Raw genomic sequence first — 57,671 nt, forward strand, 5'->3', positions numbered from 1 at the left:
AGTGCTCGGCGATGGCGCACAAGTACCTCGGCCCCGCCTTCGACATCCACGGCGGCGGCCTCGACCTGATCTTCCCGCACCACGAGAACGAGATCGCCCAGGCCAAGGCCTACGGCGACGAGTTCGCCCGGTACTGGGTGCACAACGCCTGGGTCACCATGAGCGGCGAGAAGATGTCGAAGTCGCTGGGCAACAGCGTCCTCGTCGCCGAGATGGTCAAGCAGTGGCGCCCGATCGTGCTGCGCTACTACCTCGGCACCCCGCACTACCGCTCGATGATCGAGTACAGCGAGGAGTCGCTGCGCGAGGCCGAGTCGGCGTTCGCGCGGATCGAGGGCTTCGTGCAGCGCGTCGTCGAGAAGGCCGGTCCGGTCGAGCCGGCCGCCGAGGTGCCGCCCGCGTTCGCCGAGGCGATGGACGACGACCTGGGCGTGCCGCAGGCCCTCGCCGTCGTGCACACCACCGTCCGGCAGGGCAACAGCGCACTGGCCGCCGACGACAAGGAAGCCGCCGTCGCCCGCGTCGCCGAGGTGCGCGCGATGCTCGGCGTCCTCGGGCTCGACCCGCTCGACGCGCAGTGGGCCGGAGACAGCGCCGAGCGCGGTGAGGACCTGCACGGCGTGGTCGACAGCCTCGTCCGCCTCGTTCTCGACCAGCGCGAGGCGGCCCGCTCCCGCAAGGACTGGGCCACCGCCGACGCCATCCGCGACCAGCTCAACCAGTCCGGGCTCACCGTCGAGGACGGCCCGCAGGGACCCCGTTGGAGCCTCGGCCCGCGGTGATCCGGTAAATCCGATCCTTGATCGATTGTGCCGCCCGGCCTTCCGGGCGGCACACTGCATAGACGACGTACGGATTTCGCTCCGTCCACCCCCGTAGAGAACAGGTAGGTCATGGCCGCCAACAACCGCCGCATGTCCGGCAAGAAGGGCGCGCAGGTCGGCAGCGGCGGCCAGCGACGCCGAGGCCTGGAGGGCAAGGGTCCGACCCCGCCCGCCGAGATGCGCAAGGGTCACAAGAAGAACCGGATCGCGGGCGCCCAGGCCCGGCAGGCCGCCCGCCGCCCCGCCGTCCGGCGCGGCGGCAAGGGCACCTCCGAGATGGTCGTCGGCCGCAACCCGGTCTTCGAGGCGCTGCGCGACGGCGTGCCCGCGACGACGCTCTACGTCCAGCAGTTCATCGACAACGACGAGCGGGTGCGCGAGGCGCTCCAGCTCGCGGCCGAGCGCGGCGGCATCCACCTCATGGAGGCCCCGCGCCCCGAGCTGGACCGCATGACCAACGGCCTCAACCACCAGGGCCTCGTCCTCCAGGTCCCGCCCTACGAGTACGCGCACGCCGAGGACCTCGCGGCCGCCGCCTACGACGTCGGCCAGGACCCGCTGATCGTCGCCCTCGACGGCGTCACCGACCCGCGCAACCTCGGCGCGGTCGTGCGGTCCGTCTCCGCGTTCGGCGGCCACGGCGTCGTCGTTCCCGAGCGGCGCGCGGCCGGGATGACCGCCGGCGCCTGGAAGTCGTCGGCCGGTACCGCCGCCCGGACGCCGGTCGCGCGGGTCACCAACCTGACGCGGGCGCTGGAGGCGTACAAGAAGGCCGGCATCGCGGTCGTCGGTCTCGCGGCGGACGGCGAGGCCGAGGTCGGTGAACTGGCGGCGCTGGACGGCCCCGTCGTCATCGTCGTCGGCAGCGAGGGCAAGGGCCTGTCCCGGCTGGTCGGGGAGACCTGCGACTTCCGGGTGCGGATTCCGATGCCGGGCGGCGCCGAGTCGCTCAACGCCGGTGTCGCCGCGGGCATCGTGCTGTACGAGGCGTCCCGCCGCCGGGCCTGAACAGACGTGCCCGTCCTCACCCGGGCGGGTCAATCCCCGGGCCCCGTTCGACCTTGACGGGGTCCGGACACATCCGGCGAGTCAAAGCAGTGTCCTAAAGAGACGTCACTCGGTTAGATGAGTGTGGACACCAGAACACCCCGCACACCCACGGGGGACCGCTCGTCGGGATTCGACGACGCTCCCGCGCTGAGCATGGTGAAGGTGCCGAGCGATCCGGCGCAGGTCATCGTCAATCACGCCAGCTTCCGCGTGCAGTTGGGCGCGTCGGCGCGGCGCGCCCCCGCGCCGCGGATCGCCCGGGACCTGACCGGCCCCGAGGACACCGCCCGCGTCGCCGCCGGCGCCCGTCGCCGCCCTGTCGTCTGGAGCGGCAAGTCCGCGCCGGACGACACCGGCGCCCACCGCCTGCTCCAGGCCGTGCGGGGCGGCAGCGTCCGGCACGGGGACGAGCGGTCGGCCGACGCCGGCGCCACCCAGGTCATCCCGCGCGTGGGCGCGGGCGGCTACGACGACATCTACGACGGTCTCGACCGGACCGTTGAGACCCCCGTCGTCGGCCCCCAGCGCACCTCCGAGGACACCGGGCGGCTGCTCCCCCCGCTGCGCACCGCCACCGGCGCCTACGACGACGAACCCCCGTACGGGGACGCGCGGTTCGGGGAGTACGGCGACGAGAGAGCGGCCCCGACGGGCGGCGACCGGCGCGCCCGCCGCTACGGCGAGGACCCGGCCCGGCACGCCTACTACCCGGGCCGCCGGATGAACCTCGGCGTGGTCCTCCTCCCGCTGCGCATCTTCCTCGGCTTCATCTCCATCTACGCCGGCATGGGCAAGCTGTGCGACCCCGTCTACTTCGACGGCGGCAAGCGCGGCTCGATGGTGAAGTGGCTCAACACCCTGCATCCGTGGGAAGTCGCCGAGCCGCTGCGCCAGTTCGCCCTGCACCACCCGGTCGGCTCCGGTCTGGTCATCGCCTTCGCGCAGGTCGTCGTCGGCGTCCTGACGGTCCTCGGCTGCTGGCAGCGGGTCGCGGCGGTGTTCGGCGCGCTGCTGTCGGCGGCGCTCATCGTCACCGTCAGCTGGAAGACCGTCCCGGCGTACGACGCCCCCGACATCGTCTACCTCGCCGCCTGGTCGCCGCTGATCATCGCCGGTGCCCCCGTCTACTCCGTGGACGGCCGGCTCGCGGGCAGTGCCTGGCGGCGGCTCGGGCCGCGCTCCGACATCTGGGAGCTGCGCAGTTATGTGCTGCGGCGCGGCGCCCTGGTCACCACGATCGTCGTCGGCATCACGCTGCTGCTCGGTTCGCTGCTCGGCGGCGCGGTCCGGGACGCCGACCGGGTGATCGTGCCCGGCCCCGGTGAGACGCCCCGCAACCAGCTCCCCGGCTCGCCCCTCCCGCAGGAGCCCGGCACCCGGAACCCGCAGCGGACGCCGTCGGCCCCCTCCTCGCCCACCCAGGGCGCCACGTCGGCGGGGTCCACCCCGTCCGGGGCGGCGGCCACGCCGGACGCCACGCACTCCACGTCGACGGGTGGCGGCCAGCAGCCCAGCCAGAGCGCGGGCGCGACGTCGGGACAGGCGCCGCCCCAGCAGTCCGCACCGGCGGGCGGCGGCGCCCCCAGCACCAGTTCGGGTCCGACCTCGGGCGGCACGACCGGCGGCACGGGTTCGACGACCGGCGGCGACAGCACGGGCGGGTCCGCCAGCAGCGGCGAACCCGGCCTGGTGGGCGGCCTGTTGGGGTAACCCGGCCGGTGGACAAGATCCTGGGCAAGCCCACCGGCTGACCGACAGAGACATCGCCCGACCCGAAGGCCCCGCACCTGGCGTGCGGGGCCTTCGCGTGCTGTCCGCGCCGTCCGAGGGTTCCGGGACGGTGTCCTACGGTTCCGCGACGGGATGTCAACAGCGGCTGTGTGTAGGCCTCTTGGCAGGTCAGAGGGGTGCGCCCGTCATCAACTCCCCCGGAAAGTCACCCTCGTTGGTGCGCGGAGCGGACAAGTCGCTTGCATGAAAGGCCCTATATGCGACATGTAGGCCACCCAAACGCCGCGCATCCTACGTAATCCGGACACGTTGGAAGGAATATGACGAAACCTAGGTCAAGGTTCATTCCGGGGAACCTCTTGGCCGGCGTAACCAGCAGTGCTGTGAAGGGGGTTCGTATGGGGAACTGGGTCTACACACCGGCCCGCGCCGAGGGTGCGGGCGCGACGTTGCACGACGACGGTCGATCGGTCGACCTGAGATACACCGCGCAGATCCTCCAGGACCTCCTCACGGAGCTGGGGGCCATCGAGGTCCGGTTCCGCACCGCCTCGGCGGCGGCCCCCGAGGAACACGACACGACGTCTCATCGGCAGCCCTCCCATGCATGAGTCACGCGGCCGTCACAGCCGTCCGGAACCCCCCATCCCGCGCCAGACCTCGGCCGACCGGGCACAGGCCGGCCCCTCCCAGCCCTGGTACGAGCCCAGCCGCCCCCAGCCGTGGGCCCAGCCCGGCCAGCCCCAGCCCTGGGACCAGCCGGGTCAGCCCCAGCCGTGGGACCACCCCGACCACCCGCAGCCCTGGGGCCACCCCGAGCAGCCTCAGCCGTGGAACCACCCCGGCGGGCCCCAGCCGTGGGAGCAACCGGACCGGCCCCAGCCGTGGGAGCAGCGTCCGGACCAGTCCGGGGTGTGGGACCCGTACGCCGCGTCCCCCGCGTGGGGCCAGCCGGGACATCCCCCGGCGTGGGGCGGGCCGGACGCGCCGCTGCCCCCGCTCGACCCGCTGGCGCACTGGGACCCGGCCGAGGAACTCGCCTACCTGCTGCACGACGCCATCGGCAACGAGCGCAACGGCGCCCCCGCCCCGACGGCGACCCCCGAGCCGCTCAAGGCCGCCCGCGCCCCCGAGGCCGTCGAGAGCGCCGAGGTGCTCGGCGTCCACGCCCCCGACGGCTCAGGCGGCTCAGGCGGCTCTGACGGCTCCGGGGATTCCGGCGAGTCGGGCGACTCCGGCGACTCCGGCGACTCGGGCGGGGGTTCTCTCACCGGGCTTGCCCAGATCACCGCCGAGCTGCCCCCGTTGCGCCCGGCGCCGCCCCGCCGCAGACGCCGTTCCCGTTCCCGTTCTCGCAAGGGGGAGGTCGGTGCGGTGCGCACCACCAGCTTCTTCCTCGCCGCGATCGCCGCCGTCGTGGTGTCCATGGTGTGCGTGTTCGGCAGCATGGTCAGTTACGCGCCCCTGCACCACGTCGCCAGGTACCGCACCTCCGCGCTCGCGGTGGGCTGGTGGCCGCTGCTGGTCTACGGGCCCTGGACGGTGGCGTCGCTGTCGATCCTGCGGGCCGCCCTGCACCGGCGCCGGGCGGCGCACTCCTGGGCCGTCGTCGTGCTGTTCTCCGTCGTCGCCGTCCTGCTGTGCATCGCGCAGGCGCCCCGGACGCCGGTCGACGCGGGGGTGGCCGCGCTGCCCGCGGTGGCCTCGCTGGCCTGCTTCCAGCAGCTCGTGCGGCAGATCACTCTCACCCGCCCGCCCCGGCGCCAGGCCCACCCGCGCCACCGCACCCGCGCGGCCCGCAAGGCGGCGTCGACGAACACCGCCACCGTCACCGTGACAGCGAAGGCCGAGCCCGCGACGAAGCCCGCGGTGTGAGCGGGCCGGTGCCCCAACACCGGCTCGGAGCAGCCTGGTTGGGCCGAGCGGGCAGAGGGATGGCGCGGGCTGGGAGATGAAGAGGGCTCAGCGCAGCGGGAGTTGCCGAGCCGGGGGACGAAGTGGGCTTGGCGCAGGGGGGAGTTGCTGGGCCGAGGGGTGAAGAGGGGCCGGTTCCGGGGGAGTTGCCGGGGCCGGCCCCGGTGCTGTGGCGACGGGGGGCGACCTCGGAGCCGTTGGAGAGAATCAGTGGCTTCCGCCCGGGGGGCTCAACGGCCCAGGGCGGCAAGCTCCTTGGCGGCCTCGGTGAGGTCCTTGGCCGTGTCGATGGCGCGCCAGTACGCGCCCTGCGGGATCGGGAAGCCGGCCAGGCGCCGTTCCCGGGCGAGGTGCGGGAACGTCGTCCGCTCGTGGTCCCCGCGCGCGGGCAGCAGCCCGGCGAACTCCGGCGAGAACACGTACACGCCCGCGTTGATCTCGAACGTCGACGGCGGCGCCTCGATGAAGTCGGTGATGTGCCCGAACCCGTCCGTCTGCACGGCACCCCACGGAATCCGCGGCCGCGCGAGCGCGAGCGTGGCGACGGCGTCGCGCTCGGCGTGGAAGTCGGCCATGTCCCGCAGCGAGAACCGGGTCCAGATGTCGCCGTTGGTGGCGTACCAGGGCCGGTCGGGGTGGGGGAGGTGGCCGGCGGCGTACTTGAGACCGCCGCCGCGCCCGAGGGGCTCGTCCTCGACGACGGTCGTGACGCGCACGGGGAGGTCGGCGGAGGCGAGCCAGTTCTCCAGCACGTCGGCGAGGTGCCCGCAGCTGACGACGACGTCGGTGACGCCCTCCTCGGCAAGCCAGGTCAGCTGATGGCCGATGATCGGCGTCCCCGTGCCGGGGATCTCGACCATCGGCTTGGGCCGGTCGTCGGTGTAGGGACGCAGCCGGGAGCCCTGGCCGCCGGCCAGGACCACGGCTTGAACGGGGCGGGAGGCGGCGTTCGGATCGGTCATGACCCGAACTGTACGGCGCGCCCCTGGCACGTCCCGAGGCGGCAACGGCTTCCTTGACCGCCCCTTACCTCCCGCGCGACGCCCGTCACCCTCCCCCGGGGCTGGAGGAGGGTCCTGGGCGGTCAGGTGAGGCCCGCGGCGACGCCGGTGGCGAAGGACGTGTCGCAGACCGGGCGGGCGTACGACTGGGCCCGGGTGGCCCCGTACACGCGGACCGCGGCGCGGCCGAGGGCGTGGGCGATGGTCGTGCAGTGCCGGGCGAGCGAGGGGCGCTCGGTGATGGCCTGCTGGAGGTGGGTGAGGACCACGCCCGGGTTCTCGTGCTGCAACTCGGTGAGGAGCCGGTCGCGCAGCAGATCCTGGGGGGCGCGCTTCTGGGCGGCGGGCTTGTCGTCCGTGGAGGTGGTGTCGGCGGCGGAGGTGTCCGTCGAGTCGGAGGCCGTGAGCACCGAGGTCGAGGGGTCTCCGGACCAGTTGACCCGGGTGACCGCGAGGGTCCCGGAGAGCACCATGACGACGGGCAGGACGAGGGCGAGGGAACGGCCGATCCGGTGGGCGGGGCCCCGGCCGCGTCGCGTCTGTTGGTTAGTGGAGTGCTTCACGCGAGTGAGGGTAGCGCCCGGTGATGATTTGGCGACATTTAGTCACCAATTTGGGGGACGAAGTGGTGGCTCTTTCTGGGTACAGGGTTGACGCACACTGCTCGAAACGTCCGGTCTGCCGGGGTATCGGGCAGGTGTGGAGCGGGAGCGGTACGGGTATCGCCGGGCGGGGGTCGGGGGCGTGCGGGTCGGGGGTGGTGGCCGGCGGTACGGCGAAGGGCCCCGCGAGTGGATCGCGGGGCCCTTCGCCGTCGTTCAGGCGTCGTTCGGACGTCGTTCGGGCGTGGTGCCCGGTGTCGTGCCGTGGGTGCTGCCTCGGTCAGTCGGTGAGGCGTTCGCCCGTGGAGGTGGAGAAGACGTGGATCTCACCCGGACGCGGGACGACGTGCAGCGTGGTGCCCTTGTCCGGGACGCGGCGGCCCTCGACGCGGACCACGAGGTCCTTGGTCTCGTCGCCGACCTTGGCGCTGCCGTAGACGTAGCCGTCGGCGCCGAGCTCCTCGACGACGTTCACGGAGACGGCGAGGCCGGCCGGGGCGTCCTCGCTGTGCTTCGACAGGGACGCGGCGACGGAACCGTCCTCCTCGACGATGTCGAAGTGCTCCGGGCGGACGCCGACCGTGACCGTGGTGTCGCCCTTGTCGGCGGCGGCCTTGAGCGCGTCACGGCTGACCGGGACGACGCTGTTGCCGAACTTCACGCCGCCGTCGGTGATCGGGACGGCGACGAGGTTCATGGCGGGGGAGCCGATGAAGCCGGCGACGAAGAGGTTCGCGGGGCGGTCGTACATGTTGCGCGGCGAGTCGACCTGCTGGAGCAGACCGTCCTTGAGGACCGCGACCCGGTCGCCCATCGTCATGGCCTCGACCTGGTCGTGGGTGACGTAGACGGTGGTGATGCCGAGGCGGCGCTGCAACGAGGCGATCTGCGTGCGGGTGGAGACGCGGAGCTTGGCGTCCAGGTTGGACAGCGGCTCGTCCATGAGGAAGACCTGCGGCTCACGGACGATCGCGCGGCCCATCGCGACGCGCTGGCGCTGACCGCCGGAGAGCGCCTTCGGCTTGCGGTCCAGGTAGTCCGTGAGGTCGAGGATCTTCGCGGCCTCCTCGACCTTCTTGCGGATGTCCGCCTTGTTGACGCCGGCGATCTTCAGGGCGAAGCCCATGTTGTCGGCGACGGTCATGTGCGGGTACAGCGCGTAGTTCTGGAACACCATGGCGATGTCCCGGTCCTTGGGCGGCAGGTGCGTGACGTCGCGGTCGCCGATGCGGATGGCTCCGCCGTTGACGTCCTCAAGCCCCGCGAGCATGCGCAGCGAGGTGGACTTGCCGCAGCCGGACGGGCCGACCAGGACGAGGAACTCGCCGTCCTCGATCTCGATGTTCAGCGCGTCTACGGCGGGCTTCTCGGAACCCGGGTAGATCCGGGTCGCCTTGTCGAACGAAACAGTGGCCATGGTGAAGGCCCCCTTCTACCGGCAGGAACGTGCCGGACGATCCGAGTAGGAAGGTGGTGTAGTCCACAGGAGTGAACTGGGTCAGGACGGTACCTGGCGTTCGCCCGATCTGTCAGTACTCCGGGGCGGGTGAACTTCGCGGAAATTTTCGACGGGGCGCCGCCTGGACCTGGGTACACTGCTCGGGCACGCCCGCCGGAGCGGGTACGCAGGCCTCCTTAGCTCAGCTGGTAGAGCACCGCTCTTGTAAAGCGAAGGTCGTCGGTTCGAATCCGACAGGGGGCCCCTTCGAAGGCCAGGTCACATAGCCCGTGACCTGGCCTTTTGTGTTGCTCGGGGCATGACGGGTCACACGGCTGGGGTGCCGTGGGGTGGCTTGCGTGAGCGATGCGTGAGCGGAGCGGCTCGGTGCCCTACTTCTTGGGCTTCTTCCGCGCCTTCTTCTTCTCCGCCTTGGCCTGGGCTTTCGCCTTCTCCTTGGCCTTCTGGGCGGCCTTCGCGACCTTGCGGGCCGCCTTCTCCGCCTCGGCCTTGCGCTGGAGAGGGACCAGCTTTGCGGTAGCTTCGGCGGAGCTCTTGCCGACGTGAGGGAGGACGCTCTGGTAGATGTCCCGCGTGATGCGGGTGTCGCTGTGCCCGAGAGTGTCCGACACGATCTTCACGTCGATACCGGCGGCGAGCATGAGCGTGGCCGCGCCGTGGTGCAGGTCGTGCAGCCGGATCGGCGGGAGGCCGGAGGCGGCGACGAGCCGTTCGAAGAGGTCGGTCACCTTGCCGGGGTGCAGCCAGGAGCCGTCTTCCTGGGTGAAGACGAGACCGGTGTCGACCCAGGCCGGCCCCCACTCCGCGCGGTCCGCTTCCTGCTGCTTGCGGTGCCGCTCCAGGACGCTGACCGTGTCGTCGTCCAGGGCCACGACGCGGAAGCCGCTGTCGGTCTTCGGCTCGGACGCTTCGACGTCCCACCCGTCCTGGACGAGTTGGCCGGTGACGGTGAGGGAGTGTCGGTCGAGGTTGGTCTCTGACCAGGGCTGGCCGCATGCCTCGCCGCGACGCAGGCCGCGGAAGGCGACCAGGTGCCACATGGCGTAGAGCCGGTCTGCGGCGACGAAGTCGAGGAACGCGCCGGTCTGTTCGGGCGTCCAGACCATGACGGGGGAGGGCTTCTCGCCGGTCTGCTGCCACCGGGCGACCCGCTCGTCCGTCCACACGAGAGCCTTCGGCTTGCGGACGGGGTCGATCTCGACGTGGGACGCCGGGTTGAACGTGATGATCTGCTGGCCGATCGCCTCGTTCAGGGCGGCGCGGAGCGTGGCCTTGACGTGCTGGCGCGTGGACGGCCCGGTGACGCGGCGGAAGGGCGGCATCGCGTCGATGGCCGTCTTCATGGCCTTGCGGCGCGCCCGGTTCCCCAGGCCCTTCCACGGCACGGACGCCAACTCCTCTACCGCCGCACGCCGTTGGGCGTTCTGCTCCAGGATCTCGGCGTTGGCGTCGGTGATGGCGGTGAACATCTCGCTGAGGTGGCTGACGCGCAGTCGGTCGAGGCGCCGGTCGCCGATGTGGGGCTTGAGGTGGACGCGGACGTCGGTCTCGTAGCGGCTGACGCCCGACTTCCGGATGCGCTTGCCCGCGAGCCACCGGTCCAGCCACTCGCTCACGGTGAGGCTGCCGACGAGGTCCTGGCCGGCATTGAGGCGACGCCGGGTCTCCTCTACGTCGGGCAGGGGAGTCTTCTCGCTGCTGACTTCCGCCAGCATGGCGGAAATCAGTTCCGTGCCCTCGGGGTCGTCGGACTCAGCCAGGCCCAAGAGGGCGCGGACGTGGTCGAGGTCGGCCTGGGCGGCCTTGCGACTGTCGTAGCCGCCACGGGCGAAGGACCTGCGGCTGCCGTCCGCACGCGGCGACAGCTCCTGGCGTATGGAGTAGGTGCAGTGGTTCTTGCTGTTGCGCTTGGGGCAGGACGTGCCGAGTTCCTTGCCGGTCTTGGGGTCGCGGCAGGAGCAGCGGCGGTAGGTGGAGCCCTTCAAAGGCGTTCCTCCGGGGTGGTGTTGGGGTCGGGTTCGGGCGGGTCGACGTCCGCCAGGGCGGGTGGGAGATGGGGCGGGGTGGCACCTTCGTCGCGGAGGTCGCGACGGAGGTAGCGCAGTTTGTACTTGGCGGAGATGGCCTCGTCCGAGTACTTGGTCCGCCTGCGCTCGGCTTCCTCCTCCTGGGCGCGGTTGCTTGCCGTTTTGGCTGCGAACCGTGCCTGTTCCGCTTCTTCGAGGGCGGCCAGAGCGGTGCGTACGAGGTTGTCGTGCACTTCGAAGTCGGGGACCAGCCCCGCGTCGTGCAAGGGAATGTCCTCGTCGCCGGTGAAGCGTCGCAGGGCGTCCCAGGTGGGCACGAGTTCCTGGAAGGGGAGTTCCTGGGTCCTCTCGACGTAGCCGACCGGGAAGATCAGGCAGACCGGGTACGTCTCCAGGGCGGCGGCCAGGACGATGACGTCCACCAGGGGCAGGGTGGCGCGGCGGCCGGACTCCATGTTGGCGATCACGTTGCGCGGGATGGGATGCCCGAGTTCCTCGCACCGGTCGGCCAGATCCTGTGCGCTCCACCCCATCTCCTTTCTTCTGCGCCGGACTTCACCGGCGACGTTGGCCTTGACCCGGTCCTCCCACTCGGGAACGTCGTCCTCATCAGAATCCATATCGTGTTGTGTCATGGAGACACATTAGCTTCCCGATGATGGTTGGTAGACGCCTGGAGCCGGACGTGAGGGCCACGTTCGCCGAGGGCTGTACCGAAAAGGGGCGCACTGCATGCGCGAAGACGCGACGGCCGGGTGAATGAAGGACTCGAAGGGGATGAGCCGGGAGGAGCTTCTCGCCCTCCCTGTGTCCGTTGACCTGGACACAGGCAACCGTGCTCTCGGACTCGGGCGGAGCAAGGGCTATGAGCTGGCGAAGCGGGGCGAGTACCCGTGCAAGGTGCTGCGGCTCGGCAACGCCTACCGGGTCGTGACCGCGGCGGATCTGCTCGATCTGCTTGGGTTGGCGGCGTGATGACGCGGCACCGTAGCAAACCGTTCTGCGCTGAGCTGACACAGAAACGCTGGACTGTTGCCGGGTGTGGACGTACGATCCGTGTTCCCTCGCGATGGCCTGGTGCCCGCGAGACGGGGATGGGCCCCCGGCGATGCAACGCCGGAGGCCCGAGCAACCCCAACCGGCCCGTGAAGAACCAACCCGGCGGCCAGGGCGCACAAGCCCGCAGCCGCCAGACGAGGAGCTGCCCCGTGGAACATGCGGGAGCCGAGCCCTATTCCGACTCCGACAAGCCCTCGTGGCCGCCCGTTACCGTCCCCGGCCAGCTCGGCCACCAACACCGGCGAAGCCCCGCCGACCGCCAACGACGGTGCATCTGACGCCACTTCGGCGGATCAGTCCGCCGAGGAGGTGGTGCCGGATCCCGAGCCGACGGTCGGCTCGGCGCTGCTGGACGAACTGCGTTCGCAGATAGCGAAGTTCGTGACCTGCCCTCGCCGGAGGCGCTGGACGCGGTCACGCTGTGGGTGGTGGCGACGCATCTCCAGCCCGCGTGGCAGCACGCGCCGCGTCTGGCGGTGGTGGGACCGGCGAAGCGGTGCGGCAAGTCGCGATTGCTGGACGTGCTGACCGAGACGGTCCACGAGCCGATGATCACCATCAACACCACACCGGCGGCCATCTTCCGGTCGATCACCGAGGAGAACCCGCCCACACTCCTGGTGGACGAGGCGGACACCATCTTCGGCACCCCGAAGGTGGCCGAGGAGAACGAGGAGATGCGCGGCCTGCTCAACGCCGGCCACCAGCGCAACCGGTACGTCACCCGGGTCGTGGGCAACGACCACACCCCGCACCGCTTCGCGACCTTCGCCATGGCGGCCATCGCGGGCATCGGCGACCTGCCCGACACGATCATGGACCGGGCCATCGTGATCCGCATGCGGCGCCGGGCCGAGGGCGAGAAGGTCAAGCCCTTCCGCTCCCGCCGCGACATCCCGGCCCTGCACGATCTGCGGGACCGCATCGCTGCCTGGGCCAGGCCGTTGCTGGACGAGGCGGCAGAGCTGGAGCCGGTCATGCCGGTGGAAGACCGGGCGGCTGACACCTGGGAGCCCTTGGTCATCGTCGCCGACCTGGCCGCCGGGTCCTGGCCCCGTCGCGCTCGCGAGGCGTGTGCGCGGATGGTGGCCACAGAGGTCGAGGCCGAGGAGGAGCGACCGGGCGGAGCGCGGATCCTTGCCGACATCGGCCGGGTCTTCGTCGCCCAGCGCGAGGCGGACAGCCTCTCCACGGACGAGCTGCTGTACCACCTGCGCAAGGACGCCGAGGCCCCGTGGGCAGAGTGGGGGCGCAACGGGCTGGACTCCCGCGACCTGGCACGGATGCTCACTCCGTATGCCATCAAGCCCGGCAACGTCCGCCTCGCCGACGGAACCCAGCGCAAGGGCTACATGCACAACAAGTTCCTCGACGCCTGGCGGCGCTACTGCCCCACCGTCCACCCGGTGGACGCCGGGCCTACCGCCCCCGCCTCGGGCTGAGCCCCGCATCCTCCGGGTGGCCGTCCCTGCCGTCCCTGCCGTGATCCCGCAGGTCAAACGGCATGCAGCCAAGACGGAAACCGGGGGCAAGATGGCAACGCGATCATGACGGCCGCGCTGCCTGGCCAGGACCACGCCCCGATCCGTCTTGTGCCGTCCCGCCCGTCCCCGCCGTATCGCCACAGGTCAGGGCATCAGCCGCTGGGACGGCACAGCACTACTAGGCCGTCCCGGCTGATGCCGGAGAACGCCACCGGCATCAGCCGGGACGGCAGACCAAACCTCGTGCCGTACCTGCCTTGACCTGCGCTTGCAACGGCCAAGACGGCAAAGACGGACCACGCCAACGCCCAGGAGCAGCCGGCTTGACGAACCTCTCCACCGCCAGCAACCCAGACGACCACCTCGACCAGGGACGGCCGACCACGACCCAGCAGGCCGCCGAGCGATTCACGCTCATGGCAGCGGGCGTGGTCATCGTGGCCCTCACGGCCGGTGGGTTTTGGCTCTCGTACGCGCATCTCGCCGAGGTCGCCGGACAACACGGGCTCAGGAACTCCCCGGTCCGCCAGTGGGCCTGGCCCGCGCCCCTGGACGCGTTCATCATCGCGGGCGAACTGCTCATGCTCCGCGCTGGTTTGCGTCAAGCGACCGACGGGTGGGCCATCGCCCTCACCGCCACCGGATCGGTCGGCTCCATCGCACTCAACGTGGCCGGGGTCAGCGGCACGGGAAACGCCGACACTGTGCCCTTGCTCGACTACGTGGTCGCAGCGGTTCCCCCGACCGCCGCGCTGCTGGCCTTCGGTGTCCTGATGCGGCAGATCCACCAACTCGTTGCCGAGCCCTCTGACACCGCTCAACGCCACAACGCTGCCGACGGCAGCCACAACGGCACCCAGATCGTCCGCCTTGCGGAAGACGGTTCCGGTCAGCCGCAGCCAGCCGCTCTCGAAGTGGCGGACCGGCACACCGACGTGGCGCAGGCTGCCACCAATCCACTGGAGCTCCCGCATCCTTCGGACGAGCCGGAAGACCAAGAGTCCAGCACGGTCTCCGAGGAGTTCCTCGCCATCGCCCGCACCGCGCCACTCGGACGGGGAGGCCGTGCTTCGCGCCGCCACATCGAAGCGGCGATACGAGACAAGGGCCTGTCCATCGGCAGGGCGGACGCGGAAAAGGTCAAAGAAGCCTTGCAGACCGAACTCGACGAGGCCGCCTCTCAGCGGCAGGCCGAACACGACAGGGCATCTGCCCACGCCTTCTGAGTCCGCCGCTTCCCGCCCCACGAACGCGCCACGGAGAACCCCCTCATGCACGACCCGGGCTACGAACTCCCCACTACCCAACGGGAGATGACCACCACCGCAACCCAGCCAGCAAGGTATCCCGTTGGACCGTCCAAGGGCCGGTCCAACGAGGGCCCCTCCGCCCCAGGGGTGGCGGAGGGGCTCGGGCACCAGGGGGTGCCCGAGGAGGACAAGCTCGTCGAGAGCCCCGCTCTTCCGCTGCCGCGAGCCGCCGATGCCGCCGCACTGCACCGAGTCGCCCGCCGCCGTCAGCGCGAACCCGTCCAGCGCAAAGAGCGCGTCGACGTGCGCTACAGCGCCGACGAGAAGACCGCGATCCTCGCCAAGGCCCGGTCCCTGAACATCGCCGGCGCCCACTACGTCGGCGCCGTCGTCATGGCCCACCTCCACGGCGACCTTGCTCTGCCGGGCCAGCGCACCCCACTGGACGACTACATCGACGAACTGACCGCCCTGTGCCGCGAGGTCGCCAGGATCGGCCACAACATCAACCAGATCACCAAGAAGCTCCACTCCGGCGGCCATCCACACCCTGGGGACAACGCCATGCTGGCCCAGGTCGAACCCGCCTTGGACGCAGTGAGCGCCACCGTCCGCCACATCGCGTCCGCCGCGAACCAAGCCGTCGCCCAAAGGGCCGCCCGATGATCGCGAAGATCAGCGGCGGCACGGACACCGCGGGCCTGATCCGGTACCTGTTCGACACGAAGAAGGCCAAGGACCACACCGACCCCCACCTGGTCGCCTCCTGGGACGGCTTCGCCCCCGACCCCGGCCGCACGGACGACTTCCGCGCTGCCAAGAGGCTCCTCGTGGCCGACCTCGACCTGCACGTCAAGCAGGCCCGACGGCTGGGCCGCGCCCCCGAGAAGCACACGTGGCACTGCTCGATCCGGGCCGCCGAGAGCGACCGCCATCTCAGCGACGAGGAGTGGGCCGACATCGCCCGCCGCGTCGTCGCGGCCACCGGCATCGCACCCGAGGGCGATCCGGACGGATGTCGCTGGGTCGCCGTCCGCCACGCCCCCGACCACATCCACATCGCCGCCACCAAGGTCCGCGCCGACCTGCGCACCGCACGCCACTGGAACGACTACCTCACCGCCGACCACGAACTCGCCGCCATCGAGAAGGAATACGGCCTCTTCCAAGTCGTCCGCGGAGACCGCACCGCCGCCAAGCGCCCAACCCGCGCCGAACAGGAGAAGGCCCGCCGCGCCGGCCACGCCACGACCGCCCGCGAACGCCTGCGCACCACCGTCCGCACCGCCGTGGCCGCCGCCTCCACCACCAAGGAGTTCGTCGACCTGCTCAGCCACATCGACGGCGTACTCGTCGAGGTCGTGCACTTCCCCTCCGGGGACGTACGTGGATACAAGGTCGCCGTTGCGGACGACGCCCAGGGACCCATTTGGTACTCCGGCTCCAAACTCGCCCCGGACCTGTCCCTCCCCAAGATCCAAGAACGCCTGGCGACCATGGGGCCGCAGCCCATCGGTCAGTCGGACAGGCGCAGGCCCAACCCCTGGCACCAGGCCACCGCCGCAGCACAACGCATACCCCACCACTTCGACCAACCCGACGACGAAGCCTCCCAAGGCCACCTCGCCGCCTTCGGTGAAGCACTCGACGCTCTTCCCCTCGTCACACCCCAAGCCGTGCGCCACCAACTCCGAGAAGCGGCAACCGCATTCGAGCGCGCCACCCGCTCCCGCATCCATGCCGAACACCACCATGCCCGGGCCCTGCGCGGCGCCGTACGCGCAATGCTCCGCGAACCCGCGCCCAAAGACGGAGCCGTCCTGGCGATGTTCCTCGACGCTGCGATCCTCGTCGTCATCGCCGCCGCCCGCTGGCACCAACTCCACCATCACGATCAGCAGGTTGCCGCCGCGCGCGAGACGCTGATCCATCTCCAGGCCGCCTACAGCCAAGCCGCAACTGTGCCTCTGGCCGCTCTCGCGCAGCGTCGACCACCTCAACAGACCGTCGACCGACACATCCGACACCTGCGCCAGGCCGTGCCTCACCATGTCGAGCAGGTCGTCGAAGACCCGGCCTTCGCCGCCCTCACCGCCACCCTCGCCGAGGCCGAGGCAGCAGGCCACGATCCGGAGCAGCTCCTCCAACAGGCCGCCGATCAACGTGCCCTGGACGACGCCGACTCCTCGGCACGAGTCCTGACCTGGCGCATCCAACGCCTCAGCACACGACCGGCACCGAGCGCACGAGCCCGTGCGGCACAGGCCCGCAGCACAGTACGGGGCGGCAGCGCACCACAACTCCCGGATGCCGCAGGCCACACACCCGCCGCCATCCCGACCTCGCAACCGCCGCAAGGAAGGCGGCGCTGATTACGACCTCGCGGACAGTTTCGGGGCAAGCAGCTCCAGCACTTCCTCCCAGCGATACCGATCCGCCCCACCGCCGGCCTTCGGCCGATGAGGCTCGTACGACCCGATAAGGATGCCCATCTCGCGCAATCGCTCCAGGCTCTGGCGGTATGCGGGGTGGGCGGCCTGGGCCGAGTTCAGGTACGGCAGTACAGCGATCGGTACGCCCATGGCGGGTGCTTCGCACAGGATGCCCAGGGCGAGGTTGTCGGAGATCCCGGCGGCCCATTTGTTGACGGTGTTGAAGCTGGCCGGGGCTACCGCGATCGCGTCTGCGGGGCGGGTCGGGCGCGGTTGGTCCGGTGTCCGCCAGGCCGAGCGGATGGGGAGACCGGTCTGCGCCTCGACCACGTCGACGTCGAGGAAGCCGAGCCCTTGAGGGGTGGCGACGACACCGACGTCCCAGTTCCGCTCGTGCGCTGCGGTGATCAGCTTGCCGACGTCGGCGGCCACCCCGGCCGCGCAGACGACGATCTGGAGGAACGGCTTGTCGGGCTGGTCGCTCACGCGGGCACTCCCAGTTGGCGGCTGAAGTGGTGCAGCTCGGGCAGTGCCCGGCGGCGGTCGCGGGCTGCCATGTCGGCGACCAGTTCGCGTACGGCCGGGCGGCGGATGTCCTGAGCCGCACAGCTCTCGGCGATGCGCAGGGCCTGGTAGCCGTCGGCGAGTCTGCCCTGCTGACTGTAGGCGCGGGCGGTCTCCACCCAGAGCGCGGCCCGGCGCTCGGGGACGGGAATGTGCCGCCGCATGAGGGGGCGCGCGGTTTGCAAGGCGATGCCGGCGTCGCCGAAGGAGACGGCCGCGCTGATCTCGTGCAGGGCCACGTTGGTGGGGCTGAAGTTCGCCCAGGCGTCGGGCCGGTCGAAGGAGACGTAGCGCGCCACCTCTTTGGCCTCGGTGAGGAAGTCCTGGGTGGTGACGCGGTCGCCGTTTCTGCTGGCGGCGGTCGCCCCGCGGAGCAACAGCAAGCCAACCGCTGCCAGGTACCGGGGTGAGCGCTGGTCGTAGGAACCGGTGAGCTGGTCGGCAGTGTGGCGGACCATGTTCACGGCCTGGGCGGTGTGCTTCTCGCGCACGAGGACGTGGGCGTGAACGCGGACACTGGCGGCGAGGACGATGGGATCCCCGGATCGCTCCGCCTCGGCCATGGCCCGACCGGCCGCGAGCCAGGCGTTGCCCTGATCGGCTCGCTTCAGCAGCAGACTCACCGACGTCTGGTACGCGGTGGCGAGCAACCCGGACGCCTCCGCATAGCCGGATGAGCCGTCGGCGGCATGGCGCAGGTCGGTGATCAGACCCGGCAGCGTCCGTTCCAGATCCGTGTAGTCGCACGTGCAGAACATCCGGCGCACGTCCCGTGTCCGGTCCCGTAGCTCGTCGATGTCCAGGGCTTGCCCGGTGGCTGCCGGGCTCGTGCTTGGCAGCAGGACCTGTACCAGGGCGTGGTGCGCTGTGGTGGACGACGGCGGAGCTGCGAGAGCTGCGACGCTCGCGGCCAGGAAGGTACGGCGGTGCATGTCCTCTGTTCCGGGGTCGGCGGGGCTGGTGTCGGATGAGGCGGCGAGACCTAGACGGTGCGGTGGAATGTCCAGCACCTGCGCGATCTCGCGCAGCGTGCGCACGTCCTCGGTGCCTCTGCCGCTCTCCAGGCGGCTCACCTTCGACTGGTGGTACCCCAGGGCGGCGGCAACCTCTGTCTGTGAGCGCCGCTGTAACACGCGGGCCTGACGGATCACTTCGCCGATCCGTCTCGCTTCACTCTGTGCCTCGGCCATCTGTGCCACGGCCCCTTCTGCCGTCGCCGACCCTGCCTGCTCAACCGAGCCTAACCGAGCGGCAATTGACCGCGATGCAGCTCCTGCATAAGTCATGCGGCGCCGGCACATCGCGTGGCCCCGCCCGCCTCCGAAGCGGTTGCGTGGAGCTGCTACACCGATCCAGGAGGCCGCTCATGGAAGCGCATCAGATCCATTTCCCCGTTCACGGCACACCTGCTGCCGCCAGCTCCGCGCGGCAGCAACTCGCCATCGGGATACGGGCCTGGGACGCCTCCCTTGATCAGGAACTCCTGGAGACAGCGGAGTTGGTCGCAGCCGAGTTGCGCGCCAACGCGGTACGGCACGCAGGCCACGGCCCCATCTCGGCCGGTGCCCGCCTGAACGACGAACGCCTGCTGATCGAGGTGACCGATGCCAGCTCCAAGGCTCCACAGGTCGGACTGCCGGACGCGGAAGAGGAAGTCGGGCGCGGCCTGTTCATCGTCGCCGCCCTCGCGGACCGCCACGGGATCGAACCACTGCCATCCGGCAAGCGGTGCTGGGCCGAGTTCAAGGTCAGCGGCCCGGACCAGCCCTCACGATGCCTTCCCCTGCAAAGGAGTTGACGGTTGACAGCCGTACGGATTCCCCCAATCGCCGCCGAAGTGGTCGCCATCCGGCCCGGCACCTCTCTCACCGGTTCCGTGACAGTCGACGGGTCCAAGAACGCGGCCCTGCCACTTCTGGCCGCCGCCGCGGCCATGTACCGCCCAGTGCACCTGGGCAACGTCCCGGCGAACACCGACGTCGAAACGATGCTCATCCTGCTCCAACAGTCCGGCTGGCCCACGGCCCGCCCCGTCACCGATCCGCACACCGCGGTCATCCTGCCCAGCGACAGGCCGCAAGCGGGGCCCGACCCCGAGACCGCCGCACGCATCCGAGCCTCGTACTACCTCGTACCAGCGTTGCTCGGTGCCTACGGTCGGGCCCGACTTCCCTGGCCAGGCGGGTGCCGGATCGGGGAACGCGGCATGGAACAGCACTTCACGGTCTACGAGCACTTCGGCGACCGTACGACCGTCGACGACCGGGGCTATCTCGTGGAAGCAGCCGCCGCACGGACCGGAACGGTCTCGATCATGCTGCCCTTCCGCTCCCGAGGCGCGACTATCGCCGCCGTCCTGCGCGCCGTCGTGGGCGGACGGCCACTGCGGCTGGGAGGGCTCAACCTCTCGCCGGAAGTCCTCAGCGTCGTAGAGGCGATACGGCTGGCTGGATGGCAGTGCCGGGCTGGCGAGTCTCTTCTTTCGCTCGCGCCGCCCCCATCCGCTCCCACGGAGACCATCGCCTGGAAGGTGCCCGGCGACAAGATCGAGGCAGGCACGCTGGCCTGTGCCGTCGCAGTGACGGGCGGCGAGGCACGTATCTGCGGAGTACGCGGCGATGACGTCGTTCCCCTGGTCAGCGCTCTACGACAGCTCGGTGTGCCCGCGAGCACCGAGGACGACGTACTGACCATCCATGCCCAAGACACCCACCCCACCAGCCGGCCGCTACGAGCCGTCGCCTCCCTCGCCCCCGGCGGCCTGGACGCCGACTTCGAACCACCCCTGATGGCCTTGGCTCTCACCCGCCCCGGCACCCATCTCTTCTCCGACACCATCAACCCCGGCCGCCATGGCAACCTCCTGCCCCAATTCGCCCGCCTCGGTGCCGAGATCCACGACCTGTCGCCCACCAAGTGCCGTCTCACCGGTCCGCAGCAGTTGACCGGCACCGGAGTGGAGGCAACCGACATCCGCACGGGCTCGGCCCTGCTCATCGCCGGCCTCACCGCACGCGGTGTCACCACGCTGGGCGGCCTCGACCAACTCCGCCGCGGACACGCCGACTTGCCAACCAGACTGCACGCCCTCGGCGCCGACATCTGCGAGGTCACCCCATGAGCCGACGCTTACAGAAGATCATCGCTACGACCGACGTCCACTCGGCCTTCGACACGGCCACACCGATGCTCACCCACCTCCACACCGCCCGGGCCGAGAGCCTGATCGTGGACTGCGGCGACTTCTTCGAAGGAAGCGGCTACTACCGCTTCGGCAAGGGCCAGATCGAGCGCGAGATCCTCACCAGCCTGTACGACCTGCTCGCGCCGGGAAATCACGGCTGGTCGCACTACTTCGAACCAGGGCTGCACGAGATGACCGTGTGCGCCAACGCCTCCGACGCCAACGGCAAATCCCTCTTCGACCGAGTACGCATCAAGCGGATCGGCGGTCAACGGGTCGCCATCACCGCGGTGATGGGCTCCCAGGCGTTCAACACGATCCCCACCCGCGACCGCACGGGGCACCACGTCACCAACCCGGCCCACGCTCTGCGCGAGGTGATGCTGGAGAACCACCACCGAACCGATGCCTGGATCGTGTTGTCCCACTCCGGCTTCGAGGAGGACCTGAAGCTGGCCGCCGCCTGCCCGTTCGCGCACGTCATCTTCGCCGGCCACTGCCACAGCGACATCTACGGCCCTGTGCGCATCGGCAACACCTTGGTCGTCAAGGGACGCGAACTCGGCGTCGGCTACGCCACCGCAGAACCGGGCGGCAGCGGCTGGGCCGCCCGCACATGCACCTTTCCCAATGCCACCGCAGTTCCCCAAGACCTCGCCACGGTGCGGGAGAAGATCTCCCTCTTCAGCCGGAAGCTGGCGAGTCCGCTCGGAACCGTGAACGAGCCCTACCGCAAGGGGGAGTTGGACCGCAGCCGTCTGCTGCGAGAGATCGCCGGTCGACTCCACTCCGGCCTCCGCGCAGACGCGGTGATCCTCAACGAGACCGCACTCCGTTCCGTACCGCTCGGCGAAGTGCTCACCCTCGGCGACCTGTTGGCCATCGAGCCCTTCGACAACCAACTCGTCCACGCCGTCCTTCCTGACGAGCACGCCCAGGACCACGACAAGCTGCTCACGCAACTCGCTGAATGTGTGGGCCCGTTGGTCATCGCTCCCACGCCTCTTCCGTCGGCGATGAGCAGCGTGCTGACGACGGGCTACCTCGCCGACAGCCATCTGGGCGGCCGAACACATCAAGCTGGGCTCCGGCTCAGCCAAGCAGTACGCCGCGTCCTGGCCACCACCTTGCCCGGCGGCGCCACGGAGGGAGGCGAGCAGTGATCCTCACCGGCCCCGAGATCACCGCCGCTGCCCGCGACGGTCGCCTGACCATCGACCCCTTCGAGCTGGAGCAGGTCAACCCCAACAGCTACAACGTCCGCCTCGGCCCCACTCTGCTGACCTACGCCGACACCGTGATCGACTCCTACCGCCCCAACCTCACGCGTGAGATGAAAATCGGGACGGACGGACACGTGCTCCAACCCGGCGAGTTGTACCTCGGGCACACCCTCGAACGGGTCGGCTCCAACTCCTTCGTACCGCTGCTGTTCGGCCGCTCCTCGGTCGGCAGGCTCGGCCTCTTCGTCGAAATCACCGCCCCCATCGGCGACATCGGCTTCCACGGCCAGTGGACGCTGATGCTCTCGCCGGTCCGTCCGCTACGGGTGTACGCCGGCATGAAGATCGCGCAGATCATGTTCTTCGTCTCCACCGGTGAAATCGACCCCTACCAAGGCAAGTACCAGGCTGCCGCAGGCCCGCAGCCGTCGAAGTACTGGCGGGATGTCGCCCGGTTCAAGGCGGTCGCCTTGTGATCCTCACAGGCCCCGCGATCAGTGTTGCCCTCCAGACCGGCGAGATCACGATCGACCCCTACGACCCCGCCCGCCTCTCCCCGAATGCCTACGACTGGCGGCTCGGCGACACGCTCCGCGTCTGCACCGGTGACCTGGACGCCGCCGCCCCCACCGCGTTCATCGAACAGGTCATCCCCGCAACGGGCTTGGTGCTGAAGCCGGAGGTGCTCTACCTCGGTGTCACGCTGGAGAAGACCGGTTCGGAGACGTACGCGCAGATGCTCAACGGCAATCGGACCATCGGCACCCTCGGCATCTGGGTCCATGTCTCCGCCCCGCTCGGCCACCAAGGCCACGCCATTCGCTGGACGTTGGAGATCCGCGCCGCCAAGCCCGTCCGGGTCTATCCGGGGATGACCTTCGGCAAGCTCGTCTTCCTCACCGCCTTCGGCACGCCGACCAGCTACCAGCAGCAGCTTTCCAAGTACGCGGATACGGACGGCATCGACATCTCCCGCCTTTACGAGGAGATCCCCGGAGGAGTCCTGTGAGTCCCCGCCCAGCCGCCGGGCCACTGGCCGCCACCCTGCTGGATCTGCCCGCCGGAAGCCCGGGCGGCAGCGTCGAACTCTTCCTCGACCTCTACACGGGCGAGCGCCCCCTCATCCCCGCACGGGCGTTCATGCTCGGCCCGTCCAACCCGAGGCGTCTTCTCCCCGCTGGGCTCGACCTGCTGCCCGTGGCCGGCAAGTGCCTGGAAGGCGCGGCCTTCGGCAGCTACGTCACAGCCCTACGCAGGGCCCTCACAGCCGCGATCGACCCAAACCAGATCGGCGTCCTGCATCTCCAGCACCTGGCATTCGGCGCCACCCCAGCCCTGATCCGAGCCCTGCCCCTGCATCCCCGCATCGCCCTGGTCCACGGCACCGACCTGATCTTCGCCGAGACCCACCGCGATCAACTCCGAGTCCTGCGCGAGACCGCCAGAGCCGCCGACGCCATCGTCGTACCGACAGAGGCAATGGCCGACCGCTTGCTCAAGCTCGCCCCGCAGACCGACCGTCGGAAGATCACCCACATCCCCTGGGGCATCCCCGACCACCTGCTCACCGCTCCGCCGCCCCGACCAACCCACGCCTCCACCAGCCACCTACGACTGCTGTACGCAGGACGGCTGACCGCTGAGAAGGGCGTGGCGGCCCTGATCAGGAGCTTGGCCCCTGTGCCAGGTGTCGAGCTGAGCATCGCCGCGCCCCGGGCCCAATTCCGCGCCCTGGCCCCGCTGTTGAAACGGGCCGGCGTGAGGGCCCACTACCTCGGGTGGCTACCCCGTCAACAACTGTGGAAGGCGTTCGCCGAGCACGACGTACTGGTCATGCCGTCCACCACCTTGGAGGCCATGGGCTTGGTCGCGCTGGAGGCCCAAGCCTGTGGACTGCCCGTCCTCTACCAACCCGTACCGGGCCTCAGCGAGGCCCTCGCCGCGACCGGCGTAGCCACCGACTTCACCAACTCGGCCGCCCTCGCCCGCGATCTGGATCGGCTGCGAACCTCTCCCGGCTTGCTCTCCGCGCTGCGGCAGGCGGGCTACGCGAACGCCACCCGTTACCCGCTCTCGGCTACAGCGCAAGCCCTCATCGACCTCGGCCACCAACTCTCCTGAGCAGGTTCAGAAACGGGACCGTTCGGCACAGGAGGTAACCGGCCTGCCACGAGGGCAGCTCAGCACGCCGTTCCTCCACTCATCCCATCCGCGTCACTACGCTGACCGATGGGATGCGCACTGCGAACAGGGAGACCATGACGTACCGCACCGACCGCATCGAACAGCTCCTGAGTGAAGGCGTCCGCGACAAGGTCTACCCCGGCGCTGTATGGGCGGTCGGAGACGCCGCCGGAACTCATGGTCACGGCACCACAGGGGTCCTGGACCCCGAGCAACCGGACGTGCCGATGCGGCCCGACACCGTCTTCGACGCCGCCAGCCTCACCAAGATCCTCGCTGTGTGGTCCTCCATCGGCTCCCTCTGGGAGGAAGGCAAGCTCGACCTCGACTCCCCTCTGGGCACCTTCTGGCCCGAGGTCGAAGGCCACGCGCTCGGATCGGTAACCGCCCGCCAGTTGCTGACCCACACGGCCGGCGTCCCCCTGCGGGCCCAACTCAAGAACCTCTACGGCACCGACCCGCAGGACATCCGCGACGGCGTACTGAGAGAAGCACTGCACCGCCAGCCCGGAGAAGCCGTCGAATACACCGACCGGGCCGCCCTCATCCTCGGCTACCTCGCCGAACACCTCTCGGGCCAGCGCCTCGACCAACTCGCCACGGAGCGAATCTGGCAGCCGCTCGGTATGAACACCACCCAGTTCGGGCCGCTCCCATCCGAGATCGCCGCACGATGTGCACCGACCGAACTCGACCAGGACAGCAGCACTCACCTCAAAGGCGTCGCCCACGACTTCTCTGCACGACTCCTGGGCGGCGTGTGCGGCATCGCCGGTGCCTTCACCATCCTCGACGATCTCGCCGCATTCCTGCGGTACATGCTGGGCGGCACCTCTGCATCTGAGCAGGCCGACTTCGGGACGACCTGGGCGACTGAGTCGCTGACGATCCAGACCGGTGAACTGGAGCCCGTACGCGGCCTGTTCTGGCACCCAGCTCCCGGAACCAAACCGACCCAGGATGTCTGGGTGCACTACGGCTTCACCGGAACCGGCATGTGGATCTCACCTGACCAGGGGCGCTGGGCCGTACTGCTGACCAACAAGCTCTACTACACCCGCGACCGCCAGCCCCTCACTGAGATTCGCAACGCCTTCCGCGAGCTTGCCTTCGACTGAGACAGAGGACCGACTCACGCCGTCAGCTCGAAGGCGACTCCAACTGCAAGTAGTCACACGGAGGTTGAGGTCGCGAGGATGAAGGGATCAGGCAGCAGTTCTGAGGTGGACCGCGCCTCGCAACTGGCTGCGAGCGACGAAGGGACACTAGCCGTGGCTCAGCGGACCAGCGACGACCAGCCTAAACGCCTACCGCCCGCCCTCGAATCCATGACCCTGCTGGTTGCCGCCGTCATCGTCCACGACAAGACCACCAACCGGGTTCTGCTCCTCCAGCGCAGCGAGAACGCCAAGTTCGCCCAGGGCATGTGGGACCTCCCCGTCGGCAAGAGCGAACCCGGCGAGCCCATCACGGCAACCGCTGTACGCGAGTTGTACGAGGAGACCGGCCTGACGGTGAAACCGGACTTCCTGAAGGTCGCTCACATCATCCACGGCGCTTGGGGCGTCGAAGCCCCCAACGGCTTCTTCACCGTCGTCTTCGCCGCCCACGAATGGACCGGCGAACCCGAAAACCGCGAGCCTCGCAAGCACGCCCAAGTCCGATGGATCGACGCAGATGCCATCCCTGAGGACTTCGTCGACACCACTGCCAGCGCCTTGCACTGCTATCTCGCTGGCGGGCCGGAAGTCTCCCTAGATGGCTGGCGATGAGGACGCCCATGGCCCAGTGTGCCAAGGTCGCGAATAGTTAGATTGCAGCAAGGTCTACGCCTACGTGCTGGTCGATATCGTGAACGTCTGGACCGCGGCGCACCTCCGGCCTGCTCTGCAAGGCAAGCTAGTTCAGACGCCACCCGATTGTGCAGCAGTCCTGGCGGGCCGATCCCCAGCGTGGACTGTGAACTCGCTGGCCCAGTCGGCGAGCGTTCCCCGCCGGTCCACGAGTGTGTTGTCGAGGTCGAAGAGAACCAGAGGGCGCCGCACATCTCGCACCATAATGCTGCAGCGCGTTAGTTTGTCGAGGTCATGTCCCCTGTAGTGGCGTAATCGCGTTTTCTACGGCTGACTCGGCCGATCATGTGGCTTCTGTGGAGTCCTGCTTCGAACCCGAAAATGTGTGGCAGCGCGCCCTTGTGCAGCCCCGTGCAGCTGGGAGGCCCGGCTCCCGAAAGAGCACGTCACCGCTACTGATCCAGTCGAGGACGAGGACACGCCCACCCCGATGGTGGAATATGGGTCGTCCGGGACTCGGCGGGGGGAAGACGCGCGTGCACGCTCAGGAGACCACGTTCAACGAACTCGTCCAGGGTGAGAAGCAGTACCAAGTGCCGCTCTATCAGCGCACTTACAGCTGGCAGCGGGATGAGCTGCGGCAACTCTGGGACGATGTGCAGGAGTTGGTCGAGGAGCAGTTGGAAGGACGGCCCCCTGCAGCGCACTTCCTCGGCTCCGTGGTGCTGGCCCCCGGCCGGATCACCGCTGGCGGCATGCAGCGCTGGCTCGTCGTCGATGGCCAACAGCGGCTCACCACCCTCATGCTCGCCTTTACCGCGCTGCGCGACCGCCACCGGGAACGCGGCGCGCAGCAGAAGGCTGAGCGCATCCACGACCTCGTGCTCGTCAACAAGTACCGCAGCGGTGACGATCACTACCGCCTCCTACCGACGCAAGCCGACCGCGACGCTTTCACCGCCTGCGTCGAGAGCTCTCCCAGAGCCGGTGGCCCTGGCAATGTGGGCGCCGCCTACCGGTACTTCCTGGGCGCCCTCGCCGAGGGTGAGGAAAACGGCGGTGAGGTGTGGACGGACGCGGTGGAGACCGTGCTGAGCGTTCTGCTGTCGATCGTGGAGATCACCGCGTCGGAGGGCGACAACGTCTACCGGATCTTCGAGTCGATCAACAACACCGGGGTAGGGCTCAGCCAGAGCGACCTGCTGCGCAACTACCTCTTCATGTGCCTGCCGACCCGGGGCGAGTCCGTCTACCAGAATCTTTGGCTGCCCATGCAGGAACGGCTGGGCCCCGCCAACCTCGAACTCCTCGTCTGGCTCGACCTGGTGGTGGCCGGCAACAGCCGGGCGAAGCAGAGCGAGATCTACCGGGACCAGAAGAAACGCCTTGAGCCTCTGAGCTCCGACGAAGCGGCCCTGGAGGGCGAGATCGCCTCCTTGGCCCGCCGGGCGGAACGTCTGATGCGGATCCTGGAACCAGAGAGGGAGCCCGACCCGGAGCTGCGCGAAGTGCTGGAGAGGCTCTCCCGGTGGGGCGGCCAGACCCACTACCCGCTGGCACTTCACCTGCTCGACCGCGTGGACGACGGGCAGGCCACACCTCACCAGGCCGCCCGGGCACTGGCGTACGCCGAGAGCTACATGGTGCGGCGCCTGTTCACCGGACACTCCACCACGGGCAGTAACCGGGTGTTCATGGAGATGGCCAAGGAGATGGAGAAGGACGACGATCCGGCCGATGCCGTAAGCCGCTTCCTGTCGAAGAGCAAGACGGGGGCCCGCGTCTGGCCCGACGACGACGCCGTCCGCGAGGCGATCCGCACCCGCCCCTTCTACAAGGCGGGCCGCAGCAACCAGCGGTTCCAGGTGCTGCGCAGACTGGAGGAGAGCTACGGAGCCAGCGAACCGGTCGACTACGCCAAGGCGCACCTGACCGTCGAGCACGTGCTGCCTCAGAGCCCCGCGCACCAGTGGCTGGACCTGCTCGCCGAGGAGACCGAGGACGGACAGGGCGCCGAGGAACTCCACGCCTTACTGGTCCACACGCTGGGCAACCTGACTCTCTCGGCTGACAACGCGAAGCTCTCGAACCATCCGTTCCGCCGCAAGCAGGAGATCCTGGACTTCAGCTCCCTGCGGATGAACCAGGAGATCGCAGGGCGGGAGCGTTGGGGGAAAGCAGAGATCCTCGACCGCGCCGCCGCCCTCGCCGACCGGGTGGTACGGCTGTGGCCCGGCCCCGTCGCGGGCACGGTCCCAGTGGACGACGAGTGGTCAGGCTGGAAGGAGCTGCGGGCCGCGCTTCTCGCCATGCCGGCCGGGACGTGGACGACGTACGGCGATGTCGCAGCGCTCATCGGCACCCACGCCGTCCCGGTCGGCCAGCATCTGGCGTCCAAGGTGGGCCTGCACGGCGCCTACCGGGTGCTGACGGCGGACGGCCGCGTCTCGGCGGGCTTCCGGTGGCCGGACGGCCAGGACCTCGGTGATGTGCGAACCCGTCTGGAGGCCGAGGGAGTTTCCTTCGACGACGCGGGCCGGGCCCGCCGATCCCACCGGCTGACCACCTCCGACCTGGCGGCCCTGCTGGGCAAGGATGGCGCCGAGGATGCCGAGCCGTCGCCGCAGGCCGATGGCGATGAGCAGCAGTCGGCGGCCGGCCGGTTCGAAACTCAACTGCGCGACAACCAGACCGGTGAGACCGTCGACGGCGTCCTGGGTGCCCTTAGTTTCTGGGAGCAGCAGGGAGGTCACCTCGCCTACGGCCGGGCAAGTGAGACCAGTTGCTTCCCCACGGTGCGTTTTGGCAGTGCCCCCGCTCCCCGAGAGCTGTGGCCCCTGGCTCTGTACCCGGTCTCCGGCACGGTCGAGGTCGTCTTCCAGTATCTGAAGCGGCGTCCCCCGTTCGACGACGAGCCGCTGCGGCGCGAGTTGATGACCCGCCTGAACAGGATCGAGGGCATCGACCTGGCCGAGGCGAAACTGGACCTGCGCCCCTCCTTCGCGGTGGAGGTCTTCGCCGCGCACAGCGAGGAGATCTGCGCGGTGCTGGAGTGGTTCGCGCATGCGGCGGCCGTCGCGGAGGCCCGCCGCATGGCGGACGGGGACCCTGGCACTCTCTGACACCCTCTGCGAACGCTCCAGTGGTGCGTGGGGCGCCCACGGGCTCTGCGGTCCCACGCACGTGACGCTCGGCCCCCGCAGGAATGGCTTGCGAGGGCCCATGGACGCTATGAGCGCGGGTTGGTCACCGGTGCCAGGAATGGGCTCGGCGCCCCGTGCCAGGACACCCACAGTGCCTCGCGCGCCCGCGTGCACGCCACGAACAGCAGGCTCAACTCGCTGTTCAGGTCTTCCTGATGCTGCGGGGCGTCGACCTCGACGGCAGTGACGGCTGACTTCATCGGTACGGTGCCGTCATTCACGCCGGCGACGGCAACGCAGCGGAACTCCAGCCCCTTCATCCGGTGCATGGTGCCGATCCGGACACCGGCACCACCGCGCCCGGCCCCGAGCACGCACGCGGAGAGGCCGGCCCGCTCCAGAGCCTGGGCGATGTCCCGCCCCAGCTGGACGAAGCGCACCGCCACCCCGATGTCCTCCGCCTGCACCCCTGCGCCGGTCCAGTCCCGCACACGGGCCACCAGAGCCTCGATTTCCTCAGGCTTCGTGGCATACCCGGCCGTCTTGGGCCGCTCTCCGTGCATCGTAGAGCGGTATCCCGCCAGCGTCTCGTTTCCGCCGTCCATGTCGTCCGGCTCTTCACCGGTCAGCAGTGAGGCCGACCAGGCCAGGATCTCCTGCGTGGTGCGGTAGTTGATCCGCAGTCGGTGCGAGCGGCCGACGACCTGGACGCCGAGCGAGCGCAGCGACACCCGATTCCCGTAGATCCTCTGGTAGGTGTCCCCGGCGAGGAACAGATCGTCCTGGCCGGGGGCGACCAGGGCCCGCAGGAACCGCCACTGCGCGGGGTGCAGGTCTTGCGCCTCGTCGATCACGACATGCTGGTACGGCTGCTTCTCCCGGCCGTCCAGGATCTGTGCCGCCTCCGCGCACACCTGAAGGAACGTCCACTCGCCGGCCTGGCGCAGTTGCTCCTCGAACGCGGAGACGGCCCGCCACACCTGAAGGCGTTTCAGCGGTGGGAGCGCGGTGCCACGGCCGGTGCGCGGCGCCTTGAGGTACTCCTCCGGGGCCGTCAGCGCCTGCGCCAGGACGATCTGACGCCACTCCTGGTCGAGGAAGACGTCCGTGAAGTCGACCCCCAGCCGCCGGGCGATGCGCGCCCAGCGGGCGGTGATCTCCTTCTGGTCGAAGACCAGCTTCAGCGGGGCGCCGCCGTGTTCCGCCCGCACGATCTCGTTGGCCAGGGCATCGACGTTGACCACCCGGATCCTGGCTCGGACGTTCTCCTCCTCGACCAGCAGCGTCAGACAGCGCTCCAGCTCGGCCGCGAGATCCTTGGTGAAGGTGGTGAGCAGAACGCTTCCGTCGGGGGCGTTCTCGGGCAGTTGCCGGGCCAGGTGGTACGCCCGGTGCAGGGCGACCACCGTCTTCCCCGTGCCGGGCCCGCCGGTGACCCGGGCTGGCCCGGCGTAGCCCTCGTGGTACGCCACCCGGTACTGGCTCGGGTGCAGGAAGACCCGCCAGGCATCGAACGGCCGCTCCAGGATTCCTTGCAGCTCGACGGGGCCCGACACGAGCGCGACCCGGCCGCGGGAACGGGCCATCGCGGTTCCCAGCTCATCACCGTTCTCGGCTTCGGGAGTCCGCGTGGCGGTCCGGGCATACGCCTGCACCAGTTCCCGGTCGACCGCCTCGGGCTTCATACCGCTCGCGAGCCCCAGCAGCACGTCGTACTGATGCTCCGGCATCACCTTGTGCAGTGCTTCCAGATGGTCCTCGTCCGGGATCAGCCGGATGATCGGCAGGATCTCCTCGTCCACGCCGAGGCTGCGCAGCACCTTGTCCGGGTAGTCGGAGGCGGGGAACAGGCGGGTCGGTTCTTCGGCGGCGAGCGCACGCAACCCCGCAGTGGCGCGTTCCAGGGCCACGTCGTTGCGTATCTCGATGCCCTGCGTCGCCACGTTCACCGACGCCCGGTGCTTGGCGGCCCAGTCGTTGGCCTTGTCATGAGGGAGCACCTTGAGCAGCAGGTAGCTGTCGCCCGACTCGCCCTTGAGGACGACGCCGCGCCAGAAGCCAGTGATGCGGATGGTCCGCAGCCGAGGGTCCTTCTGGTGCGTCAGCTTCTCCAGGTGCAGCCCGGTGTGAGTGGCCGCCGTGAACTTCTCGAACACCTCGAAGACCCGCTTCTGAACGGGTTTCTCCAACGCCGCGAACTCCAGCAGGAAGTCCCGGTGCATCCCCAGCGTTGCCATCCGTGCCCCCTCCAGAAGACTACGATCACCTTACTGACCGCCTTCGATGCGCGAGGCCGGTTCGTACGCGTAAGGGCACAAGGCGGATGGCTTCGGTCCGCCTACGGCGGTGGTCAGTTGACGCGGCGGTTGCCGGGCGGAACCTCGCTCCGGTGCATCCCCACGACGACGGAGCCCGGTCCGCCGGCGGACAGGCTCTCGCGTATCAGGTCGATGACGTAGTCCCAGCCGGTGCCACGCGTGCCGATCCATCCGTCCCTGAGCAGCGTGGTGAAGGTGGTGTTGTTCAGGTACCGGGGAACCGACTCCTCGACGATGCGCGTCCCGCCGGACGGCCCGTCGGCCTCGGGACGTTGAAGCAGTTCCTGGAAGTGCTCCCGCGTCAGATACATGCCGGGGATGAGGGCGGCGGAGTTCATCATGAAGGGAGCGGTTCGGCACAGTTTGACCATGCTGGGCGTGGGGACCAGGCGTGGATCCCCCAGCGTTGTCGGCCCCTCCTGGCTGGTCCGAGCCCACTCGTCCTCGGCCTTGCACTGGTCGTCGACGGTCTCCATCCGCTTCAACTCCCGCTCGCCGGTGGCGTCGTGCCAGTACACCCAGCCGGGCCCGCTCTGACGCATCCGCTTGTACTGGACCATGGCCACGCTTCGGGCGTGCTCGTTCACGTAGATCATGTCGACGCCCATGACGGTCTCGGCGTTCGTGCGGTTGGCGTTGTACACGAACAGCCGATGGTGGGAATCGGAGCTGCGGCGGTAGATCCGCCAGCCGACCTGCACGGCGTCTTCGCCCTCCATGCCAGGGAAGCGCAGGTAGTCGTGGACGATCTGCTGGTCCTCGATCTGCCGGAGGTCCGGCATGCCTTCGATGAAGGGGACGGATCGGGAGCGAGGATCGTCCCCGCTGAGCGGCTGCTGCCACGCTTCGAGTGGATCGCGGTCCGCGCCGAACGTCTCCATGACGGTGCCCATCGCGTCCTTCTCAAAGCTTCGCTGTTCTCCCTCCCGACCTGTCGGAGGGTTGGCCCCCAGGCTGTTCTCCAGGCCATCCAACGTCCCGTTCAGTTCCGGCCGCAGATGCCGGATGGCGGCGAGCAGGTTGTCGCCGGCCGCGGGAGACAAACGACCGTCGTCCTTGAGGAATCGGCGGCTGGCCCCCATCGCGCCCTCAAGATCGACGAGCGGCAGCGGGACTCGGAGTGCGGTGAAGTCGCGGGCGAGCAGGGCGCGTTCGTAGGTACCCGACCGCCTGCCCGGGAAGACACCGCCCACCCCGATGATTCTGCGCTGCTCATAGCGGGCGTGACGGTCCGTGAAAAAGGCGAGGCACCAGACGCGCGGCTTTCTCCAGTCTTTGTATGGATACGCGAAGGTCCGCTCACCGCGGGTCAGCCATGCCGGAGGCTTTTCGGGGAGCCGCTCCGTCATCAGCGCGGTGCTGTGCACCAGAGCGACAGCGACCATTTGTGACCTCCTGCATCATGTGAAACCGGAGGCTCAATTGTTGGCCAGGTTCCGACCGTCAGGGCTAAGTGGCCGTCAACCGGCCATGCAAATGGCGATGATTCGACGGTGACGGCACTTCATCAGGCGCCTGGCCACCGCGCGAGAACCCCTCGGCGCTGCAACTCCCTTATGTGTTCCGCCATCCGTCCCGGCATGGGACCGCCGTTCAGCAGGACGCCCGCCTCGATGTTGCGCTCGGCGCCGGCCGCCGTGAGGTTGGCGCTGGAAAGAAAGAGGATGCGGTCATCAGCCACCGCCAGTTTCGCGTGCAACCGGCTTCCGGGAGTGGAGCGTTGACCCGTCGGCCAGTGCCAGAGCCGCAGGCCCGGTACGCGGGAGAAGGCATCGGCCGGCTCACGCCCGGAGAGTAGCCCGCCCGCGCCTTCCAGCGTCTCCACGACGATGTCCACTGTGACGCCCCGGGCCACGGCCTCGGACAGCGCTGCGGTCAGCGGTGCGTACGAGCGGGCCGAGTAGGTCACGGCGACGAGCCGGTGCTCTGCGGCGCCGACCACCTCCGTCAGCACCTGGGCGGTGGCGCGGCTGGGTGTCCCAGGCGTGGAAGGGCCACTCCACACAGCACGGGCCTCGGTGTCCTCGCGCTGCCGAGTCCAGGCCGCCGCGTAACCCCGCAGATAAGCCGCCGTCTCCGCAGAGGGAACGCCGTCCTCCGTCATTGATGCCAACAACGCCGATACGGCTTCCAGCGCGGCCGGCGTCTGAAGCCTGCCGAGGATGTACGCAGGGGAGCGGCCCTGGGAGAGGAGCGTGGCCAGCGCCTTAGTCCGTGTGGGCCCGAGCGAGGCGGCGGCCATCGCTGCCGCCGCCTCGAAACGTCTGCGGCTCACCTGGTCGATCCGCTCACCCGAAGTCCGGGATGAGGGCCAGTGATTTCGGGTCGCCTGCCAGGTGGGTGATGAACCGCCGGTCCAGGAAGCGGTTGCCGCGCTCGCACGTGGTCTCGGACACGAACAGGCAGGCGTGGCAGGCGGCACCGTGCAGGAAGTCCTCCGGCGCCTTGGGAAGGCGTTCGCCGCACAGCGGGTCCGAGGAGCACCGCCCCGCTTTGTACAGTGCCGTCCGTACGATCCTGGCCAGCCGGTTCTCCCCGGTGCTCGGGTCCTGGTCGGCGAGGGACACCAGTCCGCCGAGCGTGCCCTCCGAGTCCGGGACGGCCGTGTAGATGAGGATGCCGGTCCGCCGTTCCTCGGCGTCGCCGCTGTAGATCCGCTCGGCCAGGCTCGCCGAGTTGTAGCCGCACTCCATCGCGATGGTGCGGATGAGCAGATGGGAGAGCGTGTGCAGGGCGATGTAGCGACTGCCCGGCCAGCCCTGCATGAGGTCGGAGCCGTCCTCGATCCGGTCCGACCTGCGGTGCTCACGGAACCGGCCGAAAGCCGCGGCGTGTGCGGCGAGGGCTTCGCTCGACGCGACCCGTTGCTCCCACTGCTCGATCAGGTGATCGTCCACCCGAAGGAACAGCCCCTCGCCGCGCACCTCGCTGGCCGGCACCCAGCCGCGCTCGCGCCGCCCCAGGTCCACGCGGGTGACCAAGCCAGGGTCCTCAGGATCGGGGGCGTCGAGCCGGGTGAAGCCGATGAGGGCCCGCACCTCGCGCAGTCGTTCCGCCTGCCGCACCTGGGAGAAAACGGTGGACAAGGACCCGCTGAGCGAGGCGTCCACCAGTGCGAAGTCCTCAGTCGGGTCGGCGGTCTTCGCCGCGGACAGCACCTGCCACTCGGGGGTCAGCAGGTCCGGAGGGCCTGGCGGCTGCTCGGTCTCGCCCGCAACGCCCGACAGGGCCGCGCGGTAGGCGGACATGGCCTGCCAGACCTGTCCGGGCTCGTAGTCGCGAAGGTAGCGGTGGTGCTTCGACTTCTTGGCGAACATGGCGATCTCCGCCTCGTCCTCGAAGTCCTCCAGGTCCGGCCAGCGTTCCTCGACGAGCTTGCGCAGCGAGTCGGTCCCGGTGTCGGGCAGTGCCAGTGCGCTGAGCGTCACGGGAAACCACTGGTTGGACGCGCCCACGACCAGCAGGTACGGCGTCTCGTCGCAGGTGTCGTAGACGCCGTCGAACTGCGGGTGCCGGCCACGGCAGCGGGGCAGGTTCTCGCGGCCCTTGTCGCCCATCGCGTCCCGGATGTTGCGCTTGGCCTTCTTGCACACCAGGCATTCGAGGGAGACGTTGGCCGCGAGGTTGCCGCCGTTGTCGCGCATCCGCAGCGTCGGGTACGTCGTGTCAGGGCAGGCGCGACCCTCGTGCACGAACTCCGTGTACGGGAACTCGTCGAGGTGGCCCTTGGTGCAGGCGAGCGCGAAGCGGGCGGCCACGGCGAGGGGCTTGCGGCCCTTCTTCTTCCGGTAGCAGTTCTCGTGGTAGAACCGCGCCTCGTCGGGGCGGCGGGCGTTGTTGTTCTCGAATCCCCACTTGCCGGAACCCAGGGAGGCCAGCTCATTGCACGCCGTGCAGCGCAGCCACTGCGGGAAGGGGGTTACGGGCACGCCGATCCGTGCCGCGTTCCCCTTCGGGTCGGTGTCGGTGCCCGGGATCCACGGCGCGGCGCGCAGTTCACCCACCTGGTTGGGGCCGTAGCGCCGCAGGGCCCGGTTGACGGCCCCGCGGAGCCGGGGTTCCTCGATCACCGGATCGGGCACACCGGCGTAGCTCCAGTGGTCGAGGCCCTTGACCATGACGGAGAAGTTAGGCAGGTCGACGAGGGCGCCGACGCCGCCGGTGAACATTAGGTGGCTCGGCCGTACCGCCCCCACCCGCCTGAAGTATCCGCCGCCGCTCATGACCGCCGCCCCCTGGCCGTGCCGTTGTCGTCGCCGTTCCCGTCCGGGTCCGGCATCTCGCCATGTTCGTCGCCGCTTTCGGTGTCCGGGCCGTCGGTGCCCTCGGCGGGCGGTCCGAACTCCCAGGCGTTGCCGGCCGGGGCCGACAGCACGGTGTCGGCGGACAGCAGCATGTTGATCTCGTTCTCCGTCTCGCGCATCGACTGCGGGACGGTGAGCACGTCCCATCCGCTGCCGTCCGCGTTGCGCAGCAGTCCCAGCACCGTCTGCTTCTGCCGGGTCTGGCCCCGATAGCCGAGCCGACCTTGCTCACCCTTCTTGGCCGTCCAAGCGTCGCGCAGGGCGTCGATGCGCTCGGCGAGGTAGCCGCGCGCCCGGTCCCCGTCCACGGCTTCCGCGCGCGCCAGCAGCCGCCGCTCGACGTCCCGCACCCGCGGGTCTTCGAGGTCCACACCCTCCGCGTCCACGTTGTCGGAGAACTCGTCGCACGCCTGCCGCACGGCGGAGACATACGTGGCGGTGGTGCCCCGGTCGAGCGCCCGCCGCGTGAACGGGGTCACCGACAGCGCCTCGACCTGCCGGTAGAACGTCGCGTGGTAATGCTCGAAGTCTTCGAAGTGAGCGAGGTCCCGGGGCCGCGCCCAGTTGTAGAGAGTGATCACGATGCCGGGCCGCTTGGCCTGACGTCCGACACGGGAGGACGCCTGGATGTACTCGGCGGTGTTCTTCGGCTGCCCGGTGACGACCATCAGGCCGAAGCGGGAGACGTCCACGCCCACCTGGAGCATCGACGTGGCCAGTACATGGTCGACCGGCCTGCGGTGCAGTGGGGCGGGCAGGACCCGGGGCTGACGGTTCCTCCCGGCGTCCCGGAGCTCGTCGACGATCGCCTTCTTGCGCTCCGATGTGTCGTGCTCCGGGTTGAACCCGATCTCCAGCCGCTTGAGGGTGGCGCTGATCTCCGCCGACGAGATACGGGATGTCAGCTCCTGGAGGTTGAGCATGTCGGTGTCGCGCAGCAGCCGGTTGGCGATGCCCCGGCGGCGTCCGTTGGCCCGCAGTCGGCTCGGCACGTCGTCGTCCAGGACGCGCCGCATACCGGCGAGTTCCTTGGTCGCGTTGAAGTATCCGACCACCGTCATGTACGGATCGGCGGGAGCACCGTAGAGGTCGAACATGTGCTGCCCGGCGAGCAACAGGATCTCCGCGACACGGATCTCGGCGGCCTTCATGCGCACCCCGTGCGCGCAGACGCCGTAGTAGCGCCGCCCAGGGTTGTCCCGGGTGACGTCGACCTGCTGGGAGAAGAAGGTGTCGCTGACGTCGACCACCTGCGGAGGGAAGATCGCCAGGTCTCGGGCGAACACGCCAAGTACCTGCGCACGGGCGTTGCGGGTGGTGGCCGTCGACGCGACGATCTTTGGCCCGGTGTCCCGGAGCTGCCCGTGGGAGTCCTTCGCCCGCCAGGTGCACAACTGGTCGACGGCCGACTCGAACAACCCCACCGTGGTGCCCAGCGCCCCGGAGATCAGGTGCAGCTCGTCCTGGATGATGAGGTCCGGAGGCCGCAGCCGCCGTGGCATCGGTCGGCTGGTCACGGCCTTGTGCCGGTCCTTGGCGTTGTGCCGGGACCCGCAGCCGATCTCCTCGTCGAGGTCGTCGTGGCGGTAGCCGTGCCGCTCGCAATAGGCGCTCACGCGACCGAACAACATTCCCGCATAGCCGCGCCACGGCAGCTGGGCGAGCTTGTCCACAGTCGCGATCAGCAGGCTCGGCACCAGCCGGTAGATCTCCTCGTCGACTGTGAGGATCGGCAGACCCTCACCCCGCGCCCGCATCCGGGAGAACGGGCAGGGTTCCGCGTCCTCCCCTCGCGGGCAGTACACGATGACGCGCCGCCGTACGTCGTCCGGTGCCACATCACGCCACGCGCGCAGTTCCTCGCCGCACCACGGGCAGGACAGCACCTGGAGGACGTTCGCATGCCGCCCCGAGGCGGACTCGTTGGCCTCAGCGATCTGCTGCGCCGCGTCCCCGTACCAGTTCGGCGAGACACCGGCACCGACCCACAGCCCGATACGGAACGGCCTGCGGCCCCAGATCTCCTCGTCCTCCCTGCGGAGCACCTCCGTCGCACACACCAGGGCGGAAGCTCGCTGGAACTGCTGCGCCGTCAGCAGCCGCAGTGTGTACCGCATCAGTACAGCAACGCCGTCCCGCCCCTCGCGGGCGTCCTCGCCCTCCCCGACGACCTTCTGCAGTCGTCGGATGGCGAACGTGTAGGCCGTGAGACCGAGATACGCCTCCGTCTTGCCGCCACCGGTCGGGAAGAACAGCAGGTCGACCGTGGCGGTGCTGTCGGCCCTGCGCTCCTTGTGCGCGGGGTCAGTGAGGGAGCACAGGTTGAGCAGCACGAACGCCAGCTGGAAGGGGTACCAGCTCGCGGCCACGGGGCCGCGTCCGTCGACCTCGGCGTAGGCCGCCGCGTACGTGGGCGGTTTCTCACCGCCCTCGGCCCGCAGCGCGGCCGTCGCCGTGGCCCGGCGTTGCATGGCCATTGCCCGGTTGGCGAAGCGGAACGCCCGCAGTGCGTCCTTGTTGGTGTGCAGCAGCTCGATACCGAGGGCGATCCGGCCGCACGCGTCGCGGGCCTCATCGACCGCCCGTAGCGCGGTGGTCCGCAGCTCGCCCGACAGCGAATCCGCCTTGGCGGCCTGCTGTTGCAGCCAGCCGTCGTAGCCGTCGGCCAGCGGCTGCAGGGCCTTCAGCAGCTCGTCGCGCCGCTCCCATACGGCCAGTTCGGCGAGCTTGTCCATGCTCACCTCAAGGCCAGCGAGCAGCGGCTGCCGCGCCGTGTTCGGCGCGACCGTGGCCGGTACGTCCTTCGCCGGCAGCCAGGTCGTCTCCAACTTGACCGCGCGCCGCCCCTTCGGCAGGACACTCGCGTGCACGGCGACGTTCCGCCCGTGTGCGTGCTTCAACTCCTGCCGGTACAGCAGCCGCAGATGCTGTTCCTCGGGGTTCTCCAGGATGTGGCCAGGCTCGTCGGACAACGGGTCGTCGATCGGCAGGAAGACGCTGGACTGCCCGTCGAAGGAAGTGACTTCCAACTTCGTCTGGAACAGCCACTGCCCGTCCCGCAGTTCACGGGACTCCTCCAGAGAGTTGATCAGCGACACGTCGACGAAGCGTAGGTTGTCCGCGCCGTCGACCGTGCCTGGGCGCTCCCGCACGTGCACGTCGAGCCGGATGCAAGGAAGGTCTGGGTCGGTGTCGTCGACGCCCTCCAGAACCTTGCGGACGGTGCCCGGCGAGTCGACGGGAATGTCCACCTCGTACCGGATGGGCTCCCGCGACCACGTGCGTACCGCCCGGCCGTCGTCGGTCTTGCTGTCGCTCTGCCGGTACCGGCCCCAGGAGGCGACGACACTGAGCATGCCCACATCGGCCGGCACCAGGAAGCTCAGCCCCATGGACGACGCCCACAGCCGTCCGGCAGCCTGCGGGGTGAGCCGGTCCGCGAGCTCGGGGTCCCGCCCGTCCCCCTCAGCGCTGACCTCGGTCTCCGCCTGGCCCGCCGCGACCTTCACGGGCGCGTCGGTCGGCGCGGGTCGGGGCCCGAGAAGTCCGACGAGGTACCGGTCACGGGGTCCCGCGCTGTGCGGCGCCAGAGCCTCGGTCTCGTCCGCCCACGGCCCGAGTAGATCCCGTGAGATCAGATCGCCGAGCTCCTCCCGGACGTCGTACGACGACCCGGACCGGAAGGTCTGCGGGACCTCGTCCACGGGGTGGGGAACGCCAGGCTCTGGAGCGGGGGCGTTCTGTGATGGCGACGGCATGCGCGTATCCCTCCCTGGGCGCGGACCGTGCTGACCGACACCCGTGAACAACGATAGGGGGGTCCACTGACATTGGTGGAGCTGCGGTGAGCCGTGCAGGCCGTACTGGTTCGGCAACGACTCAAGCCGTCCCGAGGGCCCTGCCGGCTTCGTAGACTCACCGCGCCGCAGCTCAGAAAAGGTCGGGGCGAACCTGCGAGAAGTAGTACGGCCGCTGGGCGATGAAGTCCACCGCGTCCATGCCGGTCAGGTAGTCCGTGTTGGTATCGGAGTAGCGGGTGTTCTCCTTCCCGTCGAAGAACTTCCCGCTGGTGGTCTTGGAGACCTCGATGGTGCCACTGGAGACGCTCATCGCAACCTGATGAGTCTGGTTCCCGTAGCCGTCATAGGGCTGATAGGTGTGGCTGACGCCGTCGAACTCGCCTGCCTCGAGCGCTTCGAGAACTCGGTTTGCATCCATGATCAGCGCCTCCAGGTCGGCCGAAGAGTGCAGAGACGCCCCGACCACCGGGGGTGGTCGGGGCGTCTCTGAGACCTCACATTGAAATGTGAGGTCTCAAGCCTAGTACCAAGGCCGTGAAGTCTGCGGTTGAGGTTCGTCGTCAACAGCCTGCGGAGGCGGGGATGTTGATGTTGGTGGCCTTGTAGGTGGTTCGGTCGATGCTGGGGACCGCGAGCCTGGTACTTGGAGATGGCGCGTTTAACGACGGGGGCTGACGCGTAGTCGCCGTGCGGGCAGCAGGCAGGCTAGGACATGTCGAACGATGGCGCCGACGAGGTCGATGACCGTGTCGGCGATGACGCCCGCGGCCTGATGACCAGGTCGCGGGCGGTCTGCCAGACGGTGCTGAAGCTGGCGCGGTCGGGATCGGTGCCGTATTGGGTGCTGGTGGCATCGGCCATGGCGGTCCGCAGCAGTTGGCGGACGACCAGCAGGGCGTAGATCTCCTGGTCGATACCGTCGAGGGTGCGGGCCCGCATGACCCGGCCGCCGAGGATGGTCAACTTCATTTCCAGGCAGGCCGTTTCGGTCTCCCAGCGCTGGTGATACAGCGTGGTCAGTACGGCTGCCGGGTGGCGGTGGTGGTCGAGCAGGGTGGGCGTGTTTCCCGGCGGTGGTGATGGTGATCTCGCAGTCGATGACGCGGACGCGTAGGTCACCTAGCGTGGAGAGGCCGGAGCCGTCGCGGTAGCGGGTGAGGACGGGCACGTGGCGGCCGTTCTTGAGCCGGACCAGGACCTCGGCTCCCGGTGGCCGCGATGTCGGCGAGGAGCCGTTGGGCGCTGAAGTTGCGGTCGGACAGCAGGATCATCCTGGGCCCCAGGCGCGGGGCGTAGGTGGTCTCGCCCAAGGTGGCGGGACCGAATACCGCGTCGATGAGGGTGCGGGTGCCGCAGGCGACCGGGGCGAGCAGGCGGACCCCCGGTCCCGCCGTGGTGGCTGGCCTGCTTGGCCCAGCTCACGGGATTACTGGCCAGCTCCTCGTCGCCCATCACCGGTGCTTCCACAGCTTGCGTAGGCGCAGCACGTCCACGGTCCACTCGCTCCGGAGAGCTACATCCGAGAGGGGAACAGTGCGGTCGAGAGAGAAGGCTACGTGACGGTATAAAGGGTGGATCTCGCCGTCTCCCACGACGATGAGGCTCGACAGTAGGGGTTCGTCGGCCGGAGTGTCATGGTCGACGGTGACCAGGACCTCGCCTTGGTCATCGGGGTGTAAGCGGGGGAGGGCGCTCTCCCCCAGTTGCCGTCGCAGGTCCCCCCACGTTGTCAGGGACTGACTCCGTGCGGTCTGCTCCAACAAAGTGCGTACGGCCGAGGCAAGTTGGAGAATCTGCGACTGGGAGAGTCGGCCTTCGGCTACGGGCCTGTTCCTGGACGGATCCCCGGCCGAGGCGGACTGCTCGGCCTCGCGTCGCGTTTGAAGGTGTAGCTGCCACCTGACGAGGCCTTCCTGATCGGTGTCGGGCAGGGTGACGCGTTCGCTCAACGCCTCCGCTTCTGCCACGAGGGCTGCCAGGCCCTCGGTACTGATGGTGTCCTTCTCTTCCCGCATCCGGTGGATCAAACGCCGACAGCGTTTGAGGAGCGCCGAGGAACGGTTGGGCTGTTGCATGCCCACCCACGTCTTCATCTCCGCGACGATCGCCTGATTCTGGTGCTGGGCTGCTGGCGACAATTGCGTTCTGAAGATGGGGTTGGCCATACGGTAGATCTGTTCCGCCCGGTCGACATCGAGGCCCCTCTGTGCCTCTCTGAACTGCTCGATGAGCGAGTCGAACTGCTCGGCGGCCGAATCCTTGGGTGACTTGGGAGCTGCTTCTTCGACCTCGGTCGGCTGCGGCGAGGAGCCGGGCTCGGTGGCGACAGGTGGCGAAGTCGGTTGCGCGGGCTTGGGCATCTCCGCAACGGGTGCTGGGTGAGGGGCGAAGTTGGCCTCGGCTGCCCTGATGGCCTGCATCAGGAGCTGAGCGTGGTGACTCAGTGAGTCGGTGTGACTCTTCAGCCAGTCGAAATGGGCCGTTCCCTTGGCCTTTGCGGCGTAGTGAGCATCGAGGCGCGCCCGAGCCTTCTTCATGGCCTTCGACAACCTCGTGTACTGCGGACCACTCGTCGAGGGCAACAAATCTTGGCCCCGGGCCAAAGCTCGAACGAGTTCTTGGAGGTCGGCTTCCAACGCCCCTGTACGCCGTGAACCGTCTGTAGTTTGGCGCTTCTTGGGCCGTGTGGTCGCCTGGAGTTCGGATGCTCTGCCGTCGACGCCGATTGCCAACCGGGCCGGGATCATGCGGACACGTGACGTGCCATGAGCGTGGTAGGCGCGATCCTTCTCGCGGTCACACCACAGCTTCAGGGCGGCGTCATCGGCGGGTGGCTGAAGTCCGAGCTTGCGGATGATGCTCGTCATATCCGGTAGTGGGCGGCCACCGGAGTCCCGCACGAGAGCCGAGAGCATGGGCTTGTCCGGTGTGGCGGGTCGATCCACTGCGATGAGGAGGTCCCGGCGCTCGGTCGGGGACAGCCGGACGAGGTTGAGCTTCGCGACAGTTCCCAGTGTGCTCCAGGTTGTGGGGGTGCGCCGCCTGGCGAAGTCCTCCAGGGCCTTGCGGACCCGGGCCACCGTTTCCGGATCACTCGCGGGGACAGTACTCGCCGATTGCGTTGAATTGGCCCGGCCAGATGTGGCCACTGTCGTTTCCGCAGCAGGGCGCTGGGCTGGAACCGGGGCGGCAGACGTTGTCCGTACAGGCTTGGGAAGAGCGACGCCTGGGCGCCACAGCCCGGTGCGTTCTGCCTCGATGCCACTGAGCTGGATGACGCCATCGGCCCTCACAGCCCACTGCGCGCCGTCCTGCGGATCGGGGTCAGTCAGGAGGAGACGGGCTACCCCGTGCAGCCGGTACACGTACTGCTCGGTCGGCATGGGGACGGCATCCGGAAGGGACACATGTGCACGGATGATTCGGCTGCCGGCGGGCTTCACGTCTGCGGTGATGATGTAGCGGCCTTCGGCCGCGAGTGGGGAGTGCTTGGGCGCCGGAGCCTTGGCATCGACAGCGAAGACGATCTGATCGACGCGGAGTGGGAACGTGGCAGGTCGGAGCCACGCGCCTTTGCCGCGCTGGGTGACACTGCCGTCTCTGAGCAACTCGTCCAGAACGGGTGTGATCAGCCCGTCGGAAGTGAGTCGGCAATCGTCGAGTGGTGCCCAGGTGACAGGCCGCCCGGCGCGTTCGACGCCGATCAGGACACGCCGGTCCGATCCGTGGGTCTCGCATTTGACGCGGAGCGCGTAGCCCTGCCGCTCCACCATGTTGGCGGAGATCGGCCCTTCGGCTCCGAAGAGCCAGTCCACCTGTTCCGAGGATGTGCTGAGCTCCCGTTCGGCCCGATACCAGGTGCGGTAGTCCTGGAGACACAGCTGGAATCGCAGCAGCTGGTGGGTCGAGGGAAGCCAGAAGTCCACGGCGTCGCCGGGACCGGTACCGAGGTTGCGTAGCTCGACACGGACGCGAAGCCCCTGGGCCTGGAGCCAGGCGATCACGTCTCTCTTGATGAAGAGATGGTCGGCGCTGTCGGCACCGTTTGCAATGCGATCACACACGGGAGCAGTGCCCGCATGGTCCGGATAGTGGGCGAAGTGGCAGACCTTCGTTTCGTACCGCTTGGTCATCAGCTCCCCGCCACAACCGCCGAGCAGCGTGCCGCACCAGAACCGCTTTCCCTGGAAGTGGCGACGGAACTGGTCGAGGTTGTAAGGCTCTTCGGGGAGGATGACGGGCTGGTCGGAGTGCTTCACGCCGATGACGGCGGTCTGAATCAGCCTGGTGTCGACCACAGACATGACGCGCTCCACTGGGCGGGAGTGAAGTGCGGGCCGATGCCCGCAGTTTGCGAAGTCCCACGATGTCTTCTTCGTGACACTCGGAATCGTGCACGAGATTATAGAGGTCGGTGACCGAAGCTGCCGTCGCCCGCAGTTGTCCGAAGCGCCCGTCGCGGATCACTCGTTGGCGAAAGCCTATGTCCAGGCTCTCCCGGTACAGCGGGTAGATGTTGGCGACCAGGAACCACTTGGCAGTGCTGCCCAGCAGGGCGCAGATCCAGTCCCCGGTTTGCTGCGGACCGGCCGCGACCAACTCATGAGCAACATCAGCCACAACCTCGTCGCCCATGACCGAGCGATCTGTGTCGTGGTCCGTGACTCCGTCGTAGAAGGCCAGCACACCGCATCACTAATGTTTTGTATGCCGCTCGTGCCGTTCAATCTCGGGCTTCCTGGCGGCACGACAGGCACCGGTTCGAACCCGTCCTACGCCCCTTGGGCCGTGATGCGCCGGGGTTAGCTCCTGGAAGATCATGCACGATCACGTGAACACGGTCGTCCCCGACGGCCGCGTACCCGGCTGTGGTTGCTGGAGAAGCGTGGCGCATCAGTCGTTGAGTCATGAGCAGGTCTCTGCCGGACGAGCGGTAGACCATCGTGCCGTATCGGTGTCTCAGCTGGTGGTAGCGCATGCGGATGCCGATCTTGGCCGCGATGCCAGCGACGGTGCGGGAGACGGATTCGGCGCGTGTCCCTTCCCAGAATCTGCCATGGCCCGTCAGGTCGAGTGTCTTGATAACGACAGGCGGTACCGGGATGGTGTCCGTGCGTCCGCCCTTGCCTGTAACGCGGAGTATTGCTGTGCCGTCATCCAGGGTGGACAGGTCTTCCCGGGTAAGTTTGGCCGTTTCGTGTGCTCGGAGGCCACAGAAGGCTCCCAACAGGACCCAGGTCTTGTGCGGTCCATGTGTGGCTGCGGTGAGTCGCGTGAGTTCATCTTCTGGGAGCGGATGAGGTGTTGACCGGGGTGCTGCGGGCTTGCGTATGCCTTGTATGAGGTCTACTCCCAGCCACTTTCCGAACGCTTGGAGATGGTTCAGGTAGGTTCTGCGCGACCATGGGCGCAAGGGGCGCGCGGCGAAGTACGCGATGACGTGATCGACCTTGAGCTGGTCCGCAGTTACGCCGGCGGAGTGGGCTATAGCCTTGATGCAACGTACGCGGGCTCCGATGGTGTTGGCCGAGTAGCCGTCCGCTCGCTGAGCCTCTGTGAACTTGTCGAGTGTCATGAGGAACGTCATGCGCCTAGCCGTGGGGTCCTTACCGTGGCGCGATAAGTTTGGCGGGATCCGCCCCTAAAACGTCCTGACCTGCGCTCTTGGCAACCGGCAATCGTCTGGTATCGGGCTGGGTGCCTGGCGAGCCTGGCGGCAAGGCAGTTGAGAGGCCATCGGCGTTCATCGGTTCGTACGTGCTGGGGAAGGGGTTCATCCTCACCCCCGAACAGGCCGAGGACCTCATCCAGCGTGACTCCCGTAACAAGGACGTCCTGTTCCCGTACCTCAACGGTGAGGACCTCAACTCCCGCCCGGACTGCTCGGCCAGCCGGTGGGTGATCAACTTCCATGACTGGAGCGAGGAACAGGCCCGGAGCTACCCGGAAGTATTCGCCATCGTCGAGAGAGACGTAAAGCCCGAACGACTCAAAAACAACCGGAAGGTGCGGCGTGAGAGGTGGTGGCAGTACGCCGAGCGAGCCCCCAAGCTGTACCAGGCCATCGGAAAAATCGACCGTGTTCTGGTGGTAACTCTGGTGAGCCGGACCGTCATGCCGATCACCGTTCCAACTGGGCAGATCTTCTCGCATGGTTTGGGCGTATTTGCCTCAGAAAGTCCGGCGCATGTCGCTCTACTTTCCAGCGGGATCCACTACGCCTGGGCGATTGCGCGAGCATCGAGCCTCAAGGGAGATCTGCGATATACGCCATCTGACGTGTACGAGACACTGCCTCAGCCTACTATGACGAAACGAATGGAAGACGCCGGACAGGCCCTCAATTATTTGCGTCGCCAGATTATGATCGATAGGCAACTAGGGCTGACAAGTCTATACAAGGTTTTCCATGATCCGGCGGAGCGCGACAGGGACGTCCAAGCCTTGCGTAACAGCCACCAGGAAATCGACGAGGCGATCAAGCATGCTCACGGGTGGTCAGATCTCGAACTGACTCACGGATTCCATGAAACTCGCCAAGGAACTCGCTTCCTGATCAATCCGGCCCTCGGTAGAGAAGTGCTGGATCGACTCCTGGAGCTTAATCATGTGCAACATGAACGCGAAGTCGCGCTACAGCCTCACCGATCCCATGGAAGGGGGCGAGCGGCACAACCCATCGAAGGCGCAGGGGATAACTTCCTGTTTTGATTGAGGAGTCAGAATAGTACTGACTCCTCAACGCCTCCATATGTTCTTTTTGGTCGCTGGGTGCGACTACTGCTACCACCTCTCTTGCCTGTGGGGATGCGCATGGAGGCACTATGCTTATGATTCAACTCCAGCAATCTATCGAGAACCTCGATTCGGGTGGGGATATCGATGCCATACCGAAATCCCTGATGGGTCTCGTGGAATCCGTGGCGCAAATCAAGGTCGTTCCACCCGTACGCCTCGACCGTTGCCTCATCGACCTCTTCATGAATTCTCCGCAAATTCACGATATCGATGTCGCTGACTGTTGGGTCATGAATTAGATTGTACAGTTTCGTGAGGCCCATCCCCCTATCGCACATGAGGTCCGCGCGTACTCGCTCCAAGGTTACCCCCGCCACTCTCATCCGAATTGTGGGAGCAGAGTAAGGAAGAGTCTCGAAAACATCAGAAGGTGAGTAATTTAGGTCCGCTTTCATCGTTGATGAGTTGCGCCAAGCCCAGTCCGAGTGGATCGAACTTGAAAGTAGAGCAAGGTCACCCTCCTCCGCCGTAGCGAAGACTCCCAACTTATGCGAGAGGACCTGCTGACTAGCCACACGCGCCGGCATGACCGTTCTACTGACGAGCGCTACCACCAGAACACGGTCCAAATCAGAGATAGCGCGGTAAAGATCCATTGCAGGTCGAGTGAACCGCCACCAGATCTCGCGACGCTGGCGGTTGTTGTTTTTGAGTCGTTCGGGCTTTACGTCTCTCTCGACGATGGCGAATACTTCCGGGTAGCTCCGGGCCTGTTCCTCGCTCCAGTCATGGAAGTTGATCACCCACCGGCTGGCCGAGCAGTCCGGGCGGGAGTTGAGGTCCTCACCGTTGAGGTACGGGAACAGGACGTCCTTGTTACGGGAGTCACGCTGGATGAGGTCCTCGGCCTGTTCGGGGGTGAGGATGAACCCCTTCCCCAGCACGTACGAACCGATGAACGCCGATGGCCTCTCAACTGCCTTGCCGCCAGGCTCGCCAGGCACCCAGCCCGATACCAGACGGTACGGCCGCCCCGAAACCCGAGACCGCGGATCAAGCGAAGAAGTGATACCCCGGACCACGACGTCGTCCAGCACGCGAGTGGCCTCAGCAGCCAAACCCGGCCTGGTGGTCCAGACAGCGCAGTACTCCAACGCAGCAGACCTCGAAGGCCAGCGCGCGCTCTTCACCGCTCGGCGTACCTCGATGCCGTCGTCGAGTAGTTGGTCGAGGCCGACCTCCCGAGTGTCGCCCTGTGCAAGAGTGTTGGTAGCGATCAGGCCCGTCTGGCCGCGCTCGCTGAGCAGTTGGTGGGCCCGAAGTTCGAAGTACGCGACGAGGTCGGCGCTACCACGCTGCCCACGCCCCAGCCCAAGCACCAAGTACTCGCGGTACGCCTGGCCCAGAGTGCCCGTCAGTTTCTGGCCGCCGAGGAAAGGCGGGTTGCCGATGATCGCGTCGAAGCCGCCCTGCTCGGCCTCGAAGACCTCGGGGAAGACGAGCGGCCAGTGCACGGGCAGACGGACGAAGCCGTCCGCAGGCAGGTCCTTGCTCAACCAGTCCAGGGCGCGCCTTCGCGCATCGTGAATCACTGGGTCGGAGTCGCGGACCGACTCCGAGGCGACCATGCCAGCCAGTTCCGCAGCCTGGATGTAGGTAGCGCTTTGCAGTGAGTCCCCGCCACCCGCAGAGGCGAGACCAGCCCCCGTCGTGAGGTCGCCGATCAGCCGCAGGCGTTGCAGGTGTTCGTTGGTGGCCGCGAGCAGGCGCCGCTTCTCATCCAGGTCGGCGATGGTGTCGCTGTGGATTCCGGCGATGGCCTGCCGGTTGTCTGCCGCGCCGTGGACACGAGCGCGCGCCCGCTCGGTCCACCCTTCCTCGAAGGCTCCCCGGTGCAGCTTGCGCCCCGCCGCCGGATCGAGATGCACACTCTCGATCTGCTCCAGGTTGGCGATACCCAGCAGCGAGTCCCCCGCCACCAACCGGTCGTCCAGGAACGTAAAGGGCCGTTCCGGGTCCATGGAGATCAGCCACAGCGACAGCTTGGCCATCTCCACGGCCATGGGGTTGATGTCCACCCCGTACAGGCAGTGCTCGATGATCAGGCGCCGGGCGCGGACCATCACCGGGTCGCTCTCTGCGTCCGCCGCCGTCATCGCGCCGGTCTGGTCACGGTGGCTGCCACGGAAGGCCAGGGCCTCCTCGTCTTCTGCCTCGACCCAGGCGTCGACCAGTCGGTCCGCGAGGTAGCGGCAGGCGGCGACCAGGAAGGCGGCCGAACCCATCGCGATGTCGGCGACCTTGAGCTTCAGAATGTCGTCCGCGCCGATGAGCTTCCACTGCTTGTCGTCCGCCGTCTGGAGCGGGCCTGGACGGTAGACGAGTGGTTCCAGGGCTCCCTCGGCGACCTGTTGGGCCAGGACACGCGGTGTGTAGTGGGTGCCGGTGTTCTTGCGGAGGCGGGACTCCGTGACGTACAGGCCGTCCTCCGGGATCACCACCGGCAGGCCGCGCAGGTCGTCGCGGAGGAGGCCATGGAAGGGGAGGATGCGCTCGGCCAGGTCACGGTCGTTCTCGGTGACCGCGAGCAGGCGGTGGACGGCCTTGCCCCGCGCCTGATCGTCGCCGGGGGCGAGCAACTTCTCCATCTTCGACGCTGCGGCCGGCGGCCTGGGATCTTTCAAGTGCTCGTACAGCTTCTTCGACAGGCCCGGGAGGTTGGGCTTCTGGCCGGGGACCGCGCGTGCGCCCACTCCGAACAGGGCAGCCAGTTCCTCCAGTTCGGTCAGGCTCACCTCGTGTTCCAGGCCGGGCTTGCCGATGAGCCCGAGCACGGTGTCCTGGGCGCGCTTGCCGTCGTACGAGAGGAGGCCCTCGTACACGTAGCCGATCTGCTCGACGTCGAGGGCGCGGAAGGTCAGCCGGCGCCGCTCCCTGTTGACGACGACGAACTGCACCGAGTCGAGGACGTGCAGGACGGTGCGGTCGTCGATCGGGAGGAGGGAGGTGTGGCCGTCGGACGCCCGCGTGGCGTCGTCCTCTGTGCCGTCCGCGCCCTCCGGGACTGCCTCCAGCCACGGGAAGCGATTCGGGTCGAAGATCGAACCGTCGTACGCGGGCAGGGTGAGCAGCGGGTGGTCAACTCCGCCGTGTACGGCGTGGAAGAGGGCGATCAGCCGGTGCCAGGCGGCGGTCGTGTGGTCCAGGGAGTCCTCGCCGTCCGCGCGGCGACGTTTGTCCAGCGTCTCGTAGAGCCGGCCGGCCGAGTACGCCTCCGCGTACAGCTCGTTGTCGGCGGGCAGCAGGCCCCGTTCTTCGGCGAAGAGGAGGAAGACGACGCGCATCATGACCGCGACGGCGCCCCGGTAGACCTCGCTCGCCGATACGCCAGACAGACCCTTGCCGCCGCGCTTGACCATCCGGGCCTCGGCGCGGCCGATGGAGTCCACCAGGAGTTCGACGGCCTGGCGGACCTGGATGCCGAGGGCCTCGGTGACGTCTTCCTGGCCGTCCAGGCTCTCGCGCAGCAGCGCCGGGAGGAGTTCGTCCGCCGGTCGTCCGAAGAACCGGCCGCGGCGGAGGAGGGACACCCAGGCGCGGACCGCCACCAGGTCGGCCGCCTCGTTCCAGGCAATGGTGTCGAAGGTGGCGCTCGTCGTGACGCCGCCGGGCGGTGCCCAGACCAGGGACCACCAGCGACCGTCGGTGACCAGGCCCAGCTCGACGCCGTGGTGGCGCAGGACATGGGCGAGCCGGTCGACTCCGCTCGCCGCCCAGGAGTCGTCCCTGATACGGCGGGTCGGCACGGTGTCGGGCGGGAGGACCAGGCCGAGGATCGGTACGTGCTGGACGGTGCCACCAGTATCCGGTTCGGCGGTGGGGTCGGTTCCGGGGCGGACGAGGGCGAAGTCAGGGCGGATGGTGGTGTCGGCCCCGGGCGGGCTGACGGCGAACCGGTCCAGCAGCGTGTCATCCTCGGTCAGGCTCTCGCCGTTGTCGCCGAACTGCCCGGCGCCCTCCCGCAGATGCAGGGCGTCGTCCCATTCCAGCAGGGTACGCAGCTGGAAGCCGATCCAATCGAGGCGGCCGACGCCCTTGCGGTCGTCCTGCCAGATGCCGTGGTGGAGGCGGATGTCGGCGCGGCGCCCACTGGGGACACCCTCCAGTTGTGGCCAGGTGCGTAGCAAAACCGGCAGGGTGAGGAACGGGCCGGACACCTCGACGAGGTTCAGCCAGTCCAGGTGCTGCTGCTTCCCGTCAGACGCCTTCGCGGCACGGATCGCGGCGGCGGAGGGGCGACGGCTTCCGGAACGGGGCGCGGGGCTCATCAGTAGGCTTCCTTCGCAGGGATGACAAAGACGACGGCGACCGGGAAGAGGTGGTCCTGCGGGTCGCGGTAGCGGGCGGCGATAGCGGCGAGTTCGCGCTCGCGTTCGTCCTCCACGCCGTCGAGCCTGGCCCGCCAGCGTTTGCGGTCGTCGGCGAGCTGGCGGCGTTCGTCGGGATCCTTCAGCTCGTCCAGACCGAAGAGCGTGTCCATTCCGCCTGTCGGGGAGGTCGCCGTGGCGGAGGAGGTCTCGCCAAGCCGGTTCCGCAGGGTGCGCTGGAGACGGTCAAGGGTGGCGTTGATGCGCTGTTCCTCGTCGGCCTGACGCTCAGCCAGCCGGTCCATCAGGGACGCCTTGCGCTCCTTGCCCCGTGCGTCGACGGACTGGGTGAGGCCCTCGTACGTCTTCGGCCAGCTCTGCTGGAGGTGGTGGAGCAGGCGCTCCTTGGCGGGGCGACCCTCGGTGAGCGCGCGGTCCAGGATCGAGGCGACCGCCTCTACGCCGCGCAGTCGACGCTGCCAGCCGTTGTCGCCGAGCCAGCCGCCCGCGTGCAGGACCTCCTCGTGGAGGCGCTGCCCGTCCGTGCCGACCAGCACGAAGCGGGCGTACGCGCCGACGAACGTGGTCTCCAGAGCCGGGTCATCGCTGACGACGGCCGTGATCCGGCGCAGGTCGACGTTGTCCGCGTTCCACACGGCCGCGCGCAGCAGCCGCGTCGACATGGCAACCAGCGGATGGTTCAGATGGGCCAACACGATGTCGGGGCGTCCCGAGGCCGCCTGCGCGTCGAAGGTGACCGGGCGCAGGACGTCGGGGCGGAGCTTGTCGGGCAGGCCGCGGGTGGCGCGCTCCCAGGAGCCAGTAAGCGGCGGCACGGTGTAAAGGCCCTGCCGGAAGTCGTCCTCGGACGGCGCGTTCTCGTCGAGGCACGGCACGAGGGACTGCTGGCGGGCCAGGTTCAGCGCGGTGTTCACCACGCGGGCGACCCGGTCCGGGGTGATGCCGAGTTCTACGGTCGTCTGCTTGAGCTGGGTGCTGAGCCGCCGCACCTGCTCGGTGACGTTCTGTTCGGCGTCCACCTTGCCGCCCGTGGGACGGCCCTTGATCTTCTTCGCGCGGGCGTGCTCGATGTCGAAGTCGCTGAGCTGGCCCGTCATCCGCAGCTGGACCTTCTCAGCGAGCACGGCGTTGACCTCGCCGAGGTCCTCCTCCATCTGCGCGACTTTCCTCGCGATACGGGCGAGGAACTCCAGGTCGGCCTCGTACACGTCCGTCCTGGCTTTGTCCCAGGCGGCGCCGACGAAGTGCATGATCTGCGGGTTGTGGCGCTGGCCGTAACGGTCGATGCGGCCGATGCGCTGTTCGAGCTTGTTGGGGTTGAACGGGATGTCGTAGTTGATCAGGTACCGGCAATGATCTTGGAGGTCGATCCCCTCGCTGGCGGCGTCAGTCGCGATGAGGATGCGGACCGTGCCCTCGGGGCTGGTGGGCTGTTCCTGGAAGGCCAGTCGGATCTGCTCACGCTCCTCGGCGTTCTTTCCGCCGTGGAGCGTGAGAACGCGGCCCTCCTGGGCGAGCCCCTCTTGCTGGAGCAGGTTCAGCAGCCAGTCCTGGGTGTCGCGGTACTCGGTGAACACGACGACCCGCTCGTTCCCCCACGTCCCACCGTTGAGGCAGATGGCCTTGAGGGTCTTGACGAGCTCCTTCGCCTTGGCGTCGGGGGACGCTTGGTGGGCCTGGCCCCAGTGGGCCATCCGCTCCAGTAGCTCGGCCTCTTCCTCGGAGGTTCCCGGGGTGACTGTGGCGGCGCGGGTGATCGCGTCATGCTCGGCCTCGGCCAGTTCCTCGTCGTCGAGCTCGGCGGCGTAGTCCTCGTACTGTGTGATCCACAGCGGGGTCTCGACCGGGGCCGGAACCTCCTTGTGCCCGCCGGACTTCGCCTTGGCGCGTACCGATTCGAGGTGGACGCCGACGGTGTGCGCGAAGGCTGCGGGGGAGGAGAACAGCCGCTTCTTGAGCAGCAGGGTGACAAGGTCGACGGCCTTCCGGCCGCCGCGCCGGTCGGGCGTGACGCGCTTCTTGCGCAGCTCGGCGTAGCGAGTGAGGAGGGCGTGGATCTCGCGCTCGGTGTCGGGGTACTCGACGGGCAGCGCCTTCGATTCGCGGATGTGGAAGCGGGGGGTGCCGCCCTCGTTGGTGATGGAGGTCTTCAGACGTCGTACGACGGTGTCGTCGAGGGCGGCTTTGTCAGGCTCGCCGCCGCGGAAGAAGCGCTGGTTGTCGATCAGTTCCAGCAGGGCCGTGTACGACTCCTGGTAGCCGTTGTGTGGAGTTGCGGAGAGGAAGAGCCGGTGCTCGAAATGCGGGGCGAGACGCCGGATCAGCTTGGTCTGCTGGGAGTCGACGGCGTAGATCTGCTTGGGCGCGCTCGGGGCGACATGGTGCGCCTCGTCCAGGATCAGCAGATCGAAGGTTCGGCGCCCGGGGCGGCCCGGCAGCTCCGTCGCCCCTCCCGGCGGCAGCACCTCGTCGATGAGCCGCTGCGCCTTGGGTGTGCGCAGCCAGGGAAGGCTGACGATGGTCAACGGGAACACCCGGAACGGGTTGGCGGCGCTGCTGTGCGTGCGGCGCAGCTCGGCGCAGCAGGCTGAGTCGACCACCGTGAAGTCGAGGCCGAACTTGTCGGCCATCTCGTCGCGCCACTTGAGGGTGAGCCCCGCCGGGCAGACAACCATGATGCGGTGGGCACGGCCGCGCAGCCGCAGCTCCTCGGCGACCAGTCCGGCCTCCACGGTCTTCCCGAGACCGACGTCGTCGGCGAGCAGCAGGTTGACGCGGGGGGCGCCAACGGCACGTGCGACCGGCTCCAGCTGGTACGGCTCGATGGCCACTCCGGACCGGAAGGGAGCCTGGAGCGTCTTGACGTCGGCGGAGGCGACGGCGGACCAGCGGACGGCGTCGAGGAAGGCTGCGAGCTGCTCCGGTGGGTCGAACGCTCCGGTGGAGGCGTCGGGGAGGGAGCCGGCGGGTAGGACGCGACGCCCCGGCTCGACCTCCCATATAACGGAGAGGGTGTCGCCGTAGCGGCCATCGGCGACGGACTGTAGATGCACCACGGTGACATCGCCGGCCGGAGCAGCTTCGACTCCGGACACCACCCAGTTCTGGCCGCGTACCTGGATGAGAGCGTTCTCCTTGGGCGGCGCGACGATTGCGGAGGCTTCGGGAGTACGGGTGGTTCCGGGCATGCAGACATCCTCCACTTTCGGCGAGGTTCTTCTTCGATTGTGACGGACTGTCGGCGGACTACTGCGGGGGGTGGAGGGTGCGGGTCAGTCTGCCTAGGCGGCTGACCAGCCGTGCCACCTCGGCATGGGCGGGATGGTCTGGAGACAGTGCGGTCCGTTGGTCGTCGGCGAGGCGGTGCAGAGTGTCCAGGGCTTCACTGGCCGAGCCCGAGCCCGCCAGGAGGGTGGCGATGTCCCGCCGGGTCTCCAATACCTCCAGATGCAGAGGGGGAAGCACCTCCTTCTGGAGATCGAGCGCCTGGCGAAGCTCCCGGAGAGCCGCGGAGCTGTGCCCGAGCCGCCCGAGGCAACGGGCTGCCATCACTCGGCATGCCGCGAGGTCCGCGTCCGGCCCGGAGCGGGTCAACTCGAGGGTTTCCGCGAGCTTCAGACAGCCCTCGCGTGCCGCTTGCAGTTCCTGCGCTTCGAACTGCAAGCGGAGGATGGCCAGTCGGCGGGAGACGACCTCCGGATGCGAGGAGCCGAAACGGGGCAACACGTCGTTGAGATCCTTGCCCAGCAGCTCCAGTGCCTGGGACAACCGTCCCTCTGCCGCAAGGCGTTGCGCGCGCTCGCGCAGGTCCGCCGACTCCGCGGGCGACCCGGCCCTAGAGGTGGACGGCGGTTGCGCTGTCCGAACGGGAGGTTGTGCAGTTGCGAGCGGGGCCGGGGCCTGCTTCGGAACGAGTGCGTGTGCTTTGTCCGGAGGAGGATCGTTCGGAAGGCCGGTGCCATCGTGCGCCAGGCGCGCGGTGGCTTTGCCGTGCCTCGGAGTTCCGGCGCGGGTGGCCTTCGGCACCGCCTGCTCGGCCCAGGGTGTGAGGGCCTCCCGGACTTCGGCTGCGTCCGCCGGTCGGTCCTCCGGCCGCTTCGCGAGTAAGCGGGAGACCAGGTCGCACAGTTCGGCTGGTGCGTCGTCGCGCAGCCGATCCAGTGGTACCGGAGTATCGGCGATGTGCTGGACCACCAGGGCCAGCGGCTCGTCGGCCGTGAACGGCGGTCGGCCGCCCAGTATCTCGTACAGTACGCAGCCCAGTGCGTACAGATCACTGAGGGGAGTGGCCGCCTGCCCCTTGCCTTGCTCTGGAGAGATGAAGCCCGGAGTTCCGGCCACCATGCCCGCGTCGGTCAACCGTGGCCCGTCCGGTGGTTGCAGGGCGGTGGCGATACCGAAGTCGAGGACGCGTACCGTGCCGTCTGCCGTGAGCATCACGTTGCGGGGCGTCAGATCCCGGTGGACGAAGCCGCGTCCGTGAGCCTGGACCAGCACGGAGCACACCTGGGCGCCCACCGCGGCGGCCCACTCCACGGGAAAGGATCCGCGCCGGGCCACCAGCCGGTCCAGCGTGTGTCCGTACACGCGCTGCATGACCAGATAGAGCCGACTCGCTCGATGGGTGCCCGCATCATGGATGACCGGTACGTACGGATGCTCCAGCTTGGCCATCAGTCGTGCTTCTCTGGTGAAGCGGACGACGGCGGGGTCCTGCGGATCGAGCCTGCGCGGCATCTTGGAGACAGCCGTCCGTGGTGTCAGCAGTTTCACCGCCACAGACCGGTCCAGCCGCTGATCGTACGCCGCCCACACCTCGCCCATGCCACCTCTGCCGAGCAGCTCCGCCAGCTCGTAGCGGCCGTCGATCAGTTCGCCCCTCGTCAGGTGATGGTCACTCATCGTCTTCCCTGCGCACTTTCGTTGACCCGGGTTGCCGGTGGTCGCGGAGAGGCCGGGAATCGGAATGGCCGCGTCATGGACATATCTGGTTCTAGGAAGGAATCCCACGATGCGTCAGATGCGGACGCAAGAATATGAGGGGCCAGGAGGGAGTACCCCGAGGTGGCGCCGGCGTCCCGCTCGCAGGGGTGCTTCGCGAGGAGACGGAGGACCAGATCTTTGAGGTCCGGTGGGACGTCGTGCCGGAATGAGGCGAGGGCCGGAGGCGTACTGGTCCGGTGTGCCAGCATGACGAGCGTTGGTATCGGGGCGGTGAACGGGGGCTCTTCGGTCAGCACGAAGTACTGCAGACAGCCCGGCGAGTAGAGATCGGCACGGTGGTCGACGTGGGAATGGGGACTGCCTTCTTGCTCAGGGGCCCGAGAGTCCGGTGCATCGTGCCCTCTTACAGGGCGGTCAATCGTGTGGGCATGGCGCCGGGCGCGGCCACCAGACTGAAGTCGATGATCTTCAAGGTGCCGTTGGGTGCCACCATGACGTTCTGCGGTTTGAGATCCCCTGTGCACGAGACGTGCGGCGTGCACGGCGAACAGTCCGGCGGTGATCTGCACGCCCGCGGCGCCGGTCGCGTCCACTGAGAGTGGACCGTGCTCCGACACGAGATCCACCACAGTTGCTACGCCCGGGACGAGCTGCATCACGAAGTGCTGCATCGCCTTTCTTCCACCGGCGTTGTGCAGGGTCGCGACGTAGGGATGGTCGACTCCGGCGAGAGTGGCGGCCGCACGCCGGAAACGCCGGACGATGCGCTGCCGTTCGTCGTCGGAGTCGAGGAGTTCCGGACGAATGAAATTGAGGACGACCAGACGCCTCAGATGCAGGTCGGTGCATTCCCATACCTCGCGCATCGCTCCATGGCCGATCGGCGTGCGTACCTCGCAACGATCGGCGATGCGCTGTCCCCGAGCCATCCGGGGGCCTCCCCCAAGGTGTGTACGTAGCCGGTCCGTCCCGGACCATCACGGTGCGTGCATGGTCGCTGACGATCCTAGGTCAGCACGAGAGGACCTGGGAGCGGACGAGTAAACCGAAATAGTCTGAAGCTACCGAATCCTTTGCCGACGCCCGGCTCCACGAGGGTTGCGTGCCATCAGGAGCGGTGTACGACTCACGGTGCTACGCCGTATTCAAGGGGACGGGACAGAGTGCTGGGGACTTTCATCGGGCGTGGGAGCAACGGCGTCTGACGGCGGGCCGGTTATTTCGAACAGGGCGGCCGGTCAGATGCGGAGATCGGACGGCAGCTCGGTGTGAGTGCGCAGGCCAACGCGAGTGGAGCCTGAGGCGAGTAGCTTTGCCCGCCATGGGAGATCTCCGTGTGCGGGCTCATTGCCGGCAGGCGGCCCTTCGCCGTCGCAGATCCGACTTCCTGGCATGCGACTTCTCGACCTTGGCCGCCTCTATTCTCCCGTGGTTGCCGCGGCTGGGACTGGATGACCTGGCAGTCCTGGGGTCAGCGGTTCAGCAGGTCGCTCGGTTCGTAGCGCAGCAGGTACGACCTGACTCCCTGCTCATTCACCCTGTAGACCGTGACAGCTGCTAGGAGTTGTCGTCAAAGTGTCAGGCCCACATCAGGATCGATGCGAGGGTGACGGCTGCCTTGTAGGACTGAGCGGTCTTGTCGTAGCGGGTGGCGATGCCTCGCCACTGCTTGAGGCGGTTGAAGCACCGTTCCACGACGTTGCGGTGCTTGTAGATCTCCTTGTCGAAAGCTGGGGGGCGGCCGCCGAGGCTGCCCTTGCGGGCCCGGTTGCGGACCTGGTCGGCCCGCTCGGGGATGGCGTGCCTGATGCCGCGGCGCCGGAGCCAGGTGCGGATCGCCTTCGAGCTGTAGCCCTTGTCGCCGATGACGTGACCGGGCCTGGTCCGAGGCCGGCCCGGACCGAGGCGGGGCACCCGGATGGCGTCCATCATCGTGGTGAACTGCGTGCAGTCGTTGGTGTTCCCGCCGGTCAGGACGAACGCGAGGGGGCGGCCGACGGCGTCGCAGGCGAGGTGGATCTTGCTGGTCAGTCCGCCTCGGGACCGGCCGAGGGCCGGGCTGTGGTGCCCCCTTTTCGGGCCCCGGCGGCGTGCTGGTGGGCGCGGACGATGGCGGAGTCGACCGACACGAGCCAGTCGATGTCACCCGCGGCGTCCGCCTTCGCCTGCGCCGCCTGGAGCATTCGGTCGAACGTGCCGTCCGCCGCCCAGCGGCGGAAGCGGGTGTGGAGGCTGGTCCACGGGCCGTACCTTTC

Annotated in this window: 41 protein-coding genes, 1 tRNA gene and 1 pseudogene (2 of these 43 running past the window's edge); 23 read left to right on the plus strand and 20 right to left on the minus strand. The window is 68.4% G+C overall.

What is annotated here, in order from left to right; translation table 11 throughout:
- From cysS to ACIQOU_RS28845, 5 genes are all read left to right on the plus strand, one after another.
- Nucleotides 1-782 carry the 3' portion of a cysteine--tRNA ligase gene (gene cysS / locus ACIQOU_RS28825; RefSeq protein ID WP_401540977.1) on the plus strand. The gene continues 619 nt to the left of window position 1, outside the view, so 782 of the gene's 1,401 nt are visible here — the last part of the coding sequence; its start codon lies beyond the left edge, outside the window; the stop codon is at nt 780-782.
- A 111-nt stretch (nt 783-893) separates the two neighbouring features.
- Complete coding sequence (gene rlmB / locus ACIQOU_RS28830; protein ID WP_401540980.1) at nt 894-1,832, plus strand: 23S rRNA (guanosine(2251)-2'-O)-methyltransferase RlmB; 939 nt, start codon at nt 894-896, stop codon at nt 1,830-1,832.
- Between the two features lie 117 nt (nt 1,833-1,949).
- A complete protein-coding gene (locus ACIQOU_RS28835; protein ID WP_401540982.1) occupies nt 1,950-3,584 on the plus strand; it encodes a DoxX family membrane protein in 1,635 nt (544 codons plus the stop codon).
- 419 nt (nt 3,585-4,003) lie between these two features.
- Nucleotides 4,004-4,216, plus strand: coding sequence for a hypothetical protein (locus ACIQOU_RS28840; protein ID WP_401540985.1), 213 nt, complete (start codon nt 4,004-4,006; stop codon nt 4,214-4,216).
- Nucleotides 4,209-5,480: a DUF2637 domain-containing protein gene (locus tag ACIQOU_RS28845; RefSeq protein ID WP_401540986.1), complete on the plus strand. Its 1,272-nt coding sequence runs from the start codon at nt 4,209-4,211 to the stop codon at nt 5,478-5,480. Before ACIQOU_RS28840 ends, ACIQOU_RS28845 begins: the two co-directional genes overlap by 8 nt.
- A 269-nt stretch (nt 5,481-5,749) precedes the next feature.
- Here ACIQOU_RS28845 and ACIQOU_RS28850 read toward each other — a convergent pair whose 3' ends face one another.
- From ACIQOU_RS28850 to ACIQOU_RS28860, 3 genes are all read right to left on the minus strand, one after another.
- Complete coding sequence (locus tag ACIQOU_RS28850; RefSeq protein ID WP_401540989.1) at nt 5,750-6,481, minus strand: NDP-sugar synthase; 732 nt, start codon at nt 6,479-6,481, stop codon at nt 5,750-5,752.
- Between the two features lie 122 nt (nt 6,482-6,603).
- Complete coding sequence (locus ACIQOU_RS28855; RefSeq protein WP_401540992.1) at nt 6,604-7,083, minus strand: hypothetical protein; 480 nt, start codon at nt 7,081-7,083, stop codon at nt 6,604-6,606.
- A 319-nt stretch (nt 7,084-7,402) separates the two neighbouring features.
- The gene (locus ACIQOU_RS28860) at nt 7,403-8,539 is read right to left on the minus strand and encodes an ABC transporter ATP-binding protein (protein ID WP_401540994.1); all 1,137 of its coding nucleotides are present in this window, start codon (nt 8,537-8,539) and stop codon (nt 7,403-7,405) included.
- 212 nt (nt 8,540-8,751) lie between these two features.
- Here ACIQOU_RS28860 and ACIQOU_RS28865 point away from each other — a divergent pair.
- A tRNA-Thr gene (locus ACIQOU_RS28865) sits at nt 8,752-8,824 on the plus strand.
- Between the two features lie 128 nt (nt 8,825-8,952).
- Here ACIQOU_RS28865 and xerC read toward each other — a convergent pair.
- Together xerC and ACIQOU_RS28875 are read right to left on the minus strand one after the other, a co-directional pair.
- Nucleotides 8,953-10,566, minus strand: coding sequence for a tyrosine recombinase XerC (xerC, locus tag ACIQOU_RS28870; protein WP_401540997.1), 1,614 nt, complete (start codon nt 10,564-10,566; stop codon nt 8,953-8,955).
- Entirely contained in the window at nt 10,563-11,228 is a 666-nt protein-coding gene (locus tag ACIQOU_RS28875; protein WP_401541304.1) for a helix-turn-helix domain-containing protein, read from the minus strand. Before ACIQOU_RS28875 ends, xerC begins: the two co-directional genes overlap by 4 nt.
- A 139-nt stretch (nt 11,229-11,367) precedes the next feature.
- Here ACIQOU_RS28875 and ACIQOU_RS28880 point away from each other — a divergent pair, with 139 nt between their 5' ends.
- From ACIQOU_RS28880 to ACIQOU_RS28900, 5 genes and pseudogenes are all read left to right on the plus strand, one after another.
- A complete protein-coding gene (locus ACIQOU_RS28880) occupies nt 11,368-11,583 on the plus strand; it encodes a hypothetical protein (protein WP_401541000.1) in 216 nt (71 codons plus the stop codon).
- Between the two features lie 233 nt (nt 11,584-11,816).
- Nucleotides 11,817-13,109, plus strand: a pseudogene (locus tag ACIQOU_RS28885) (DUF3631 domain-containing protein).
- A gap of 365 nt (nt 13,110-13,474) precedes the next feature.
- A complete protein-coding gene (locus tag ACIQOU_RS28890) occupies nt 13,475-14,377 on the plus strand; it encodes a DUF2637 domain-containing protein (protein WP_401541003.1) in 903 nt (300 codons plus the stop codon).
- A gap of 45 nt (nt 14,378-14,422) precedes the next feature.
- On the plus strand, nt 14,423-15,067 hold the full coding sequence (locus ACIQOU_RS28895) for a MobC family plasmid mobilization relaxosome protein (protein WP_401541006.1): 645 nt from the start codon (nt 14,423-14,425) through the stop codon (nt 15,065-15,067).
- Nucleotides 15,064-16,773: a relaxase/mobilization nuclease domain-containing protein gene (locus ACIQOU_RS28900; RefSeq protein ID WP_401541009.1), complete on the plus strand. Its 1,710-nt coding sequence runs from the start codon at nt 15,064-15,066 to the stop codon at nt 16,771-16,773. The genes ACIQOU_RS28895 and ACIQOU_RS28900 overlap by 4 nt, the downstream gene beginning before the upstream one ends.
- Here the strand turns inward: ACIQOU_RS28900 and ACIQOU_RS28905 are convergent, their stop codons facing one another.
- Both ACIQOU_RS28905 and ACIQOU_RS28910 read right to left on the minus strand, forming a co-directional pair.
- Nucleotides 16,774-17,319: a flavoprotein gene (locus ACIQOU_RS28905; protein WP_401541012.1), complete on the minus strand. Its 546-nt coding sequence runs from the start codon at nt 17,317-17,319 to the stop codon at nt 16,774-16,776.
- A complete protein-coding gene (locus ACIQOU_RS28910) occupies nt 17,316-18,587 on the minus strand; it encodes a helix-turn-helix domain-containing protein (protein WP_401541015.1) in 1,272 nt (423 codons plus the stop codon). Before ACIQOU_RS28910 ends, ACIQOU_RS28905 begins: the two co-directional genes overlap by 4 nt.
- Nucleotides 18,588-18,763: 176 nt before the next feature.
- On the opposite strand from ACIQOU_RS28910, the gene ACIQOU_RS28915 reads away from it, so the two are divergent.
- The 9 genes from ACIQOU_RS28915 to ACIQOU_RS28955 all read left to right on the plus strand — a co-directional run bounded on the left by ACIQOU_RS28915 (nt 18,764) and on the right by ACIQOU_RS28955 (nt 28,903).
- A complete protein-coding gene (locus ACIQOU_RS28915) occupies nt 18,764-19,195 on the plus strand; it encodes an ATP-binding protein (protein ID WP_401541018.1) in 432 nt (143 codons plus the stop codon).
- A 39-nt stretch (nt 19,196-19,234) separates the two neighbouring features.
- Nucleotides 19,235-20,518, plus strand: a complete 1,284-nt coding sequence (locus ACIQOU_RS28920) for a UDP-N-acetylglucosamine 1-carboxyvinyltransferase (RefSeq protein ID WP_401541307.1) — start codon at nt 19,235-19,237, stop codon at nt 20,516-20,518.
- The gene (locus tag ACIQOU_RS28925; RefSeq protein WP_401541021.1) at nt 20,515-21,744 is read left to right on the plus strand and encodes a bifunctional metallophosphatase/5'-nucleotidase; all 1,230 of its coding nucleotides are present in this window, start codon (nt 20,515-20,517) and stop codon (nt 21,742-21,744) included. Before ACIQOU_RS28920 ends, ACIQOU_RS28925 begins: the two co-directional genes overlap by 4 nt.
- Nucleotides 21,741-22,280 carry a dCTP deaminase gene (gene dcd, locus ACIQOU_RS28930; RefSeq protein ID WP_401541023.1) on the plus strand — a complete coding sequence of 180 codons (540 nt, stop codon included), beginning with the start codon at nt 21,741-21,743 and terminating at the stop codon, nt 22,278-22,280. The genes ACIQOU_RS28925 and dcd overlap by 4 nt, the downstream gene beginning before the upstream one ends.
- The gene (locus ACIQOU_RS28935) at nt 22,277-22,813 is read left to right on the plus strand and encodes a dCTP deaminase domain-containing protein (RefSeq protein ID WP_401541025.1); all 537 of its coding nucleotides are present in this window, start codon (nt 22,277-22,279) and stop codon (nt 22,811-22,813) included. The genes dcd and ACIQOU_RS28935 overlap by 4 nt, the downstream gene beginning before the upstream one ends.
- Complete coding sequence (locus ACIQOU_RS28940) at nt 22,810-23,925, plus strand: glycosyltransferase family 4 protein (RefSeq protein WP_401541028.1); 1,116 nt, start codon at nt 22,810-22,812, stop codon at nt 23,923-23,925. Before ACIQOU_RS28935 ends, ACIQOU_RS28940 begins: the two co-directional genes overlap by 4 nt.
- Before the next feature lie 137 nt (nt 23,926-24,062).
- A complete protein-coding gene (locus ACIQOU_RS28945; protein ID WP_401541309.1) occupies nt 24,063-25,106 on the plus strand; it encodes a serine hydrolase domain-containing protein in 1,044 nt (347 codons plus the stop codon).
- Nucleotides 25,107-25,259: 153 nt separating this feature from the next.
- Entirely contained in the window at nt 25,260-25,760 is a 501-nt protein-coding gene (locus tag ACIQOU_RS28950; RefSeq protein ID WP_384292677.1) for an NUDIX domain-containing protein, read from the plus strand.
- A gap of 557 nt (nt 25,761-26,317) precedes the next feature.
- The gene (locus ACIQOU_RS28955) at nt 26,318-28,903 is read left to right on the plus strand and encodes a DUF262 domain-containing protein (protein ID WP_401541031.1); all 2,586 of its coding nucleotides are present in this window, start codon (nt 26,318-26,320) and stop codon (nt 28,901-28,903) included.
- A 107-nt stretch (nt 28,904-29,010) separates the two neighbouring features.
- On the opposite strand, the gene ACIQOU_RS28960 is transcribed toward ACIQOU_RS28955, so the two are convergent.
- The 9 genes from ACIQOU_RS28960 to ACIQOU_RS29000 all read right to left on the minus strand — a co-directional run bounded on the left by ACIQOU_RS28960 (nt 29,011) and on the right by ACIQOU_RS29000 (nt 44,921).
- The gene (locus ACIQOU_RS28960; RefSeq protein WP_401541034.1) at nt 29,011-31,161 is read right to left on the minus strand and encodes a UvrD-helicase domain-containing protein; all 2,151 of its coding nucleotides are present in this window, start codon (nt 31,159-31,161) and stop codon (nt 29,011-29,013) included.
- A gap of 113 nt (nt 31,162-31,274) precedes the next feature.
- Nucleotides 31,275-32,627 carry a hypothetical protein gene (locus ACIQOU_RS28965; protein WP_363098070.1) on the minus strand — a complete coding sequence of 451 codons (1,353 nt, stop codon included), beginning with the start codon at nt 32,625-32,627 and terminating at the stop codon, nt 31,275-31,277.
- 122 nt (nt 32,628-32,749) lie between these two features.
- Nucleotides 32,750-33,517: a DISARM system phospholipase D-like protein DrmC gene (drmC, locus tag ACIQOU_RS28970; RefSeq protein ID WP_401541037.1), complete on the minus strand. Its 768-nt coding sequence runs from the start codon at nt 33,515-33,517 to the stop codon at nt 32,750-32,752.
- 13 nt (nt 33,518-33,530) lie between these two features.
- Nucleotides 33,531-35,465 carry a DrmB family protein gene (gene drmB / locus ACIQOU_RS28975; protein WP_401541040.1) on the minus strand — a complete coding sequence of 645 codons (1,935 nt, stop codon included), beginning with the start codon at nt 35,463-35,465 and terminating at the stop codon, nt 33,531-33,533.
- On the minus strand, nt 35,462-39,250 hold the full coding sequence (gene drmA, locus ACIQOU_RS28980; RefSeq protein WP_401541043.1) for a DISARM system helicase DrmA: 3,789 nt from the start codon (nt 39,248-39,250) through the stop codon (nt 35,462-35,464). Before drmA ends, drmB begins: the two co-directional genes overlap by 4 nt.
- 226 nt (nt 39,251-39,476) lie before the next feature.
- Complete coding sequence (locus tag ACIQOU_RS28985) at nt 39,477-39,656, minus strand: hypothetical protein (RefSeq protein WP_401541046.1); 180 nt, start codon at nt 39,654-39,656, stop codon at nt 39,477-39,479.
- A 395-nt stretch (nt 39,657-40,051) separates the two neighbouring features.
- Nucleotides 40,052-40,315 carry a hypothetical protein gene (locus ACIQOU_RS28990; RefSeq protein WP_401541049.1) on the minus strand — a complete coding sequence of 88 codons (264 nt, stop codon included), beginning with the start codon at nt 40,313-40,315 and terminating at the stop codon, nt 40,052-40,054.
- Nucleotides 40,316-40,797: 482 nt separating this feature from the next.
- On the minus strand, nt 40,798-43,650 hold the full coding sequence (locus ACIQOU_RS28995) for a competence protein CoiA family protein (protein ID WP_401541052.1): 2,853 nt from the start codon (nt 43,648-43,650) through the stop codon (nt 40,798-40,800).
- A 419-nt stretch (nt 43,651-44,069) separates the two neighbouring features.
- A complete protein-coding gene (locus ACIQOU_RS29000) occupies nt 44,070-44,921 on the minus strand; it encodes a tyrosine-type recombinase/integrase (RefSeq protein ID WP_401541054.1) in 852 nt (283 codons plus the stop codon).
- Between the two features lie 89 nt (nt 44,922-45,010).
- On the opposite strand from ACIQOU_RS29000, the gene ACIQOU_RS29005 reads away from it, so the two are divergent.
- Nucleotides 45,011-46,057 carry a type IIL restriction-modification enzyme MmeI gene (locus ACIQOU_RS29005; RefSeq protein ID WP_401541057.1) on the plus strand — a complete coding sequence of 349 codons (1,047 nt, stop codon included), beginning with the start codon at nt 45,011-45,013 and terminating at the stop codon, nt 46,055-46,057.
- An 8-nt stretch (nt 46,058-46,065) separates the two neighbouring features.
- On the opposite strand, the gene ACIQOU_RS29010 is transcribed toward ACIQOU_RS29005, so the two are convergent.
- From ACIQOU_RS29010 to ACIQOU_RS29020, 3 genes are read right to left on the minus strand one after another with little or no spacing between them, the layout of a single operon-like run.
- Nucleotides 46,066-50,412: an Eco57I restriction-modification methylase domain-containing protein gene (locus ACIQOU_RS29010; protein ID WP_401541060.1), complete on the minus strand. Its 4,347-nt coding sequence runs from the start codon at nt 50,410-50,412 to the stop codon at nt 46,066-46,068.
- Complete coding sequence (gene drmD / locus ACIQOU_RS29015; protein ID WP_401541063.1) at nt 50,412-53,660, minus strand: DISARM system SNF2-like helicase DrmD; 3,249 nt, start codon at nt 53,658-53,660, stop codon at nt 50,412-50,414. The genes ACIQOU_RS29010 and drmD overlap by 1 nt, the downstream gene beginning before the upstream one ends.
- Nucleotides 53,661-53,718: 58 nt before the next feature.
- Nucleotides 53,719-55,374, minus strand: a complete 1,656-nt coding sequence (locus tag ACIQOU_RS29020; RefSeq protein WP_401541065.1) for a protein kinase — start codon at nt 55,372-55,374, stop codon at nt 53,719-53,721.
- A 470-nt stretch (nt 55,375-55,844) separates the two neighbouring features.
- Between ACIQOU_RS29020 and ACIQOU_RS29025 the strand changes: the two genes are divergently transcribed.
- Together ACIQOU_RS29025 and ACIQOU_RS29030 are read left to right on the plus strand one after the other, a co-directional pair.
- Nucleotides 55,845-56,012: a hypothetical protein gene (locus ACIQOU_RS29025; protein WP_401541068.1), complete on the plus strand. Its 168-nt coding sequence runs from the start codon at nt 55,845-55,847 to the stop codon at nt 56,010-56,012.
- 9 nt (nt 56,013-56,021) lie between these two features.
- Entirely contained in the window at nt 56,022-56,375 is a 354-nt protein-coding gene (locus ACIQOU_RS29030) for a hypothetical protein (protein ID WP_401541071.1), read from the plus strand.
- Nucleotides 56,376-56,994: 619 nt separating this feature from the next.
- On the opposite strand, the gene ACIQOU_RS29035 is transcribed toward ACIQOU_RS29030, so the two are convergent.
- Nucleotides 56,995-57,671 (minus strand): IS5 family transposase gene (locus tag ACIQOU_RS29035; protein WP_401541311.1). Its coding sequence is split into 2 segments (ribosomal slippage): nt 56,995-57,488 and nt 57,488-57,671, totalling 831 coding nucleotides; it runs 153 nt beyond the window's last position; the frame shifts between segments, so codons are not numbered across the junction.

The organism is Streptomyces sp. NPDC091279 (assembly GCF_044757465.1).
Taxonomy (GTDB): Bacteria; Actinomycetota; Actinomycetes; order Streptomycetales; family Streptomycetaceae; genus Streptomyces.

Bases quoted from the DNA above. Each gene is read 5' to 3' on its own strand.
- rlmB (WP_401540980.1), top strand. From the start codon at position 894: ATGGCCGCCAACAACCGCCGCATGTCCGGCAAGAAGGGCGCGCAGGTC.
- ACIQOU_RS28835 (WP_401540982.1), top strand. From the start codon at position 1,950: ATGAGTGTGGACACCAGAACACCCCGCACACCCACGGGGGACCGCTCG.
- ACIQOU_RS28840 (WP_401540985.1), top strand. From the start codon at position 4,004: ATGGGGAACTGGGTCTACACACCGGCCCGCGCCGAGGGTGCGGGCGCG.
- ACIQOU_RS28845 (WP_401540986.1), top strand. From the start codon at position 4,209: ATGCATGAGTCACGCGGCCGTCACAGCCGTCCGGAACCCCCCATCCCG.
- ACIQOU_RS28850 (WP_401540989.1), bottom strand. From the start codon at position 6,481: ATGACCGATCCGAACGCCGCCTCCCGCCCCGTTCAAGCCGTGGTCCTG.
- ACIQOU_RS28860 (WP_401540994.1), bottom strand. From the start codon at position 8,539: ATGGCCACTGTTTCGTTCGACAAGGCGACCCGGATCTACCCGGGTTCC.
- ACIQOU_RS28875 (WP_401541304.1), bottom strand. From the start codon at position 11,228: ATGGATTCTGATGAGGACGACGTTCCCGAGTGGGAGGACCGGGTCAAG.
- ACIQOU_RS28880 (WP_401541000.1), top strand. From the start codon at position 11,368: ATGAAGGACTCGAAGGGGATGAGCCGGGAGGAGCTTCTCGCCCTCCCT.
- ACIQOU_RS28895 (WP_401541006.1), top strand. From the start codon at position 14,423: ATGCACGACCCGGGCTACGAACTCCCCACTACCCAACGGGAGATGACC.
- ACIQOU_RS28900 (WP_401541009.1), top strand. From the start codon at position 15,064: ATGATCGCGAAGATCAGCGGCGGCACGGACACCGCGGGCCTGATCCGG.
- ACIQOU_RS28910 (WP_401541015.1), bottom strand. From the start codon at position 18,587: ATGGCCGAGGCACAGAGTGAAGCGAGACGGATCGGCGAAGTGATCCGT.
- ACIQOU_RS28915 (WP_401541018.1), top strand. From the start codon at position 18,764: ATGGAAGCGCATCAGATCCATTTCCCCGTTCACGGCACACCTGCTGCC.
- ACIQOU_RS28925 (WP_401541021.1), top strand. From the start codon at position 20,515: ATGAGCCGACGCTTACAGAAGATCATCGCTACGACCGACGTCCACTCG.
- ACIQOU_RS28945 (WP_401541309.1), top strand. From the start codon at position 24,063: ATGACGTACCGCACCGACCGCATCGAACAGCTCCTGAGTGAAGGCGTC.
- ACIQOU_RS28960 (WP_401541034.1), bottom strand. From the start codon at position 31,161: ATGGCAACGCTGGGGATGCACCGGGACTTCCTGCTGGAGTTCGCGGCG.
- ACIQOU_RS28965 (WP_363098070.1), bottom strand. From the start codon at position 32,627: ATGGTCGCTGTCGCTCTGGTGCACAGCACCGCGCTGATGACGGAGCGG.
- drmB (WP_401541040.1), bottom strand. From the start codon at position 35,465: ATGAGCGGCGGCGGATACTTCAGGCGGGTGGGGGCGGTACGGCCGAGC.
- ACIQOU_RS28985 (WP_401541046.1), bottom strand. From the start codon at position 39,656: ATGAGCGTCTCCAGTGGCACCATCGAGGTCTCCAAGACCACCAGCGGG.
- ACIQOU_RS28990 (WP_401541049.1), bottom strand. From the start codon at position 40,315: ATGAAGTTGACCATCCTCGGCGGCCGGGTCATGCGGGCCCGCACCCTC.
- ACIQOU_RS28995 (WP_401541052.1), bottom strand. From the start codon at position 43,650: ATGTCTGTGGTCGACACCAGGCTGATTCAGACCGCCGTCATCGGCGTG.
- ACIQOU_RS29000 (WP_401541054.1), bottom strand. From the start codon at position 44,921: ATGACACTCGACAAGTTCACAGAGGCTCAGCGAGCGGACGGCTACTCG.
- ACIQOU_RS29010 (WP_401541060.1), bottom strand. From the start codon at position 50,412: ATGAGCCCCGCGCCCCGTTCCGGAAGCCGTCGCCCCTCCGCCGCCGCG.
- drmD (WP_401541063.1), bottom strand. From the start codon at position 53,660: ATGCCCGGAACCACCCGTACTCCCGAAGCCTCCGCAATCGTCGCGCCG.
- ACIQOU_RS29020 (WP_401541065.1), bottom strand. From the start codon at position 55,374: ATGAGTGACCATCACCTGACGAGGGGCGAACTGATCGACGGCCGCTAC.
- ACIQOU_RS29025 (WP_401541068.1), top strand. From the start codon at position 55,845: ATGGCGCCGGGCGCGGCCACCAGACTGAAGTCGATGATCTTCAAGGTG.